46 protein-coding genes and 1 pseudogene are annotated in these 46,654 nt (G+C 71.5%); 17 read left to right on the plus strand and 30 right to left on the minus strand.

Annotated elements, in window-relative coordinates:
• Positions 1-96 precede the first annotated feature (96 nt).
• The 5 genes from ACZ6S4_RS24585 to ACZ6S4_RS24605 form a co-directional block, all read right to left on the minus strand.
• Positions 97-882 (minus strand): SMP-30/gluconolactonase/LRE family protein, encoded by a 786-nt coding sequence (locus tag ACZ6S4_RS24585; RefSeq protein WP_465477139.1) that lies wholly within the window; start codon positions 880-882, stop codon positions 97-99.
• Positions 883-946: 64 nt separating this feature from the next.
• On the minus strand, positions 947-2,071 hold the full coding sequence (locus tag ACZ6S4_RS24590) for an outer membrane protein assembly factor BamB family protein (protein WP_465477140.1): 1,125 nt from the start codon (positions 2,069-2,071) through the stop codon (positions 947-949).
• A 15-nt stretch (positions 2,072-2,086) separates the two neighbouring features.
• On the minus strand, positions 2,087-2,545 hold the full coding sequence (locus ACZ6S4_RS24595; RefSeq protein ID WP_360546019.1) for an SRPBCC family protein: 459 nt from the start codon (positions 2,543-2,545) through the stop codon (positions 2,087-2,089).
• A 38-nt stretch (positions 2,546-2,583) separates the two neighbouring features.
• Positions 2,584-3,708 carry a fumarylacetoacetase gene (gene fahA / locus ACZ6S4_RS24600; protein WP_465477141.1) on the minus strand — a complete coding sequence of 375 codons (1,125 nt, stop codon included), beginning with the start codon at positions 3,706-3,708 and terminating at the stop codon, positions 2,584-2,586.
• On the minus strand, positions 3,705-4,550 hold the full coding sequence (locus tag ACZ6S4_RS24605) for a hypothetical protein (RefSeq protein ID WP_360546023.1): 846 nt from the start codon (positions 4,548-4,550) through the stop codon (positions 3,705-3,707). Before ACZ6S4_RS24605 ends, fahA begins: the two co-directional genes overlap by 4 nt.
• 77 nt (positions 4,551-4,627) lie before the next feature.
• On the opposite strand from ACZ6S4_RS24605, the gene ACZ6S4_RS24610 reads away from it, so the two are divergent.
• A complete protein-coding gene (locus ACZ6S4_RS24610) occupies positions 4,628-5,782 on the plus strand; it encodes a homogentisate 1,2-dioxygenase (protein WP_465477142.1) in 1,155 nt (384 codons plus the stop codon).
• A gap of 55 nt (positions 5,783-5,837) precedes the next feature.
• Here the strand turns inward: ACZ6S4_RS24610 and ACZ6S4_RS24615 are convergent, their stop codons facing one another.
• Positions 5,838-7,082, minus strand: a complete 1,245-nt coding sequence (locus ACZ6S4_RS24615) for a chitosanase (protein ID WP_465477143.1) — start codon at positions 7,080-7,082, stop codon at positions 5,838-5,840.
• A gap of 285 nt (positions 7,083-7,367) precedes the next feature.
• Here ACZ6S4_RS24615 and ACZ6S4_RS24620 point away from each other — a divergent pair, with 285 nt between their 5' ends.
• From ACZ6S4_RS24620 to ACZ6S4_RS24645, 6 genes are read left to right on the plus strand one after another with little or no spacing between them, the layout of a single operon-like run.
• On the plus strand, positions 7,368-8,555 hold the full coding sequence (locus ACZ6S4_RS24620; protein ID WP_465477144.1) for an ROK family transcriptional regulator: 1,188 nt from the start codon (positions 7,368-7,370) through the stop codon (positions 8,553-8,555).
• 37 nt (positions 8,556-8,592) lie between these two features.
• On the plus strand, positions 8,593-9,918 hold the full coding sequence (locus ACZ6S4_RS24625) for an ABC transporter substrate-binding protein (protein ID WP_465477145.1): 1,326 nt from the start codon (positions 8,593-8,595) through the stop codon (positions 9,916-9,918).
• Positions 9,919-9,921: 3 nt separating this feature from the next.
• Positions 9,922-10,839 (plus strand): carbohydrate ABC transporter permease, encoded by a 918-nt coding sequence (locus ACZ6S4_RS24630; protein WP_465477146.1) that lies wholly within the window; start codon positions 9,922-9,924, stop codon positions 10,837-10,839.
• A complete protein-coding gene (locus ACZ6S4_RS24635; protein WP_360546035.1) occupies positions 10,836-11,717 on the plus strand; it encodes a carbohydrate ABC transporter permease in 882 nt (293 codons plus the stop codon). Before ACZ6S4_RS24630 ends, ACZ6S4_RS24635 begins: the two co-directional genes overlap by 4 nt.
• Positions 11,714-12,970, plus strand: a complete 1,257-nt coding sequence (locus ACZ6S4_RS24640) for a 6-phospho-beta-glucosidase (RefSeq protein WP_465477147.1) — start codon at positions 11,714-11,716, stop codon at positions 12,968-12,970. The genes ACZ6S4_RS24635 and ACZ6S4_RS24640 overlap by 4 nt, the downstream gene beginning before the upstream one ends.
• Positions 12,967-13,974: an N-acetylglucosamine kinase gene (locus ACZ6S4_RS24645; protein ID WP_465477148.1), complete on the plus strand. Its 1,008-nt coding sequence runs from the start codon at positions 12,967-12,969 to the stop codon at positions 13,972-13,974. Before ACZ6S4_RS24640 ends, ACZ6S4_RS24645 begins: the two co-directional genes overlap by 4 nt.
• A gap of 151 nt (positions 13,975-14,125) precedes the next feature.
• On the opposite strand, the gene ACZ6S4_RS24650 is transcribed toward ACZ6S4_RS24645, so the two are convergent.
• From ACZ6S4_RS24650 to ACZ6S4_RS24670, 5 genes and pseudogenes are all read right to left on the minus strand, one after another.
• Positions 14,126-15,217 carry a tetratricopeptide repeat protein gene (locus tag ACZ6S4_RS24650; protein ID WP_465477149.1) on the minus strand — a complete coding sequence of 364 codons (1,092 nt, stop codon included), beginning with the start codon at positions 15,215-15,217 and terminating at the stop codon, positions 14,126-14,128.
• 49 nt (positions 15,218-15,266) lie between these two features.
• Entirely contained in the window at positions 15,267-15,746 is a 480-nt protein-coding gene (gene ispF / locus ACZ6S4_RS24655; protein WP_465477150.1) for a 2-C-methyl-D-erythritol 2,4-cyclodiphosphate synthase, read from the minus strand.
• A 13-nt stretch (positions 15,747-15,759) separates the two neighbouring features.
• The gene (locus ACZ6S4_RS24660) at positions 15,760-16,596 is read right to left on the minus strand and encodes an IspD/TarI family cytidylyltransferase (protein ID WP_465477187.1); all 837 of its coding nucleotides are present in this window, start codon (positions 16,594-16,596) and stop codon (positions 15,760-15,762) included.
• Positions 16,570-17,016 (minus strand): annotated as a pseudogene (locus tag ACZ6S4_RS24665) (IspD/TarI family cytidylyltransferase); the annotation flags it as partial. The gene ACZ6S4_RS24660 and the pseudogene ACZ6S4_RS24665, both read right to left, overlap by 27 nt.
• Before the next feature lie 57 nt (positions 17,017-17,073).
• Positions 17,074-17,559, minus strand: coding sequence for a CarD family transcriptional regulator (locus ACZ6S4_RS24670; protein WP_026206027.1), 486 nt, complete (start codon positions 17,557-17,559; stop codon positions 17,074-17,076).
• 341 nt (positions 17,560-17,900) lie between these two features.
• Between ACZ6S4_RS24670 and ACZ6S4_RS24675 the strand changes: the two genes are divergently transcribed.
• On the plus strand, positions 17,901-18,665 hold the full coding sequence (locus ACZ6S4_RS24675; protein WP_465477151.1) for a hypothetical protein: 765 nt from the start codon (positions 17,901-17,903) through the stop codon (positions 18,663-18,665).
• A 360-nt stretch (positions 18,666-19,025) separates the two neighbouring features.
• On the opposite strand, the gene ACZ6S4_RS24680 is transcribed toward ACZ6S4_RS24675, so the two are convergent.
• From ACZ6S4_RS24680 to ACZ6S4_RS24695, 4 genes are all read right to left on the minus strand, one after another.
• A complete protein-coding gene (locus ACZ6S4_RS24680; protein ID WP_465477152.1) occupies positions 19,026-19,484 on the minus strand; it encodes a DUF6023 family protein in 459 nt (152 codons plus the stop codon).
• A gap of 9 nt (positions 19,485-19,493) precedes the next feature.
• Entirely contained in the window at positions 19,494-20,546 is a 1,053-nt protein-coding gene (locus tag ACZ6S4_RS24685; RefSeq protein ID WP_465477188.1) for a type III polyketide synthase, read from the minus strand.
• 63 nt (positions 20,547-20,609) lie between these two features.
• Positions 20,610-21,770 carry an acyl-CoA dehydrogenase family protein gene (locus ACZ6S4_RS24690; protein WP_465477153.1) on the minus strand — a complete coding sequence of 387 codons (1,161 nt, stop codon included), beginning with the start codon at positions 21,768-21,770 and terminating at the stop codon, positions 20,610-20,612.
• Positions 21,767-22,492, minus strand: a complete 726-nt coding sequence (locus ACZ6S4_RS24695; RefSeq protein WP_465477154.1) for a methyltransferase domain-containing protein — start codon at positions 22,490-22,492, stop codon at positions 21,767-21,769. The genes ACZ6S4_RS24690 and ACZ6S4_RS24695 overlap by 4 nt, the downstream gene beginning before the upstream one ends.
• Before the next feature lie 46 nt (positions 22,493-22,538).
• Here ACZ6S4_RS24695 and ACZ6S4_RS24700 point away from each other — a divergent pair, with 46 nt between their 5' ends.
• The 6 genes from ACZ6S4_RS24700 to ACZ6S4_RS24725 all read left to right on the plus strand — a co-directional run bounded on the left by ACZ6S4_RS24700 (position 22,539) and on the right by ACZ6S4_RS24725 (position 27,939).
• The gene (locus tag ACZ6S4_RS24700) at positions 22,539-23,375 is read left to right on the plus strand and encodes a UbiA family prenyltransferase (protein ID WP_465477155.1); all 837 of its coding nucleotides are present in this window, start codon (positions 22,539-22,541) and stop codon (positions 23,373-23,375) included.
• An 81-nt stretch (positions 23,376-23,456) separates the two neighbouring features.
• Positions 23,457-24,224 (plus strand): hypothetical protein, encoded by a 768-nt coding sequence (locus ACZ6S4_RS24705; RefSeq protein ID WP_465477156.1) that lies wholly within the window; start codon positions 23,457-23,459, stop codon positions 24,222-24,224.
• 39 nt (positions 24,225-24,263) lie between these two features.
• A complete protein-coding gene (gene radA, locus ACZ6S4_RS24710; RefSeq protein WP_451912149.1) occupies positions 24,264-25,685 on the plus strand; it encodes a DNA repair protein RadA in 1,422 nt (473 codons plus the stop codon).
• A gap of 100 nt (positions 25,686-25,785) precedes the next feature.
• A complete protein-coding gene (gene disA / locus ACZ6S4_RS24715) occupies positions 25,786-26,970 on the plus strand; it encodes a DNA integrity scanning diadenylate cyclase DisA (protein WP_433722811.1) in 1,185 nt (394 codons plus the stop codon).
• Positions 26,971-26,983: 13 nt separating this feature from the next.
• A complete protein-coding gene (locus ACZ6S4_RS24720) occupies positions 26,984-27,415 on the plus strand; it encodes a DUF6924 domain-containing protein (RefSeq protein WP_465477157.1) in 432 nt (143 codons plus the stop codon).
• Positions 27,412-27,939 carry a GNAT family N-acetyltransferase gene (locus ACZ6S4_RS24725; RefSeq protein ID WP_465477158.1) on the plus strand — a complete coding sequence of 176 codons (528 nt, stop codon included), beginning with the start codon at positions 27,412-27,414 and terminating at the stop codon, positions 27,937-27,939. Before ACZ6S4_RS24720 ends, ACZ6S4_RS24725 begins: the two co-directional genes overlap by 4 nt.
• Before the next feature lie 21 nt (positions 27,940-27,960).
• Here ACZ6S4_RS24725 and ACZ6S4_RS24730 read toward each other — a convergent pair whose 3' ends face one another.
• The 3 genes from ACZ6S4_RS24730 to ACZ6S4_RS24740 all read right to left on the minus strand — a co-directional run bounded on the left by ACZ6S4_RS24730 (position 27,961) and on the right by ACZ6S4_RS24740 (position 29,882).
• Positions 27,961-28,749: an adhesin gene (locus tag ACZ6S4_RS24730; RefSeq protein ID WP_465477159.1), complete on the minus strand. Its 789-nt coding sequence runs from the start codon at positions 28,747-28,749 to the stop codon at positions 27,961-27,963.
• Between the two features lie 81 nt (positions 28,750-28,830).
• Positions 28,831-29,382 (minus strand): peptide deformylase, encoded by a 552-nt coding sequence (locus ACZ6S4_RS24735; protein WP_465477160.1) that lies wholly within the window; start codon positions 29,380-29,382, stop codon positions 28,831-28,833.
• Positions 29,379-29,882 carry a glycine cleavage system transcriptional repressor gene (locus ACZ6S4_RS24740; protein ID WP_465477161.1) on the minus strand — a complete coding sequence of 168 codons (504 nt, stop codon included), beginning with the start codon at positions 29,880-29,882 and terminating at the stop codon, positions 29,379-29,381. Before ACZ6S4_RS24740 ends, ACZ6S4_RS24735 begins: the two co-directional genes overlap by 4 nt.
• Before the next feature lie 25 nt (positions 29,883-29,907).
• On the opposite strand from ACZ6S4_RS24740, the gene ACZ6S4_RS24745 reads away from it, so the two are divergent.
• On the plus strand, positions 29,908-30,810 hold the full coding sequence (locus tag ACZ6S4_RS24745; RefSeq protein WP_465477162.1) for an HhH-GPD family protein: 903 nt from the start codon (positions 29,908-29,910) through the stop codon (positions 30,808-30,810).
• A gap of 210 nt (positions 30,811-31,020) precedes the next feature.
• Here ACZ6S4_RS24745 and ACZ6S4_RS24750 read toward each other — a convergent pair whose 3' ends face one another.
• The 11 genes from ACZ6S4_RS24750 to ACZ6S4_RS24800 all read right to left on the minus strand — a co-directional run bounded on the left by ACZ6S4_RS24750 (position 31,021) and on the right by ACZ6S4_RS24800 (position 43,237).
• A complete protein-coding gene (locus ACZ6S4_RS24750) occupies positions 31,021-31,593 on the minus strand; it encodes a DUF4291 domain-containing protein (RefSeq protein ID WP_465477163.1) in 573 nt (190 codons plus the stop codon).
• Between the two features lie 97 nt (positions 31,594-31,690).
• Positions 31,691-34,213 (minus strand): ATP-dependent Clp protease ATP-binding subunit, encoded by a 2,523-nt coding sequence (locus ACZ6S4_RS24755; protein ID WP_465477164.1) that lies wholly within the window; start codon positions 34,211-34,213, stop codon positions 31,691-31,693.
• Between the two features lie 355 nt (positions 34,214-34,568).
• Positions 34,569-34,922, minus strand: coding sequence for a histone-like nucleoid-structuring protein Lsr2 (locus ACZ6S4_RS24760; protein ID WP_212987871.1), 354 nt, complete (start codon positions 34,920-34,922; stop codon positions 34,569-34,571).
• 133 nt (positions 34,923-35,055) lie between these two features.
• Positions 35,056-36,567 carry a lysine--tRNA ligase gene (lysS, locus tag ACZ6S4_RS24765; protein WP_465477165.1) on the minus strand — a complete coding sequence of 504 codons (1,512 nt, stop codon included), beginning with the start codon at positions 36,565-36,567 and terminating at the stop codon, positions 35,056-35,058.
• A 52-nt stretch (positions 36,568-36,619) separates the two neighbouring features.
• Positions 36,620-37,378 carry a type III pantothenate kinase gene (locus tag ACZ6S4_RS24770; RefSeq protein ID WP_465477166.1) on the minus strand — a complete coding sequence of 253 codons (759 nt, stop codon included), beginning with the start codon at positions 37,376-37,378 and terminating at the stop codon, positions 36,620-36,622.
• 117 nt (positions 37,379-37,495) lie between these two features.
• Entirely contained in the window at positions 37,496-38,359 is an 864-nt protein-coding gene (gene nadC, locus ACZ6S4_RS24775) for a carboxylating nicotinate-nucleotide diphosphorylase (protein WP_465477167.1), read from the minus strand.
• Entirely contained in the window at positions 38,356-40,002 is a 1,647-nt protein-coding gene (locus ACZ6S4_RS24780; protein ID WP_465477168.1) for an L-aspartate oxidase, read from the minus strand. The genes nadC and ACZ6S4_RS24780 overlap by 4 nt, the downstream gene beginning before the upstream one ends.
• 62 nt (positions 40,003-40,064) lie before the next feature.
• Entirely contained in the window at positions 40,065-41,000 is a 936-nt protein-coding gene (locus tag ACZ6S4_RS24785; RefSeq protein WP_465477169.1) for a septum formation family protein, read from the minus strand.
• Positions 41,001-41,091: 91 nt separating this feature from the next.
• Positions 41,092-41,520, minus strand: coding sequence for an aspartate 1-decarboxylase (panD, locus tag ACZ6S4_RS24790; protein ID WP_465477170.1), 429 nt, complete (start codon positions 41,518-41,520; stop codon positions 41,092-41,094).
• On the minus strand, positions 41,517-42,353 hold the full coding sequence (panC, locus tag ACZ6S4_RS24795; RefSeq protein WP_465477171.1) for a pantoate--beta-alanine ligase: 837 nt from the start codon (positions 42,351-42,353) through the stop codon (positions 41,517-41,519). The genes panD and panC overlap by 4 nt, the downstream gene beginning before the upstream one ends.
• Complete coding sequence (locus ACZ6S4_RS24800) at positions 42,350-43,237, minus strand: Rossmann-like and DUF2520 domain-containing protein (RefSeq protein WP_465477172.1); 888 nt, start codon at positions 43,235-43,237, stop codon at positions 42,350-42,352. Before ACZ6S4_RS24800 ends, panC begins: the two co-directional genes overlap by 4 nt.
• A gap of 147 nt (positions 43,238-43,384) precedes the next feature.
• On the opposite strand from ACZ6S4_RS24800, the gene ACZ6S4_RS24805 reads away from it, so the two are divergent.
• Positions 43,385-44,362, plus strand: a complete 978-nt coding sequence (locus tag ACZ6S4_RS24805) for an SAM-dependent methyltransferase (protein WP_465477189.1) — start codon at positions 43,385-43,387, stop codon at positions 44,360-44,362.
• Positions 44,359-45,501, plus strand: coding sequence for an NADH-quinone oxidoreductase subunit D (locus ACZ6S4_RS24810; protein WP_465477173.1), 1,143 nt, complete (start codon positions 44,359-44,361; stop codon positions 45,499-45,501). The genes ACZ6S4_RS24805 and ACZ6S4_RS24810 overlap by 4 nt, the downstream gene beginning before the upstream one ends.
• Positions 45,502-45,511: 10 nt before the next feature.
• Here the strand turns inward: ACZ6S4_RS24810 and ACZ6S4_RS24815 are convergent, their stop codons facing one another.
• Positions 45,512-46,531, minus strand: a complete 1,020-nt coding sequence (locus ACZ6S4_RS24815) for a collagen-like domain-containing protein (RefSeq protein ID WP_465477174.1) — start codon at positions 46,529-46,531, stop codon at positions 45,512-45,514.
• Positions 46,532-46,654: the final 123 nt, after the last annotated feature.

Genomic DNA, 46,654 nt, shown 5'->3' on the forward strand with positions numbered 1-46,654 from the left:
GACCGGCAAGGCCAGCAGACCGGCAAGGCCAGCAGACCGGCAAGGCCAGCAGACCGGCAAGGCCAGCAGACCGGCAAGGCCAGCAGACCGGCAAGGCTAGAGGGTCACGGCGACAAGCTGGCCGGCCGGTCCGCCCGGGCTGGGGTAAACCGCGGTGACCGCGTACAAGGTGCCGTCACCGACCGCGCACGCGAAGCCGCCGCGGTCCAGCTCGACGGTCTGCGAAATCTCGCCGCCCTCGCGCACCCGTACGCAGCACTTGTTCGGCACGTCGGCGTACCAGACGGCACCCTCCGCATCGATGCAGATGCCGTCCGGGACGCCTGTGCCGAGCGCAGCCCAGGTCCGCCGGTCGCCGAGGCTGCCGTCCGCCGCGATGGTGAAGGCGGTGAGCCGGCCGGCGTACGACTCGGCGACGATCAGGGTGCGGTCGTCGGCGGTCACCGCCATGCCGTTCGGGAACTGCACGCCGTCAGCCACCTGCCGGGCCGTGCCGTCCGGGTCGACCACGGCGATCAGGCCCGGGGCCGGCTCCCCGCCGGGGAAGTCGAAGCCGATGTTGTTCACGTAGGCGCGCCCGCGGGAGTCGACGGCGATGTCGTTCCACGGGTGCGTCCCGCCCAGCGCGGTCAGGTCCGCGTGGGTGATCAGGCTGCCGTCCGGCTCGCGGCGCAGCAGCAGCCCACGTCCGGTGATCACCAGCAGCCGCCCGTCGGGCAGCCAGTCGATGCAGAACGGGAAGTCGTCGATCCGGGCGACCACCTCGGGCTGGCCGGCGCTCAGCACGACGACCTCTCCAGCCCCCCAGTCGCAGAACCAGAGCCGCCCGTCGTGCCACCGGGCGGACTCACCCATGACCAGGCCGTCCAGCACCACTCGCATGCGATCCACCCTAGGGTCTGTCCGTACGGCATGACGTCCTGAGCCGGGCCCGGCCGGACAGACGCTAGAGCGCGGCGATGACCACCGGGTCCGTCGTGTAGAAGCTCGCATCCGGCAGCAGCCGCTGCACCGCCACATAGCCGTCCGTCAGCTGCCACCCGTCCGGCTTCCACGGCTCGACGCGCTCGTCGGGCACATAGAGCGGGAACGCCGCCCGCTGCGTACCCGTGGCCGCGTCCACCACGATCAGTCGCCGGTCCGGCGTGAGCAGCACAGCCCGCCCGGCCCGGACGCCGAGCACCTGCGCCGCGCCGGTCCACCGCCACACCTCGCTACCCGCGCGGGAGGCCACCACAGCGCCGCCGGACGCGCTCAGCACCAGGTCACCTCCGGCCGTGGCATCCGGGGCGTCCAGGGCGGGGGCCCGTTCCGGTCGCCGGCCGCCGGTCAGCCAGCCCTGGCCGGTCCCGTCGCGCAGGCCGGCGCAGTCCGAGCGGGCCACGTCGCACCCGATAGCGGTGAACGGCCCGGCCGGCCAGCCCCGGACCGGGTTGCCCGACAGCACGTCCCACGCGCCTGAGCTGCACACGTACCGGCCGCCCGCGGTCACGAAGCCGGCGCCGCAGCCCGGCGGCAGAGTCACCGCCCAGCGTTGCGTGCCGTCCGCGCCGGCGCGGGCGGTCAGCTGCCGGCCGTCGGTGATCAGCACGCTGGTCCCGGCCGTGTGCAGGCCCGCCGGGGCCCAGACCGCCGCGGAGCCGGTGCGTCCGGTGAAGGGTTCGGCGCCGGGCCCGGCGGCCCGCCAGACCGGCTTCCCGGTACGGCCGTCCAGCGCCACGAGCGCACCGTCCGACCACCGGGTGACCACCGTGGCCGCCACCGCGACGATCCCGGTGAGCTGCTCCGGCCAGCGCCGGAACGACCACCGCGGGGTGTACATGGTCTTCGCCTCGACCGGCCCGTCCGCCTTGACCAGCCGCTTGCCCGCGTAGACCCGGACGCTGCCGGCGACGATCAGCGGTGCCATCGTGGTCTTGCCGGTGACGCCGGGCGGCAGGGTGACGGCGACGGGCAGGGCACCGGTGGCCGGCTCGAGGACCTCGGCGGGGGCCAGCACGCGCCAGCCGATCAGGACCGCGGCCGCCAGCACGACGACGGCGGCCGGCGCGCGCAGCAGCTTCCCGGTCACCCCAGGGACGATAGGTCAGGCGGCCGCGGCCAGGTCCTCCAGGTCACGCCGGAGCGCGCCCTCGACCGTACGGGCGGCCAGCCCGCCGAAGACCAGCGCCAGGAACCGGCCCGCCGGCGCGGTCGGGGTGCCGTCCTGGACCACGGTGACCATCGTGCCGCCCCGGTGCCGGCCCTCGAGCACCGGCACGAACGTGTAGGTCATGCGGTATTCGGCGCCGATGCCCGGTGAGCTGACCACGAAGCGTTGCGGGCTCACGCACTCGTCGACGCGGAACTCCTCGGTGATCTCCGTGCCGTCGGCCATCGTGCGGGTCTCGCGCCATTCGGTGCCCGCGCCGAAGGGTCCCTGGGTGAGCAGCTCGACGGCGATGACCGTGGACAGCCGTTCGCAGCGGCTCGGCAGGTCGGTGAAGACACGCCACACGGCAGCCACCGGCGCCTCGACCAGCCGTGTCACCGCAACCGTGGACATCCCCGACCTCCCGCCTACAAGGTACGGCGAGTCGTCCCTCAGCGACAGACAGTTCCGGTTACGGACCCCAGCCCGATCGGCGCGCCGTCCACGCCGGGTGCGGTCGCGCTGATGGTGACCGTGTCGCCGTCGAGCAGGAAGCCCCTGGTGGAGCCGTCGTCGAGCTGCACCGGCTCGGTGCCGTTCCAGGTCAGCTCCAGGAACGAGCCGGCCTGGGCGCGTTCCGGACCGGAGACCGTACCGGAGGCGAAGAGGTCGCCGGTGCGGACGCTGGCGCCGTTGACGGTCAGGTGGGCGAGCTGCTGGGCGGGCGTCCAGTACATCTGGGCGAACGGCGGTGAGCTGACCGTGGTCCCGTTCCAGTCGACCGTCAGGCTCAGGTCCAGGCCGTCGCCCGGGGGCCGGAGGTATTCCGCCGGGACCGGGTCCTGCGCGACCGCCGGCACGAGCGCACCGGACAGCGCTTCGAGCGGCACGACCCACGGGGACACCGAGGTGGCGAAGGACTTGGCCAGGAACGGCCCGAGCGGCTGGTACTCGAAGGCCTGAATGTCGCGCGCCGACCAGTCGTTGACCAGGACCACGCCGAAGACGTGCTCGGCGAAGTCGGCCGTGCTGATCCGCCGGCCCGGTACGCCCACCACGAAGCCGACCTCGGCCTCGACGTCGAGCCGCCGGGAGGGCCCGAACTCGCCGGGACCGAGCTGACCGGCGGGCCGCTCGACCGGGGTGCCGGAGACCACGACCGTGCCCGCGCGCCCGTGGTAGCCGATCGGCAGGTGCTTCCAGTTCGGCTGGAGCCCGGGCCGTTCGGGCCGCAGGATCCGGCTGACCTGGGTGGCGTGGTGCTCGGAGGAGTAGAAGTCGGTGTAGTCGGCCACCTCGAACGGCAGGTGCAGCTCGACGTCGGCCAGCGGGATGGCCGGCAGCGTGGGGGCCAGCTGGACGACCCGGGCCCGGATGGCACTCCACAGCGGACGCCCCAGCGCCATCAGCACGTTGAGCGCCGGCTGCCGCAGCGCACCCCCGGCCAGGATCAGGTCCTGCTCCTCGGCCCGGGACAGGTCCAGCACCGCGTCGCCCAGCCGGACGCCGATCCGCCGCACCCCGTCGCCGGTGCTGAACACGCCGTACGGGAGGTTGCGCAGGTCGAAGGGGGTCACTCGTAGCCGCCGTTGATCAGGCCGAGACGGATGAGCTCCGTCAGCGGCTCCAGCACGTTGAAGGCCCCGAAGCCGACCCACAGCGGCCGCGGCTCGGTCCGGCGCGAGCGGGCCGGCTCGACCAGCGGCACCGGATGCGTCGCGGCCAGCGCCTCGGCGACCTCGGCCACCTCACCGCCGTCGCTGGCCGCCGCCGACGCGACCAGCACGTTCAGGAAGCCGTGGTGGGTGAATCCGGTCTCGGGGTCGGTGTGCCGCAGCGCGTGGCGCAGCCCGGCGGCGAGCTTGAACGGCAGGTTGCGGTCGCGGCAGGCGCAGATGACCGCGGCCAGCTCGACCGGGGTCGGAAACAGCTCCGAGGCCAGCCCGCCGACCCGGAACTTGGGGGCGATCCGCAGGCCGTCGGCGCGCTGGGCGGCCACCGTGTCGAGGCCCGCGAGCAGACCCCAGCTGAGCGGGATCTCCGCGTACACGTCCAGGTCGGGGGTCTCGACGGCGAGCGCGCCGAGCGCACTCAGGCCGGGCTGCGGGTCCTCGCCGCGGCGGGCGACGGCCGCCTCGACCCGGGCCACGTCGCTGCCGGCGGCCCGCAGCTTGGCCACCACCGCGGGCAGGGCGCCGATCGCGGCGTCGTTGACGACGCCGACGGCGAGGCCGCGGGGCGAGAGATCAAGATTGACGAGCGACGACGGTACGAGCAATGCCCCGATCAGTCCCGAATACCAGGAGTCACGGTGTTTGGTATGAGCGGCGAGCGCCTCCGGGGTCCCGATGATGCCCGGCGGCAGCAGGGACGCGTCATCGACGAGTCCTGCGAACAGCGGCGGCACCAGCGTTGACACGAAACTGAACCTAATGGACGCTTCGAGAGGCGGACAACACCGTCCGTAATGTCAGTTTTCTAGGGGTGGTGGCAACGATGCCGTACTACCGCAGCGTCGGGGAGATCCCCCGTAAGCGGCACACCCAGTTCCGCCGGCCGGACGGCGGACTCTACGCGGAGGAGTTGATGGGCCAGGAGGGCTTCTCCTCCGACTCGTCCCTGCTCTATCACCGGTATCCGCCGACCGCGATCAGCTCGGCGGAGGTGCACGAGCCACCGGCCACGAGCCAGTCGCCGAACCTGCCGCTCAAGCCGCGCCACCTGCGTACCCACAAGCTCGACGCCGGCCCGGGCGACGCGGTCCTGGGCCGCCGCCCGCTGCTGGCCAACGGCGACGTCCGGATCGGTTACGTGGTCGCCGACCGGCCGTCACCGCTCTACCGGGACGCCGTCGGCGACGAATGCCTGTACGTCGAGGAGGGCGCCGCCACGATCGAGACGACCTTCGGCGCGCTGCGGGCCGGGGCCGGCGACTACGTGATCATCCCGACCTCGGTGGTGCACCGGATCGTGCCGGACGGCCAGGTGCGGATGCTGACCATCGAGGCGACCGGGCACATCGGGCCGCCGAAGCGCTACCTGTCGGTGCGCGGGCAGTTCCTGGAGCACTCGCCGTACTGCGAGCGCGACGTCCGCGGCCCGGACGCGCCGCTGCAGGCCGAGGGCACCGACGTCGAGGTGTACGTCAAGCACCGCGCGGGCTGGACCCGGCACGTGTACGCCCACCACCCGTTCGACGTGGTCGGCTGGGACGGCTGCCTGTACCCGTGGGCGTTCTCGATCCACGACTTCGAGCCGATCACCGGGCGCGTGCACCAGCCACCGCCGGTGCACCAGACGTTCGAGGGGCCGAACTTCGTGGTGTGCTCGTTCGTGCCGCGCAAGGTCGACTACCACCCGCTGGCGATCCCGGTGCCGTACAACCACCACAACGTCGACTCGGACGAGATGATGTTCTACACCGGCGGCAACTACGAGGCCCGCCGCGGTTCGGGCATCGAGCAGGGCTCGATCTCGCTGCACCCGTCGGGCTTCACGCACGGCCCGCAGCCGGGCGCGGTCGAACGCGCGATCGGCGCCGACTACTTCGACGAGCTCGCCGTCATGGTCGACACTTTCCGTCCCCTGGACCTGTGCGACGCGGCACTGTCCGTAGAGGACACCGCCTACGCCTGGACCTGGAACAGATGAGAAAAGGCGGGGGAGCTTGTGGCTCCCCCGCCCCTCTTTCCCCGGAGTGGTTCGACTATCCGATGTGGAACTGGTCGCCGTAGACGGCGAAGTCGAGCGGGGTGTTCAGGTCGAAGTTGCCGTTGCGCAGGAAGACGCGCTGGGCGGTGTCGATGCGTGTGACGTCGTCGTGCGCGGCTTCCTTCTTCATCTCGATCACCCGCTCGTCGAGGAACGCGTTGAGCCAGGTGGTCTCGTTGCCGCCCTGCGCCGGCGGCTTGGCGCGCTGGAGTGCCCGGCTGCGGATGGACCGCATGCCCTCGTAGCCGTGCACCACTGAGGCGTCGTAGTAGGCGAACTGGCCCAGCGCCCGTACCCCGTCGGCCTTGCCGTCGCGCACGGACGGGTTGAAGTACACCCGGTCCCGCTCGGACTCCTGCGCGGCCTGGAACACCGGGTCTGCCGCGGCGGTCCGCCAGTCGCTGGTGAAGTTCGGGTCCAGGCCCGCGTGCGACGACGTGCCGTTGACGTTGCGCAGCGCCGGCAGGTACTTGGCCAGCACGTTGCCCGGCTTCGTGGCCGTGTACGCCTCGACGAGCTCCAGCATGTCGCCGGTGCCGGAGCAGAAGCCGATGATCCCGGCGGTGTAGCCCCGGCCGTCGTCGATGTCCTCGATGTAGGAGAACTGGGCGCGCCAGTTGAGCGAGGAGTTCTCGGCGGCCGAGACGATCTGCATCGCCACGTCCTTCTTCGCCGGGTTGTCCAGGCCGACGCCGCTGTTCGGCGGGGTCGTGGTGGGTGGCGTGGTCGGTGTGGTGGTGCCGCCGGGCAGCGTCCACTTCTGGTTGGCGCCGGTGCCACAGCTCCAGATCTGCAGTCGGCTGCCGTTCGCGGAGTTGTTGTCGGGCACGTCGAGACACTTGCCCGAGCCGGTGTTGATGAGCGTGCCGCCGGTGCCCGCGGTCCACTTCTGGGCGGCCGTACCGTTGCAGTCGTAGATCTGAATCTTGGTGCCGCTGGCCGTGCCGGCGGCGGTCACGTCGAGGCACTTGCCCAGCGCCCGGATCGAGTTGTCGGTGTTGCCGACGCTCCAGGTCTGAGCGCCGGTGCTGTTGCAGTCGTAGAGCTGCACGGCGGTTCCGTTCGCACTGTTGGCGGCGGCGACGTCGACACATTTGCCGCCGAGGCCCTTGATGGCTCCCGCGGTCGCCGCACTGGCCGGCATGAGGCTGTAGGCGATGCCGGCCGCGGGGATCAGCACACCGCCGAGGGCGTACGCGATCAGCTTCTTGCGGCGGTGCGGGCGTGAGGGGATGGTCATGGCGCTCCTCGTGGGGGTGGAGGCGGGTGGGCGCGCAGGGTTGAGCCATCGATGACGGGCGTTGGGGATGCCCGTCGCCGAGGCGATGACTGGTCACGCTAGGTCAGTTAAGTTGATTAATCAATCCCCGTCGATTAATCACTTTTGCCCGCTCCGGGGGTGATTCACCGGGCCGACTTGCCACGTGCGGGAAACGCAGCGCGACGAAGTATTGACAGCTCAACGGCGGCAGCCCTACGGTCCAGCTAATTGTTAGCTGGTTTGCCAATCAATCGAGGGGGCTCCGTGCCGCGACTGGCGGGATCGTCCAAGCTGCTGCGCGCCATGAACGAGAGCGCGGCGCTCGCCCACCTGCTCGAGCCGGGCATGCTCACCCGGGCCGATCTGCGCCGGCTGACCGCGCTCTCCACCCCGACCATCTCCGAGGTGCTGCGCCGGCTCACCGACGCCGGCCTGGTGACCGTCGTCGGCTACAACAGCGGCCGCCCGGGGCCGAACGCGGAGATCTATGCCGCCAATCCCGACGCAGCGTACGCCGCCGCCGTGTCGGTCCGCGACATCGGCGCCAGCGGGGCACCGTCGGTCGAGGCCGCGCTCTGCGATCTGACCGGCGCCGTCCGGGCCCGGATCGCAACCCCGGTCGACTTCCTGCAGACCGATCCTCGCACCGCGCTGGTGGACGTGGTCGCCGAACTGAGCAGTGCGGCCGGCGTCCCAGCCGACCGGGTCCACCACGTGCAGCTCGGCGTGCCCGGCTCGTACGACGTCGGTGCGGCGACGATCCGGCACGTGGACGTGCCGGGCCTCGGCCGGGCCGGCCTGGTCCCGGAGATCGCCGCGGCGCTGGGTACCCACGTCGGCGTCGACAACGACGTCAACCTGGCCGCGGTGGCCGAGCGTCGCCGGGGCGTGGCCCGCGAGGTCGACGGCTTCGCACTGCTCTGGCTCGGCCAGGAAGGCCTCGGTCTGGCCATCGACATCGCCGGCACACTGATCCGCGGTGCGCGCGGTGGTGCGGGCGAGATCGGCTACATGCCGCTCTACTCACCGGACTCCACCCACCGCAAGGTCGACCTTCAGGACCTGTTCGGCGGCGCGGCCATCCTCGCCCTCGGCCAGGACCACGGCGTCTCCGGCGGCACCCCGTACGAGATCGTCGCCGCCGCGGCCGCCGCCCCGGACGCCTCCGGCGAGTTCTTCACCCACCTGGCCGACCGGATCGCGGTCGGCCTGGCCGCCGTGATCGCCGTGCTGGACCCCTCGCTCGTCGTGCTGGCCGGCCCGGTCGCCCAGGCCGGCGGCCAGACGCTGCTCACCGCGGTCAAGGGCGCCCTGCGCCGGGCCGCACCGCTGGAGAGCACCATCGCCGTCACCACGATCGACGACGACGCGGTCCTGCTCGGCGCCCTCGACGCCGGGCTCACCGCCGTCCGCGAGGCGCTGATCGCCTCGATCCGCGACAACCAAGCCTGATTCCCCTGCTGCACCACCCCTGAGAGGACCCCTCGAAGTGAACAAGCGGATACCTCATGCCCAAAAATCGATCGTCGCCGCCGCTGCCGCCCTGCTGCTGACCGCCGCCTGCACCCCCGCTGCCAAGGAACAGAAGATCGCCGACCCGGGTACGGAGGTGTCCGGCACGGTCGAGTTGTGGCACTTCTTCACCGAGCGCGAGGCCGCCGCCATCGACACGGTGATCAAGGACTTCACCGCCGGCCACCCGAACATCAAGGTGACGGTGAAGCCGGGTCAGGACGACTCGAAGATGACCCAGGCCATCGGCGCCGGCAACGGGCCGGACATCGGGCTCTCGTACTCCACCGACATCGTGGGCAAGTTCTGCTCGTCCGGGGCCTGGGTGGACCTGGCGCCGTACATCAAGCGGGACAATGTGGACCTGAACCGGCTGAACGAGACCACGCGCTCGTACACCGAGTTCGACGGCAAGCGCTGCGCGATGCCGTTCCTGGCCGACGCGTACGGCATCTTCTACAACAAGGACATGTTCGCCAAGGCGGGCATCGCCGGGCCGCCCAAGACCCTCGACGAGCTCACCGAGGACGCCAAGAAGCTCACAGTCAAGAACAAGGACGGCTCGCTGAAGACGGTCGGCTTCCTGCCGCTCTTCGACTTCTACGAGAACGCCGCCGCGCACCTGGCCCCGGCCGTCGGCGCGAAGTGGCTCACCCCCGAGGGCAAGTCGGCAGTCGGCGCCGACCCGGCCTGGAAGACCCTGATGACCTGGCAGAAGAGCCTGGTCGACTGGTACGGCTACGAGAACCTGCAGAAGTTCCGGGCCGGCCTGGGTGACGAGTTCAGCGCGGACAACGCCTTCCAGAAGGGTCAGGTGGCGATCAACGTCGACGCCGAGTACCGGCTGGCGTTCCTCAAGGACCAGGCGCCGAACCTCAAGTACGGCGTCGCGCCGATCCCGGTCAGCGACCCGGCCCGGTACGGCGGCGGCTACGTCACCGGCAACATCATGGGCATCTCGAAGAACGCCAAGAACCCCGAGGCGGCCTGGGAGCTCATCAAGTACCTGACCACCAACGACAAGGCCATCGTCAAGCTGGCCAACTCGCTGAAGAACGTACCGACCACCACCGGCGCCATCAGCGACCCCGAGCTGCAGGTCGAGCCCGAGTTCAAGGCCTTCATGGACATCTTCGCCAACCCGAACTCGCTGACCTCGCCGCCGGCCGCGTCCGGGCCCGCGTACCAGGAGACCTTCGGCACCTTCGCCACGAACTGGCAGTCCGGCAAGGTCAAGGACCTGGACGCCGGGCTGGCCGACGCGGACAAGCAGATCAACAGCGTGATGACCCTGGGCGGCTGAGGAATGCGCCTGCGCCGCAACCTGACCGCGTGGTCGTTCCTCGCCCCCGCGCTGATCGGCATCGTGGTGTTCTTCATCTACCCGCTGCTCAGCGCCGTGTACTTCTCGTTCACCAAGTTCGACCTGCTCACCGTGCCCGAGTGGGTCGGGCTGGCGAACTACCGGCGGATGGGTGAGGACCCGTACCTGCTCCAGTCGATCCGCAACACGCTGTGGATGGTCGTAGTGTTCGTACCCGTCCGGATCATCAGCGCGATCGGGCTGTCCATGCTGCTGAGCCAGCTCAAGCGGGGCGCGGGCTTCTTCCGGACGATCTTCTACCTGCCGGCGCTGGCGCCGCCGGTGGCCGCCACCATCGCGTTCGTCTACCTGCTCAAGCCGGGCACGGGTCCGGTCAACAACTTCCTGGCCCGGATCGGCATCGAGGGACCGCTCTGGTTCAACTCACCCGAGTGGTCCAAGCCGTCGCTGGTGCTGCTCGGCCTCTGGGGCATCGGCGACATCATGATCATCTTCCTGGCGGCGGTGCTGGGCGTCCCGGCCAGCCTCTACGAGGCAGCCGCGCTCGACGGCGCGAACGCCTGGCACCGCTTCCGCTACGTCACCCTGCCGACCATCCAGCCGGTGATCCTGTTCGCCACGGTCACCGGCGTGATCTACACGCTGCAGTACTTCGACCAGGCCGCTGTGGCCGGGTCCATCGCCAGCGGGCAGGCCGTGACCGGCGGCGGCATCTCGTCGTCGTTCGGCTTCCCCGAGGGCTCCACCTTCACCTATCCGCTCTGGCTCTACACGGTCGGCTTCCGCTACAACGCGCTCGGCTACGCCAACGCGATGGCTGTCGCGCTCTTCGTGGTCGCCCTCGCCGTGACGGTCATCCTGCTGCGCCGCTCCAAGGCCTTCTCCGGGGAGGAACATTGACGGCTCTGCTCGAACGGCCGGCCGCGGCCGCGCCGCCCACCATCCGACAGGTACGGCGTCAGCACCGGCTGGCGTGGATAGCCCGGCACAGCATCGCGATCGTGCTGGCCATCATGTTCCTGACCCCGGTGGTCTACCTGTTCCTGATCTCGGTGATGACCAGCAACCAGGCGCTGACCAGCGACTACTGGCCCAACACGTGGCACTTCGAGAACTACGTACGGGTCTTCGAGATCACCCCGCTGCCGCGCTACCTGCTCAACACGGTCATCTACGCGGTGTCCGCCACGGTGCTGATGCTGCTGTCCAGCGTGCCGGCGGCGTACGCCCTGGCCAAGCTCAGGTTCCGCGGCCGCAACGCCATGTTCCTGACCGTGCTCTGCGTGATGATGCTGCCCCCGCAGGTCGTGACCGTTCCGCTCTACCTGATGTGGGCCCGGTACGGCCTGACCGGCTCGCTGGCGCCGCTGATCATCCCGATGTTGTTCGGAGACGCGTTCTGCATCTTCCTGCTGCGCCAGTTCCTGCTCACCATCCCGACCGACTACCTGGACGCGGCCCGGGTCGACGGCTGCGGCGAGTGGCGCACCCTGCTGCGGGTCGTGGTGCCGATGGCCCGGCCCGGGATCGCGGCGGCCGCGCTGTTCCAGTTCTTCTACGCCTGGAACGACTACTACGGCCCGCTGCTCTACACCAGCGAGAACGAGCACGCCTGGACGCTGTCGCTGGGCCTGGCCTCGTTCCACGGTGTCCATCACGTCGACTGGAACCTGGTCACCGCGGCCACGGTGCTGGCCATGGTCCCGATCGTCGTCGTGTTCTTCTTCGCCCAGAAGGCCTTCGTCCAGGGCGTCACACTCACGGGAGTCAAAGGGTGAAGATCGCTGTCGTCGGCGGCGGGTCGACGTACACGCCGGAACTGGTGGACGGGTTCGCCCGGCTCGGCACCATGGTGTCGGAGCTGGTACTGATCGACCCCGTGCGGGAACGGCTCGACATCGTCGGCGCGTTCTCGGCGCGGATCTTCCAGCACTACGGCCACCCGGGCAAGGTCACTTGGACCACCGATCTGGACGCCGGCGTCACCGATGCCGACGTCGCGGTCATCCAGTTGCGGGTCGGTGGTCAGGCGGCCCGGATCAGCGACGAGACGTTCCCGCTGGACTGCGGCTGCGTGGGCCAGGAGACCACCGGCGCGGGCGGGCTCGGCAAGGCGCTGCGTACGGTGCCGGTGGTGCTCGACGTGGCCGCGCGCATCCGGGCCCGGGCCAAGCCGGACGCGTGGATCGTCGACTTCACCAACCCGGTCGGCATCGTCACCCGGGCGCTGCTCGACGACGGCCACAGAGCGGTCGGCCTGTGCAACGTGGCGATCGGCTTCCAGCGCCGCTTCGCCCGGATGCTCGACGTGGAACCGGCCGCGGTCGTCCTGGACCACGTCGGCCTGAACCACCTGACCTGGGAACGCGCCGCGTACGTGGACGGCGTCGACCGGCTCCCGGAACTGCTGGCGGCCCACCTCGGCGAACTGGCCGACGAAGTGGACCTGCCGGCGGAGGTGCTGACCACGCTGGGCAACGTACCGAGTTACTACCTCAGCTATTTCTACGCGCACGACCGGCACGTCCGGCAGTCCCGCGGAGCCCAGACCCGCGGACAGCGCGTCGCGGAGATCGAGGCGACGCTGATGGAGATGTACCGCGACCCGGCCCTGGTCGAGAAGCCGGCTCTGCTCGGCGAACGCGGCGGCGCCTACTACTCGGAAGCCGCGGTCGGCCTGATCGCCGCCCTGCACGGCCACGACCCGGACGGCGTCCACTCGGTCAACATCCGCAACCACGGCACTCTGCCGTTCCTGCCGGACCAGGCGGTGATCGAGGTGTCGGCCCGGGTGGGCCGCACCGGCCCGGTGCCGCTCCCGGTCATCCCCCTGGCCCCGGACCTGGCCGGTCTGGTCGCGCACGTCTCCGGGTACGAGGAACTGGCGCTGGACGCAGCGGTACGCGGCGGCCGCAACCGGGTCTACCGCGCCCTGCTCGCCCACCCCCTGATCGGCCAGCACGAGGATGCGGAGGCGTTGACCGGCAAGCTGCTCGCCGCGGGTGCGCAGCACCTGGCCTGGGCTCGATGAAGCCGCTGTACCTGGCCGTGGACGGCGGCAACTCCAAGACGGACGTCGTCCTCGGCACGGCGGAGGGCGAGATCCTCGGCTTCGTCCGCGGACCGACCAGCTCCCCGCACATCCTCGGACTGACCGGCACGATCGAGGTGCTGCGGGACCTGATCGCCGCCGCCCGCACCGACGCCGGACTGGCCCCGGGAACACAGATCGACCTGGCCGCGGTCTACCTGGCCGGCGCCGACCTGCCGATCGAGGTCCAACGCCTGCACACGGCAATCGAAGCGCAGTCCTGGACCACCCGGACGATCGTGGACAACGACTGCTTCGCCCTCATGCGCGCGGGCACCTCGATGCCGGACGCGATCGCGGTCGTGTGCGGCGCGGGCACGAACTGCGTGGGCCGGGCAGCCGACGGACGCACGGCAAGATTCCTGGCCCTGGGCCCGATCTCCGGCGACTGGGGCGGCGGCCACGACCTGGCCGACCACACACTGCGCATGGCAGCCCGCGGCGAAGACGGCCGCGGCGACGAGACGGCGCTGTCGCAGGCGGTCGCGAACCACTTCGGCTACTCGACTGTGGAGGAAGTGAGCATCGCCCTGCACCTGGGCGAGCTGGACCCGACCCGGGTCCGCGAACTGACGCCGCTGCTGTTCAAGGTCGCCACGGAGGGGGATCGGGTGGCCGGGCAGCTGGTCGACCGCCAGGTGACGGAGATCCTGGCCCAGCACCGGGTGGCGGCGACCCGGCTCGGCCTGCTGGAGGAACCGCACGCGCTGGTGCTGGGCGGCGGGGTGCTCCGGGCGCAGCACCCGGTGCTGCATGACCAGGTGGTCCGGGGCGCGGTGGCGCAAGCTCCACACGTACGGGTCAGCGTCCTGGACACGCCACCGGCTGTGGGGGCGGCGCTGCTGGCCCTGGACGCCCTCGGCACCGCCGGCCGAGCCGAAAAAGCAGTACGCACAACTCTCGCCACCACCGAACCCGGCGGCGCGATGCCTGCCGCAGCCTGACGGCCGCCGTCACCGGCTTCAGGCCGCCCTCACCCGCGTCGGGCCATCCTCACCCGCATGGGGCTGCACTCACCCGCGTCGGGCCACCTTCACCCGCGTCAGGCCGCCTTTGCCGGCGGTTGGGCCGCCCTTACCGGTGGTTGGGCCGCCCTTACCGGCGTTGGGTCAGAACGGCGAGCTCGGCGACGGCAGCGAGAAGCATCGCGATGACCAACGGGACGACGCCGCCGAGCGCCGCGAAGGCCACCAGGCCCAGCGGTGCCAGCGCCGTCGCATAGACCGCAGCGACCAACCGGCGCGAGCCACGGATCTCGCCGAGTGCAACACCGATCGGAACCGGCAGCGCACGCGTGAGCCAGACCGCGACAGCCACCAGAACCACCACCCCGATGACCCCGCCCCACATCCGGGCCACGCCGGAGCTGGCGGTCGTCATCACCGCGGCGAGCACGGCGGCGACCAGCACCCCGTTGCTGCCGTACAGAACGGCCTGCCGGAACGTGTCCGCGACCAGCGCCGAGCGGTCCAGCACCGGCCCGGCCGGCCGGGTGACCGGAGGCGGCGGCGGGGCCGGCACCTCCTCGACGACCGGCTCCGGAACGGGCAGGGCGGCGTCGGCCAGGCTCTCGAGAGCCAGCGCCCACCGGCGGCGTTCCAGCCGTACCACGCCGACGTCCTGCTGCGCGTCGCCGATCGTGGCGTCGAGGTCGAGGGCTTCCCCGTACGCCCGCTGCGCCAGGTCGAACAACCGCAGCCGCGCCGCCACCACAGCCAGCACCAGATGCGCCTCGGCGTCGGTCGGGGTGAGCCGTACCCCGTTCCACGCGGCATTGAGCGCGTCCTGGCCGTTGCGCGCCTCACTCAGCAGGGCCGCCCCGGTGCGCTGCGCGTACGGGTCAGCCGGCCAGGCGGCCAGGATGGAAGCCGCCACCTCGGCGGCCTCGCCGAACCGCCGCTCGTCCGACAACGCCATCGCCCGCGCGACCAGCGGCCCCACCGTCCCGGGTGCGGCCGCGGCGGCCCGGTCCGCGGCAGCGAGCGCATCCACCGGCTGCGCCGCGGCCAGGTGCACCCGTGCCAACGTGGTCAGCAGCGCGGCGTCATCAGGCGCGGCGGCCAGACCACTGGCGATATCCCCGACCGCCTCGTCGTAGCGGCCGAGGTCAGCCATCAGGAGGGCCCGCTGCCGGTACTCCTCAGGGGTGGTTTCCGGCTCGGACTGGGACGTGGGCTCGCTCGACACCCATCGAGCGTAGGTCTTCCACCCCGAGATCACCCCGCCCGGGGCAGCCTCAAGCCGAATAGATCAGCGCGGTGGCGACAGCAGCAAGCCCTTCACCACGCCCGGTGAGCCCGAGCCCATCGGTGGTGGTGCCGGAGACAGTGACCGGGGCACCGACCGCCGCGGAAAGCACCTGCTGCGCCTCCTCGCGACGCTTGCCGATCTTCGGCCTGTTCCCGATGACCTGAATCGACACGTTGCCGACCGCGTAGCCATGCTCGGCAAGCCGCCGAACGGTCTCGGCCAGCAACGTCACCCCGGCGGCTCCGGCCCATTCAGGCTCGGCGGTGCCGAAGTTGCTACCGAGATCACCGAGCCCAGCCGCACTGAGCAGCGCATCGCAGGCAGCGTGGGCGGCAACATCGGCGTCGGAGTGCCCGGCCAGCCCGGACTCACCAGGCCACATGAGGCCGGCCACCCAGCAGACCCGCTGAGGATCGAAGGCGTGCACATCGGTGCCGATCCCGACACGCTGGCTGGGCGGGCTCACAGAAGTCACCGCGTCAGGCTACGTGCAGCAGCGCCTCGGCGATCACCAGGTCCAGCGGACGGGTGATCTTCATGGCGAGCTCAGACCCGGGAACGCAGGTGACCGCAACGCCCGCCTTCTCGACCATCCCGGCATCGTCGGTATGGGCGCCGAGCCCGGCAGCATGCGCAGCAGCAAGCACATCCCGCCGAAAACCCTGCGGCGTCTGCACACTCCGCAGAACAGACCGATCAACCGTCCCGAGCACAACCTCGACCGGCGTGTGGGTGGGGCTGAGGCCGACGGGGGCGGCTACGGCGCGGTCGGGCTCGGCAGACTCGGCAAGGACAGAGTCAGCGGGATCCGGAGGATCCGCCGGGTGCGCAGGGTCGGCGGAGTCCGCCGGGCCTTTGGGGTCCGCAGGCTCGGAAGTATCAGCCGGATCCACCGGGTCCGCAGGGTCGGCCGGGCCCGCCGGATCGGCCAGGCCCGCCGGATCGGCCAGGCCCGCCGGATCGGCCAGGCCCGCCGGATCGGCCAGGCCCGCCGGATCGGCCAGGCCCGCCGGATCGGCCAGGTCAGCCGGATCGGCCAGGTCAGCCGGATCGGCCAGGTCAGCCGGATCGGCAGGGTCCGCTAAGCACGCAAGATCCGCCGGATCAGCAGGATTGCCCGGGCTCAAGCCAGCAGGGCTGACGGACCCGACGTTGGCAAGACCGACAGAGCCAAGGCTGGCATACCTGGCGGAGCCGGAGCCGGTAGACCCACGGTCGGCATAGCCCAAGCCGACACGACCGGCCGACCCACCGTCGGCGCGGTCAGCAAGATCGACGGGGTCGACGAGGCCGACCTCTTTGATGGTGTCGACCACCGGCAGAACCGGAATCACCGCCGGCCGCCCGCTGCGAACGGCAGCCGCAACCGACTCGATCAGCTCCGGCGGCGTAAGTGCGCGCGCCGCGTCGTGCACCAGCACAATCCCGACATCCTCCGGTACGACCGCAAGCGCCGCCGCCACCGAATCCTGTCGCTCGGCCCCGCCCGCGACCACGGTCACCGCCGCTACCGGGGCGAGTAGCGCGCGCACCGCGTCAACCTCGGCGGCTGGAGCGGCCACGACGATCAGGCGCACCGACGGGGCTGCCGCGATGCGCCGGACCGTGTGCACGAGAAGGGGCTCCCCCGCGAGCAGGCGCAGGGCCTTCGGCCCGCCCGGGCCCAGGCGCAGACCTGCGCCGGCGGCCGGAACGAGGACCGCGACGTCACCGCGAGCGTTGAGCTGCGCGGTCACGTCGCGGTCCTGTTCGGCTGCTGTCACCGTGGGGGTGGTGCTGAGGTGGTGGGAACGTCAGGCCTCGGTGAGCACCTTGTCGAGGAGGACTTCTGCCTCGTCCTTGGTGCTCTTCTCGGCGAGGGCCACCTCACCGACGAGGATGTCGCGGGCCTTGGCGAGCATGCGCTTCTCCCCAGCCGAGAGACCACGCTCGCGCTCACGACGCCACAGGTCGCGGACGACCTCGGCGACCTTCAGCGGGTTACCGCTGGCGAGCTTCTCGAGATTGGCCTTGTAACGCCGCGACCAGTTGGTCGGCTCCTCGGTGTGCGGTGCGCGGAGGACGTCGAAGACCTTGCCCAGGCCCTCCTCGCCGACCACTTCACGCACGCCGACGATCTCGGCGTTCTCAGCGGGCACCCGGACAGTAAGGTCGCCCTGGGCGACTCGCAGAACGAGATATTGCTTCGGCTCGCCCTTGATGACCCTAGTCTCGATTGCCTCGATGAGTGCGGCCCCGTGGTGGGGGTAAACAACGGTCTCGCCGACACTGAAAACCATAGGTTCGAAACCCCTTTCGCTGTGTCTAGGGTAACACGCTCAGGCAGCGATGTCCCACCCTGGCCGTGACTGTTAGTGCAGCTCAGAGGCCCTGTGAGCCGTCTTTCTACCGCTTGACATGCGGGCGAAGAGCTGCCTCAGTAACGGAGGGTGACTACGTCGTGACCACTTGACTCAGCGAGTCGGATATTCCGGACCTGAAGCCTTTGCGAGGTCAAGCTTATCGCTAGCGACCGGAACCGCCCACCACTGGCGGTCGAGGGCGTGCTTGGGGGAGGCTGGACGCAGGTCCCCGGCCACGCGAGACTCGTCGGCAGGGGGGAGGGTGAATCGTGGGCAGTATGAGCGACAACGGCGGCAACTGGCCGCCCGATGGCGGCTCCCCTGACGGTCTGCCAGACCTCCCCGAGGAGTGGGGCGTCATCGTCATCCCGGACGACCTCTCCGAGCTGTCCGACGAGGTCAGCGCCCTCCAGGCCGAGCTGCACCGGTCGCAGGAGCGCACCCGCTGGCAGCAGTTCACCGACCGCCCCGGCATGCGCGCCCTCCGCCGAGTCGGGGCCGCCTGCCTGCGTGCCCCGGTCTTGATCATCTCGATGGCCGTTCTCGTCACCGTGGCCAGCCTGTTCGCCTCGGCCTGGCCTGGGCCGTCCCGGTCACCGGCCACCCAGCGCACCGCTACCACGACCGACGACCGCGGTGACACCCTGCCCGCCCTGGAGCTGATGGGCGGCGACGGCAAGACCGTCCCGCTACGGGCCCAGCTGCCGGCGGTCGTGCTGCTCACCGACGGTTGCGACTGCGCCAGCCTGGTGGCCGACACCACGGCCGCCGCGCCGCCCGGGATCGCCGTGGTGACGGTCGTCGCCGGTGCCGCCGCCGGGCAGACGGGTGGCGCCCCGCCCACGAACGCCGCGCCACAAACCCAGGCCAAGACAGTGCGCGCGCTGCGTGACCCCACCGGCGAGCTCCGCGCCGGGCTTCACCTCGGCACGCCCGACGGCACCGCGGCGGTCCTGCTGGTCAACCGCGGGGGTGAAATCGTCCGCAAGATCGCCCGAACCTTCTCGGTCGAGGACTTCCGCCCCGACCTCGCCCGACTCTGACGCTGCGTGACAGCGCCCGACCGGCAAGATCCGGTCGGCGGCGGAATGCGGCCGGCAAGATCCGACCGGTAAGTGAAGCTTGTCATGAGGCGCAGCAAATGCGAGACGGCCAGCACAGGAGTCGGCCCAGCCCGCACGGAACGAGCCAGGCCACACGAGACGGGCCAGGCCGCACGAGACGGGCCAGGCTGCACGATATGGAACAAGCCGCACGAGACGGGCCAGGCCGCCCGATACGGAACAAGCCGCACGAGACGGGCCAGGCCGCACGAGACGGAACAAGCCGCGAAACGGGCCAGCCGCGAGATCGACCAGCACGCGAACGGGCCGGCCGACGGGCGGACCAGCCCGCGAGGCGGATCAGTAGGAGCGGGTCCGGATGACGCGCCAGCGGAAGACCGCCGCGCCCCGCGTCTCCGCCGACACCGACATGAAGAGGTCGTCCGCCAGACCGACCATCAGCTCCACCGGCTCCGGATCCTCCGCAGAACACGGCACCGCCCGCCCCGAATCCTCACCCGTCGAGCTCAGCCGTACCCGGACCTGGCCGTCCCCCACGCACAGCATCGCCAGCGCGTACGCGCCCCCGACCACCGACGTGTTGCGTTCCTTGCGCCCGCCCGCGGCCAGCACCATCGTCTCCGCCCCCGCCTGCCGGGGCAGGTCGGGCAGCAGCCGTTCGACCGTGGCCCGGCCGGCCACCACCGCAGGGTCCTCCCCCGCCTCCGGCGCCGCGCGGACGAACCACACGCCCCCGGCCAGCAGCAGGACCAGGGCGAACGCGTAGAGCGTCGCGCCCGCGGCCCGGTCCTCTCGCACGCGACAACCCTAGGGTGTGTCGAGCAGGACGCCATAGAGCGTGAGGCCCGGCCCGAAAGCCAGCATCACCAGCCGGCGCGGCGGCTGCGGCCTGCGCCGCAGGGCGTCCAGGACCAGCAATACCGTCGGGGACGAGCAATTCCCGTACGTGGCCAGCACCTCCCGGGACGCCGTCATCGCCTCGGTTGTCAGCCCGAGCTGCTCCTGGACCACGTCGAGGATTTTCGGGCCGCCGGGGTGGACCGCCCAGCCGTCCACGTCCGCGATCGTCAGGTTGTTGCGGGTCAGCAGGTCGTCGACCATGGTGCGGACGTGCAGCGCCAGCACGTCGGGGACCTGTGGCGACAGCCCCATCCGGAAGCCGAGGTCGGTGACGTCCCAGGTCATGTGGTCGGCTGTGGTGGTGTCCGTGAGCGCGGCGACGTCGCTGACGACGTACCCTCCGGGTCTGCTATCCGGGGTGAGCACGACGGCGGCCGCGGCGTCCGAGAAGAGCGCGTGCGAGACGATCTGCTGAATGTCCGCCCGCGAATCCGCGGGCTGGATGTGCAGGCTGGTCAGCTCGGCGCAGAGCAGCAGCGCCGGGCGGCCGCGGGCCGCGACGTAGTCGGCTGCCGTGCCGAGGCCCGGCAGCGCGGCGTAGCAGCCCATGTGCCCGACGAAGAGCCGCTGCAGCGACGGCGCCATGCCCATGTCCCGGGCCAGCAGGATGTCCAGGCCGGGCGTCGCGTAGCCGGTGCAGGAGCAGACCGCGAGCAGGCCCAGCTCGTCGGCGGCGACGCCGGCCTCGGTGAGTGCGCGGCCGACCGCCTCCTTGGCCAGTGGCATGGCCTCGACCTGGTAGCGACGCATCCGGCGCTCGGTGGACCAGCCGGAGACGTCCTCCAGCAGCGGGCTGACCGCCGCCTGCCGGGTGCGTACCCCCGAGTTGGCGAAGATCCGCTTCGCCAGTCCGCGGCGGCCGCCCGTGTAGTGCTGCGAGAAGAAGCCCTCCCACAGGTCGTCCTGTGACGCTGCCGGTGGCAATGCCGTACCCAGGCCGGCGATCACTGCCTGACCGATTCTTTTCACTTGTGCCTCCCCAGGCCGAACCCCGCCGACTGGTGCCTTACCCGCGAAAAGCGTTCACCACCGCGGGGCGGAGCCTTGCGAGTCCGGATCACCGCCGAGCGCCTCGACGCCGAGCCAGTCCGCGCACACGTCGGAGGTCGCGGGCTGTAGTGATCCGGCCCGGGCGTCGCGGTAGAGACGTTCGAGCGGGTGCCCGCGCCGCATCGCCGAGGTGCCCGCCGCCTCCAGCATCGAGGCGGCCACCTCCGCCGCCGTCGTGCCGGCCAGCAGCTTGGCCCGCCAGACCCAGCGGTTGGTCTCCGCCCCGCCCGGCTCCTCGTCGACCCGGCGGGCGGCCTCCATGACGGCCAGGTGCGCGGCCGCGACAGCCGCGTCCGCGCGCCCGATCCGCGCCCGTACGGCCGGCAGGTGCCCCAATCCCCGGGCGGTGACGTGCTCGATCGCCGCGTCCACCGCCGCCCGGGCCACGCCCACGTAGACCGCCGCGTAGCTGGCCACCATCCAGTGCGGGGCGAGCTGGGCGACCACCAGCGCCAGCCCCTCCACCCCGCCGAGCAGGGCCGTGGTGGGGACGGTGACGTCGATGTGCACGTCGTTGGAGCCGGTCGCGCGCATGCCCAGCGCGTCCCAGGTCCGCTCCACGATCAGGCCCTCACCCGGCGGGACCAGGAACTGCGAGACCTTGTCCGGGTCGGCCGAGCTGCGGGCCGCCACCAGGTACGCGTCCGCGTGCCCCGCCCCCGAGCAGAACGTCTTGGCGCCCTTGATGCGGAAACCCTCGTCGGTCTCCTCGTAACTGGTGGTCATCTGCGACAGCCGGGAGCCGGCGCCGCGCTCGCTCATCGCCACCGCGTACCAGCTGCCCTCGGCGGCCGCGCGCAGGTAGCGGTCGCGGGCCTCCAGTGCCTCGGGTGGCAGGCCCAGCGCCTCGGCCAGTTCGTTGGTGACGCCGCCGAGCGCGCCGGTGACCGAGGCGTGCATGTTGAAGATCAGCGCCGTGGCGCCGTTGCCCCGGGCCAGTTCGTAGGCGACCGCCGCGTAGTCGGCGAAGCCCGCTCCGGCGCCGCCCAGCCGCTCGGGCACCATCAGCCCGAACATGCCGGAGCGGCGCAGGTCGGCGAAGTCGGCCGCCGGGAACACACCCTCGCGGTCGTGCTCCGCGGCCCGGGCCGCGAACCGCGGCGCCAGCCGGCGCGCCTCCTCGGCAGTCGTCATGCCATCTCCCCCTGTTTGCGGCCCATGCCCTGGTAGACCACCGCGGTGGAACGGGTCGGGATCATCCGGCCCAGCGGACCCGCCCCGGGACCGGTGGGCAGGAACAGCCAGCGGATCAGCCCGACCACGCTCGGGCGCAGGCCGCGGACCAGCAGCCGGACGCCGTGCTTGGCGCATTCCATGGTCAGCTCGCCGGGATCGACGAACAGGTCCGGATCGTGCAGGCCGACCGGCGCCACGCCGAAGCGCTCGCCGAGCGTGACCGTCAGGAACCGGCCGGTCCAGGTGCCGTTGACCGTGTCCAGCACCAGCAGCCCGCCCGGCCGCAGCACCCGGCACAGCTCGGCCACCGCGGCCTGCAGGTCGGTGACGTGCTCGAGGATCTCGCCGGCGACCACCACGTCCGCCGAGCCGTCGGCCAGCGGCAGCGCGGTGATGTCACCGGTCACCGGGATCACTCCCCGGGCCGCGGACTGCTCCAGCCCGGCGCGGCGCAGATCGACGCCGACGTGCCGGTAGCCGAGCCGCTCGACGTGCGGAGCCAGCAGGCCGCCGCCGCATCCTGCGTCGACCAGGACCGCCCCCGGGCGCTGCGCGGGCGGCACCAGCGCGCCGCGGGCCCGCGCCAGCCAGTGCAGGATCTCGAAGCCACCGCCGGGCCGCCACCACTCGCCGGCCAGGTCGTCGTACTGACGAGGATCGTTGCGGGTCAGCGGGGGCATGTGATCGAGCGTGGCACGAGTGGGTCACAACCACCACACTGCTTTCATGTTCCGACCCGTCGCTCTGCTCAAGGCCTCCCACCCCGAACCGGGCGGAGCCGTCACGCTGGCCATGACCCTGCTCGCCGTCGGGGTGGGGCATCGGGGCTGGAGCGTGCTCGGCGTCGCCGCCGCCATCGGGGCCACCCAGCTCTCGGTGGGCTGGGTGAACGACTGGCTGGACGCCGATCGGGACCGGGTGGCCGGGCGGACCGACAAACCTGTGGCCTCGGGGGTGGTCTCCCGCCGTACCGTGGGGATTGCGGGCCTGGTCGCCTCGCTGGCGATCCCCCTGCTCGGGCTGCCCTTCGGGGCAGCCGCGGCGATCTGCGTCACCCTGGTCGGGATCTTCGCGCTGCTCTACGACTGGCCGCTCAAGTCCACGCCGCTGTCGGTCCTGCCCTATCTGGTGGCTTTCGGGCTGATGCCCGCCTTCGTGGTGCTCGCCCTGCCCGGGCACCCCTGGCCGCCGGCCTGGCTGGTCGCCGCCGGCGCGCTGCTCGGCGGCGGCGCGCACTTCGCCAACGTGCTGCCCGACCTGGCCGACGACGCCGCGACCGGCGTCGTCGGGCTGCCGCACCGCCTCGGCGCGACCGGTTCCCAGATCGCGGCGGCGGGTCTGCTGCTGGCCGCGACCCTCACCCTGGTCTTCGGACCGGACGGGCCGCCGTCGTGGCCGGGCATCGCGGTCGCCGCGGCCGCCGTCGTGGTCCTGCCGCTGGGCTGGTACGCGGGTCAGCGCGCACTCCGCCGCGGCACCCGGCAGGTCGCGATGTTTCGATCGGTCATCGTGGTGGCACTCCTGGACGTCGTGCTGCTCGTGTTCAGCGGCCGGGTGGTGTGAATGGACGGGTCGCCGTACGCGCCGGATCTACGCCCTCTAGGCTGATCCGCGGAGCATTCTCGAGTTTCTTGGAGGACTGTGATGCGCTCGCCCGGAACCCGCCGCGCCGCCGTGGCCACGGGTGTCGCCACGCTGGCCGCGATCGCGCTCGCCGGCTGCAGCGCCGGTCAGGTCGCCGAGACGGCCCTCAAGAACCCGTCGGTCTACGGCGTGAACGCGCAGAACTCCGACGCCTCGATCTACGTCCGCAACCTCGCGGTCGCCTACGACGGAACCGCCGGTTACCCGGCCGGTAGCTCCGCGCCGCTGCAGCTGGGTCTCTACAACCAGACCAGGCAGGCCATCACCGTCCTGGTCAGCAGCCAGCCGGCCACCGAGACCACGGAGAAGGACGCCGTGGTCTCCGCGCGGTCGGTCGGCCTGGTCGGTGGCGCCTCGACGACGCCCTCCGCGCCCTCGACGGCCATCCCGGAGCCCTCCGGCAGCCGGCCCTCGGACACCGAGGACGACCAGAACAGCAACCAGATCCCCAGCGCGGACCCGAGCACCAACCCGAGCCCGGGCGAGGCGCCGTCGACCGCGCCCACCCCGGCGGGCGCCACGGCCCGGCCGGCCCGGATCGAGATCGGACCGCTCGGCGCGGCCACCTTCCTGGCCGAGGACGCCGAGAAGCTGCAGGCCATCGGCCTGAGCGGCAAGCTCGTCCCGGGTCAGTCGATCAACCTGGTGTTCGAGTTCAGCAACGGCGCGCAGCCGCTGGTCCTGCAGGCCCCGATGGCCATCCCGCTGAGCCCGGCTTCGCGGGCGCCCGGCATCGATCCCGAGGAGAATCTCGGCGAAGGGGAGTAAGTCCCCGCTTTGTCATACCGGCGGGCTAGCGTGACTGGTGTGACGACTTCCCGCACTCCGTCCCGCGCCCGCTCCGAGCCGCGGCCTGCCTATCAGTGCGACGCGTGCGGGCACCAGCCGCCCAAGTGGCTGGGCCGCTGCCCCGAGTGCAACGAGTGGGGCTCGATCATCGAGTCCACCTTGACCGGTCCGGTGGTGTCCGGCCGGGTGGTCAGCTCGCGGATGCCGTCCGAGCCGGCCCGGCCCATCAAGACCATCAGTGCCGCCCCGGCCAAGGCCGTGCCCAGCGGCGTCTCCGAGCTCGACCGGGTGCTCGGCGGTGGCCTGGTGCCGGGCGCGGTGGTGCTGCTGGCCGGTGAGCCCGGCGTCGGCAAGTCGACGCTGCTGCTCGACGTCGCTCAGCAGTGGGCCGCCGGCACCAACACCCCGTCGCTGGTGGTCAGCGGCGAGGAGTCGGTCAGCCAGGTGCGGCTGCGCGCCGAGCGGCTCGGCGCCCTGCACGACAATCTCTATCTCGCCTCCGAGAGCGACCTCGGCGCGGTTCTCGGTCACCTCGACGCGGTCAAGCCCGGCCTGCTCATCATCGACTCGGTGCAGACCATCTCCGCCCCGGGCACCGAGGGCGTGCCCGGCGGTGTCACCCAGGTCCGCGCCGTCACCGCGGCCCTGGTGAGCATCGCCAAGGAGCGCGGGGTGGCCACCGTGCTGGTCGGGCACGTCACCAAGGACGGCTCGGTCGCCGGTCCGCGGGTGCTCGAGCACCTGGTCGACGTGGTGCTGCACTTCGAGGGCGACAAGCACTCGTCGCTGCGCCTGGTCCGCGGCGTGAAGAACCGCTACGGCCCGGCCGACGAGGTGGGCTGCTTCGAGATGCACGAGACCGGCATCGTCAGCCTCGCCGACCCGTCCGGGCTGTTCCTCACCCGCTACAACGAGCCGGTTCCGGGCACCTGCGTCACCGTGGCGATGGAGGGCCGCCGGGCGATGGTCACCGAGGTGCAAGCCCTGATCGGCGCCCAGGTGCAGGGCTCGCCCCGGCGCACGGTCTCCGGGCTCGACAGCGCCCGGCTGGCCATGGTGCTGGCGGTGCTTCAGCGCCGGATGGAAAAGATCAAGCTGCACGACCGGGAGGTCTTCGCGGCCACCGTCGGCGGCATCCGGGTCACCGAGCCGTCGGCCGACCTGGCGATGGCCCTGGCGGTGGCCTCCGGCGCGCTCAATCTGGCGATGGCCCCGCACCTGGTGGCGATCGGCGAGGTGGGGCTGACCGGCGAGGTGCGCCGGGTCGGCGCGATCGGGCGGCGGCTGGCCGAGGCGGCCCGGCTGGGCTTCCGCTTCGCCCTGGTCCCACCCGGGTACGGCACCGGCGAGGGCGACAGCCCGCCCAAGGGCATGCGCGTCGTCGAGGTGGGCGACCTGCAGACCGCGGTGCAGTGGGCAGCCCGGGCGTCAGCCGAATGAGCCGCGCCGCACGCTCACCCGCAGTGACCGTCGATCACGCTCTGGAGCCCCGGCGGAACCGCGGCTCGTTGACCTGGATACGAGTCCGTAGAATGTACAGGTGCCGCTCGACCGCGATGCCTCATCAAACCGCCATGCCAATGGCGCTGCTGCCGGCGTCAACGGTTCGGCAGCCCGTCCGATGACCCCGACGACGCCCGGCCTGACCGGCGGTGGAGTCAGCGGTGACCCGCTGCGCGCCAACCTCGCCCTGATGGCTCCGGGCACCGCCCTGCGCGACGGCCTCGAGCGCATCCTGCGCGGCCGCACCGGCGCGCTGATCGTGCTCGGCTACGACGCGGTGGTCGAGCAGATCTGCACCGGCGGTTTCCCGCTCGACGTGGAGTTCTCCGCGACCCGCCTGCGCGAGCTGTGCAAGATGGACGGCGCGGTGGTGCTCTCCAGCGACGGCACCCGCATCGTCCGGGCCGCCGTGCACCTGATGCCCGACCCCGGCATCCACTCCGAGGAGTCCGGCACCCGGCACCGCACCGCCGAGCGGGTCGCCAAGCAGTCCGGCTTCCCGGTGATCTCGGTCAGCCAGTCCATGCACATCATCGGGCTCTATGTGAACGGCCAGCGGCACGTCCTGGACGACTCGGCGGCCATCCTGTCGCGCGCCAACCAGGCCCTCGCCACCCTCGAGCGCTACAAGCTGCGCCTCGACGAGGTCTCCGGCACGCTCTCCGCGCTGGAGATCGAAGACCTGGTCACCGTCCGCGACGCGGTGGCGGTCGTGCAGCGCCTCGAGATGGTCCGCCGCATCGCCGACGAGATCTCCGGCTACGTGGTCGAGCTGGGCACCGACGGCCGCCTGCTGGCGCTGCAGCTCGACGAGCTGATGGCCGGCGTCGACTCCGACCGCACGCTGGTCATCCGCGACTACCTGCCGACCGGGCGCAAGGCCCGCACGCTGGACGAGGCCCTGGTCGAGCTCGACCTGCTGACCGCCACCGAGATGATCGACCTGGTCGCGGTGGCCAAGGCGATCGGCTACGCGGGCGCCTCCGACGCGCTGGACGCGGCGGTGAGCCCGCGCGGCTTCCGGCTGCTGGCCAAGGTGCCCCGCCTGCCGGCCCAGATCGTCGAACGCCTCGTCGACCACTTCGGCAGCCTGCAACGCCTGCTCGGCGCCACGGTCGAGGACCTCCAGGCGGTGGAAGGGGTGGGCGACGCCCGCGCCCGCGGCGTCCGCGAGGGCCTGTCCCGCCTGGCCGAAGCCTCGATCCTCGAGCGCTACGTCTAGGCTTCGCCTCACCATGACTGCTATCCCCACACCCCTGCCTGCGCCCAACGATCTGACCTCCCTGGTCCTGCGCGCGGACTTCAGCGACGATGCGGCCTGGGACGAGCTGCGGGCAGTGATGCGCAGCGAAGGAGCCCACCGCAGCGCCACCTACGTCAGCGACCCGGCGTACGCGGGGGTGACGATCCAGACCCTGGTGGAGGCGGACGCCGCCGCGAGCGAGGACGACAAGCTGGCGTACCTTTTCCTGGCCGACCAGGTCGCCCTCACCGACGACGAGCACCCGCTGCTCGCGATCGACCTCGCCGAGGAGCCGGGCCGGACCTTCCGGGTACGCCCGGCGTCGTTCACCGACGTCTCGGCGAACTTGGCCGTCGGCAACATGGACTTCGCCGACTTCGCGGACGCCACCGACGACACCGGCACGTACCACGGCTCCGAATGACCGCCGACCAGCCGGCGGTGCGCTTCGTACGCCTGCCACCCCCGGTCCTCGAAGCACTGCTGGCCGGCGATCTGGCGGCTGCCCGCACGGCGACCGGCATTCCGCTGTCGAAGTGGTTCCTCAGCGATGAGGTGACCTGGCTCTGGCGGATGCGCCTCGACCAGATCGCGGGGGATCCGGCGTCCGCCGACTGGATCGTCCGCGCGGCCGTCTCGGTGCCTGACGGTGTGGTGGTGGGGGCTGGCGGCTTCCACGGGCCGCCGGACAGCGCGGGCATGGTGGAGATGGGCTACAGCACGGACCCGGCTTACCGCAGGCGTGGGTACGCGAAGGCCATGGTGACTGAGCTGCTGCGGTGGGCGGCTGGTGAGGAGTCCGTGGTGACGGTGCGGGCGAGCATCAGTCCGCAGAACGTTGCCTCGCTGGCGACCATCGCGGGGTTCGGGTTCGAGCACGTCGGCGAGCAGTGGGACGAAGAGGACGGCACGGAGTTCCTCTACGAGCGCCCGGCCCGGCCGGCGTAGACCAATTCGCTGCTCGGCGGCTCAGGCGGTGATGGTGATGGTGACCGGGGCGCTGACCTTGGCGCCCAGCCGGAAATGCATCTCGTAGGCGCCCGCGGCCGGCGCCGTGCCTGTGGCCAGCCCGCCCGCGCACTTGTTGGCTTGCTTGCCGTTCCAGGTCACGTTGTATTCGCGTTCCCCGTTCGGCGGGAACGTGCGGACCTCGGAGCCCTTGACCGTGCTGCACGTGTCCGAGGACCAGACCCGGCCGGCGCCCTGGCCGAGGTAGAGCTCCTGGAGGTCCGGGCCCACGTCGCGGGTGCACGTACGGGTCGAGATGTTCTTGATTTTGAGGCGCACCGCCAGCGGGGCACCACGGCGGATCGTCGTAGCGGCCGGCATCGGCGTCAGGGACATCTCCGCGTCGGTGCACACGCCACCGGCTGCCGCCACGTTCGTGTCGGTCGTGCCGCCCTGCGTACCGTCCTGAGTGCCGCCGCCCTGGGTGCCGTCGCCCGGGTTTCCACCGGCGCCGGCCGACGGGTTGGCGCCCGCGCCGCTGGCGGTCAGCTCGCCCGGGTCCGGCAGCGACGGGTTGCCCGCGCCCGGTCCGGGGTCGGTGAAGGAGGGCTCTTCCTCGGGGGTGTTCGACGCCGAGGAAGGCGTGAGCGGCGCCTGCGAGGAAGCGCCCTTGCCGCGATTGCTGTCCTTGTCGTCCCCGCCGGAGCAGGACACGAACAGCACGATGACGCCGAGCAGCAGTGCTCCGAGCACCACAGCGCGACGCCGCCAGTACACGGCGGCAGGAAGGGGACCGACCGTCGAACGCATGATGGGTGCACGGTATCCCCGCGAAGAGGGCATGACCGCCGCGACGCGCCGATAATGCGACACCGTCTCGCGCGCTGATCGTTAGAGATAGACCTTGCGCTGGTAGACGGCGTGCGCACCGGCGACCCGGTCGAGGAATAGTTTTCCGGCACAGTGGTCGATCTCGTGTTGCAGCGCCCGCGCCTCGAACGCGTCCGTGGTCAGTCGCACCGGTTCACCCGTACCCGGGAGGACGGCCTCGACCACCACCCGGCCGGCGCGTTTCACGTCGCCGGTCAGGTCCGGCACGGACATGCAGCCCTCCCGGCCGGGCCGCCACCGGCTCGCCTCGACGACCCGGGCGTTGCACAGCACGAACGTGCCGTGCGCGGTCACCGTCTTCGGATGCTCGGTCACGTCCACGACGAACACCTGCGCACCCACCCCGACCTGCGGCGCGGCCAGGCCGACGCAGCCGGGCGAGACCCGCATGGTGGCGACCAGGTCCGCGGCGAGCTGCACGATCACCGGGTCGGCCGGGTCGACCTCGGCGCCGGCGCTGCTGAGCACGCCGGCCGGGGCGGCGAGCACGGGCAGCACCTTGCCCTCGACGCCGAGCACGTCGGGCTTCCAGTCGGCCAGGGCGTCGCTCACAGGACGTCCGACTCGGCGCGGCGCAGGGTCACCTCGACGCCCAGCTCCTGCGCGGCCACGGCGAGGCGGGCGGCCAGGTCGTCGGCCGCGCCGGTCGGCACGTCGACCTCGGCGATCAGGACGTAGAGCGGGCCGGTCAGGCGGGTGGTGAGGTCGGTGATGTTGCCGCCGGCGGCGGCGACCACCCGGGTGACAGCCGCGACGATCCCGAGCCGGTCGGCGCCGTGCACGCTGACCAGGTACGGCTCCCCCGCCGCATCCGTGTCCGCCTCAGGGGCCACCGCCCGGACGGTCGCCAGCAGCCCGCTCAGTGGGGCCAGCGCCTTCTCCACGTCGTCGGCCGCGGCGCCGGTGCAGATCAGGGTCATCGCGAAGTGCCCGCGCAACCGGGTCATGGTGGAGTCGGACAGGTTGGCCCCGACCCCGGCGAGCGCCTCGGAGACGTCGGCGACGATGCCGGTCCGGTCGGGACCGATGACGGTGATGGCAAGCTCGTTCACTCCGGCATCCTAAGCTGGTGCCGTTATGACGCTCGCCGACTCGGTCATCAAGTGGTACGACGAAAACGCCCGCGACCTGCCCTGGCGGGTCCCCGGCACCAGCGCCTGGGCGGTGCTGGTCAGCGAGGTGATGCTGCAACAGACACCGGTGGTCCGGGTGACACCGGCCTGGCAGGCGTGGATGACACGCTGGCCGGAGCCGGCCGCGCTGGCCGAGGATCCCCCGTCCGAGGCCATCCGGATGTGGGGCCGGCTGGGCTATCCGCGCCGGGCGATGCGGCTGCACGCGTGCGCGGTGGCCATCGTGGAACGCCACGGCGGGCAGGTGCCCGACGACCTGGAACAGCTGCTGGCGCTACCGGGCGTGGGGATGTACACGGCCAGAGCGGTGGCGACCTTCGCGTACGGGCAGCGTCACCCGGTCGTGGACACCAACGTCCGCCGGGTCGTGTCCCGGGCGGTCGCCGGTGATCCGGACGCGGGGCCGACCACGACGACGGCTGACCTGGCCGCGATGGCGGAGCTGCTGCCGATCGAGCCGGCCCGGGCGGCCCGGGCCAGCATCGCGTTCATGGAGCTGGGGGCGCTGATCTGCACGGCCCGCTCACCGCGCTGCCCGGACTGCCCGTTCGAGGCGGTGTGCGCGTGGCGGCAGAGCGGTGCGCCGGCGCCGGCGGGTCCGACGCGGCGACCGCAGAAGTACGCGGGCACCGACCGGCAGGTTCGGGGACTGTTGCTGGAGGTGCTGCGGCACTCGACCGGGCCGGTGCCCCGGCAGCGGCTCGACGCGGTCTGGGCGGACGAGGTGCAGCGGGCGCGGGCACTGTCCGGGCTGGTCACGGACGGGCTGGTCGAGCCGCTGGACTCCGACGCGGACCGCTTCGTGCTGGCCGGCGACCACCCACCCCGCTTCCCACCATTGACCTAGCCGCCCCGCGGCCGGGCCGTCAGCAGCCGGGCCGTCAGCAGCCGGGCCGTCAGCAGCCGGGCCGTCCACGGCCGGGGCCGGCAAGAGCGGCCGGGGCCGGCAAGAGCAGCCAGGGCCGGCAAGAGCAGCCAGGGCCGGCAAGAGCAGCCAGGGCCGGCAAGAGCAGCCAGGGCCGGCAAGAGCAGCCAGGGCCGGCAAGGGCCGGCCTGGTCACGCCGCGATGGCCGTCGCCAGGTCGGCGGGGAGCGGGTAGGGCCGTTCCGGCGGCAGCAAGGCCGGGTCGCGGGTTGACTGCACGCGGCGAGCCAGGTCGGTCACGTCCCGGATCGAGACCGTCCACTCGTCCACGTACCGGGGGACGGCCTCGCCGCCCAGGCCGAGCTGCAGCGAGCGGTACGGCAGCGCACCGAGCTGCATCGTCCGCTCCGGGTCCCACTGCACCCGTACGGGACTGCGCCGCACCCGCCGCGACCATTCGGCGCGCGTTTCCCCGCTGCCGATCTCGTAGTGGCTGATGCACGCGTGCGCCAGCGCCCACTCGAACCCGGCCCGGGTGATCTCCACGGCGAGAACGCGCTCCTGACCCGGCTTCTCGCCCCAGCCGCAGCGGTACATCATCCACAGGAACGACGGCTTGATCCACGTCATCCGGTCCCGCTTGAACGGGGCCACGAAGCGGCCGGCGCGTACGGCCGGGTCGGCGATCGCCGCGGAGTACGCCTGGTAGACGGTGATCGTGTCGGCCGTGTGGACCGCGCGGATCTGCCGTTGAGGTACTTGCATGCGGTTGATGATCGGCCGGGGCGGCGTACCGCGGCCAGCGAATAAACGCGGAACGGCCCGGCGCCGAAGCGCCGGGCCGTTCCAGAAATCGTGCTGCCTACTCCTCGGTCGCGGCCGCGCCGAGGTCGGCGGGCACCGCGTCGGGGACCGTGGCACCGCGGTCGGCGCCGGTGAAGGTCAGCTTCGACTTCTCGATGTTCTCCGGGTCGCCCTCGCAGTCCACCACCACGATCTGGCCGGGGCGCAGCTCGTTGAAGAGAATCTGCTCGGACAGGGTGTCCTCCAGCTCGCGCTGGATCGTCCGGCGCAGCGGCCGGGCGCCCAGGACCGGGTCGAAGCCCTTCTTCGCCAGGAACTTCTTCGCGTTGTCGGTCAGCTCGAGGCCCATGTCCTTGTTCTTGAGCTGGGTCTCGATCCGCGCGGTGAAGATGTCCACGATGTGCAGGATCTCGTCCTGGCGCAGCTGGTGGAAGACGATCGTGTCGTCGATGCGGTTGAGGAACTCCGGGCGGAAGTGCTGCTTCAGCTCGTCGTTGACCTTGACCTTCATCCGGTCGTAGTTGCTCTCCACGTCCTCGGACGCCTGGAAGCCCAGCGACACCGCCTTGGCCACGTCGCGCGTGCCCAGGTTGGTGGTCAGGATGATCACCGTGTTCTTGAAGTCCACGATGCGGCCCTGACCGTCGGTGAGGCGGCCGTCCTCCAGGATCTGCAGGAGCGTGTTGAACACGTCCGGGTGGGCCTTCTCGATCTCGTCGAAGAGGACCACGGAGAACGGCTTGCGGCGGACCTTCTCGGTCAGCTGGCCGCCCTCGTCGTAGCCCACGTAGCCGGGAGGGGCACCGACGAGTCGGGACACCGTGTACCGGTCGTGGAACTCGGACATGTCGAGCTGGATCAGCGCGTCCTCGGAGCCGAAGAGGAATTCGGCCAGCGCCTTGGAGAGCTCGGTCTTACCGACACCCGAGGGGCCGGCGAAGATGAACGAGCCCGAGGGGCGCTTCGGGTCCTTCAGGCCGGCGCGGGTACGCCGGATCGCCTTCGAGACCGCCTTGACCGCGTCCTCCTGGCCGATGACCCGCTTGTGGAGCTCGTCCTCCATGCGGAGCAGCCGGGAGGTCTCCTCCTCGGTCAGCTTGTAGACCGGGATGCCGGTCCAGTTGCCGAGGACCTCGGCGATCTGCTCGTCGTCGACCTCGGAGACGACGTCGAGGTCGCCCGCCTTCCACTCCTTCTCCCGCTGCGCCTTCTGGCCCAGCAGCTGCTTCTCCTTGTCGCGCAGCTGCGCGGCCCGCTCGAAGTCCTGCGCGTCGATCGCGCTCTCCTTGTCGCGGCGGACCTGGGCGATGCGCTCGTCGAAGTCGCGGAGGTCCGGCGGTGCGGTCATCCGGCGGATGCGCATCCGGGCGCCGGCCTCGTCGATCAGGTCGATCGCCTTGTCCGGCAGGAAGCGGTCCGAGATGTACCGGTCGGCCAGCGTCGCCGCGGCCACCAGGGCGGCGTCGGTGATGCTGATCCGGTGGTGGGCCTCGTAGCGGTCCCGCAGGCCCTTGAGGATCTCGATGGTGTGGGCCAGCGACGGCTCACCCACCTGGATCGGCTGGAAGCGGCGCTCGAGCGCGGCGTCCTTCTCGAGGTGCTTGCGGTACTCGTCCAGCGTGGTCGCACCGATGGTCTGCAGTTCACCACGCGCGAGCATGGGCTTCAGGATCGAGGCGGCGTCGATGGCGCCCTCGGCGGCACCCGCACCCACCAGGGTGTGGATCTCGTCGATGAACAGGATGATGTCGCCGCGGGTGCGGATCTCCTTGAGCACCTTCTTGAGGCGCTCCTCGAAGTCACCGCGGTAGCGGGAACCGGCGACCAGCGCACCGAGGTCGAGCGTGTAGAGCTGCTTGTCCTTCAGCGTCTCGGGCACCTCGCCCTTGATGATGGACTGCGCCAGCCCCTCGACGACGGCGGTCTTGCCGACGCCGGGCTCGCCGATCAGCACCGGGTTGTTCTTGGTGCGGCGGGAAAGCACCTGCATGACCCGCTCGATTTCCTTCTCCCGGCCGATGACCGGGTCGAGCTTGCCCTCGCGGGCGGCCTGGGTCAGGTTGCGTCCGAACTGGTCGAGCACCAGGGACGTCGACGGGGCGGCCTCGCCCGCGGCGGCTCCGGCGGCGGCCGGCTCCTTGCCCTGGTAGCCGGAGAGCAGCTGGATGACCTGCTGACGGACCCGGTTGAGGTCGGCGCCGAGCTTGACCAGCACCTGGGCGGCGACGCCCTCGCCCTCACGGATCAGCCCGAGCAGGATGTGCTCCGTGCCGATGTAGTTGTGGCCGAGCTGCAGGGCCTCGCGCAGCGAGAGCTCCAGCACCTTCTTGGCCCGCGGCGTGAACGGGATGTGCCCGCTCGGCGCCTGCTGGCCCTGACCGATGATCTCCTCGACCTGCTGCCGGACACCCTCGAGGGAGATGCCGAGGCTCTCCAGAGCCTTCGCGGCAACGCCTTCGCCCTCGTGGATGAGACCGAGCAGGATGTGCTCTGTCCCGATGTAGTTGTGGTTGAGCATCCGGGCCTCTTCTTGGGCCAGGACGACAACCCGTCGCGCTCGGTCGGTGAACCGCTCGAACATGCCCTCGTGCTCCTCACGTGCCGTGCGCCAATGAACTGGCGGGGCCAGCGCACGGGTATCGGTGATACCTGTGCTCTCTCACTCTATCGCCGCCGGGAGACTCTGCTGGGCCCTCGAGCCCTCTGGGAACGTCCTGCGCCGATGTTCTCCCCAACTTCGCACGCTCAACGGCTGTTCCCCACCCTTGCGGAGTACGCGCACAGCGAAATCCCGCGCGCCCGAAGCGCCGTCCACAGCCTGTGGACAACGCCCGTCACCCCTGTGGATAACTTACGCAAGGTCGGCGAAGAGCGCGCGAAAAGCCGAAGGGTCCGTGACGCTTGCGCGCCCCGGACCCCTCGTCAGGCCGATCGGCTCAGCGGCCGGGCCCCTTGGCGTGGAACTCGTCCACGATCTCCTGCGGGATCCGGCCCCGGTCGGAGATGTCCTTGCCGGCCTTCTTGGCCCACTCCCGGATGGCCTTGTTCTGCTCGCGGTCGGCGGTCGCACCGCCACGGCCGCGGGCGGCCCGGCCGCCGACGACGACCCCACCGCGCGCGACCTTGGACCCCGCGCCCACGTACGGCGCGAAGATGTCGCGCAATTTCGCCGCGTTCGACTCGGACAGGTCGATCTCGTACTGAATGCCGTCGAGGGCGAACTTGACGGTCTCCTCGGCGTCACCGCCGTCGAGGTCATCGACCAGCTTGTGAATGATCTGCTTGGCCACGCGCCGTTATCCTTCCGAACACAGGTTCTCTGTTCACCCAATCCCCGTGAACAATAACGCCCGGGCCGCGTGATCCGTCAATGGCGGGCAGCCGATTGCCGCGGTACCGATGTAAATCGTGTCCCGGTACGCCCTACTCCGGGCGTACCAAGGGGAACAGGATCGTTTCCCGAATGCCCAGCCCGGTGAGCGCCATCAGAAGCCGGTCGATTCCCATTCCCATGCCACCGGCGGGCGGCATTCCGTACTCCATCGAGCGCAGGAAATCCTCGTCGAGCTGCATCGCCTCGGCGTCGCCGCCGGCGGCCAGCAACGACTGCGCGACCAGGCGCTCACGCTGCACCACCGGGTCGACCAGCTCCGAGTACGCGGTGGCCAGCTCGAATCCCAGGACGTAGAGGTCCCACTTCTCCGTCAGGCCGGGCTCGGAGCGGTGCGCCCGGGTCAGCGGGGTGGTCTCCTCGGGATAGTCACGCACGAAGGTCGGCTGCTGCAGGGTGTGCTGCACGAGATGCTCGAAGAGTTCCTCGGCGAGCTTGCCCGGACCCCACTTCGGGTCGACGGAAAGGTCATGCTTTTCGGCATACCGCTGCAGGCTCGCCAGATCGGTGCGGACGGTCACTTCTTCACCGAGGGCCTCGGACAGAGAACCGAAGAGCGTCACCGAACGCCACTCGCCGCCGAGGTCCAACTCGGTGCCGTCGAAGTGCGTCACGATGTGTGAGCCGGCGGTTGCGTTCGCGGCCTCCTGAATCCACTCGCGCACCTGCTGCTGCATGACGTTGTAGTCGGCATACGCCTGGTACGCCTCGAGCATCGCGAACTCCGGCGAGTGCGTGGAATCCATGCCCTCATTGCGGAAGTTGCGGTTGATCTCGAAGACCCGTTCGATGCCGCCGACGACGGCCCGCTTCAAAAAGAGTTCCGGGGCGATACGCAGATAGAGATCTATGTCGAGTGCGTTGCTGTGCGTCACAAACGGGCGCGCGGTGGCCCCGCCGTGCAGCAACTGCAACATCGGCGTCTCCACTTCGACATAATTGCGCGCGAACAGCGACTCGCGAAGGCTGCGTACCGCGGTCGCCCGGGTCCGGACCATCTCCCGGGCCTGCGGGCGCACGATCAGGTCGACGTAGCGCTGCCGGACCCGGGTCTCCTCGCTCAGCGGGCGGTGCGCGACCGGCAGCGGGCGCAGGGCCTTGGCGGTCATGGTCCAGGACGAGGCGAGCACGGAGAGCTCACCCCGGCGGCTGGTGATCACCTCGCCGGTGATGCCGACCAGGTCACCCAGGTCGACCAGGCGCTTCCACTGCTCGAGGGCCTCGGCACCGACCTTGTCGAGCGACAGCATGGCCTGCAGCTCGGTGCCGTCACCGTCGCGCAGCGTGGCGAAGCAGAGCTTGCCGCCGTTGCGGACGAAGATCACCCGGCCGGTGATGCCGACCGTGTCGCCGGAGGCCGTGTCGGTGGCCAGCTCGGCGTACTTCTTGCGGATCTCGGCGAGCGTCGCGGTGCGGTCGAAACCGACCGGGTACGGCTCGACGCCCTCGGCCAGCAGCCGGTCCCGCTTCGACCGGCGGACCCGCATCTGCTCGGGTAGGTCCTCGGCGGTGTCAACGGCTGGGGCGTCGTTCTGCTCGGTCACGGCACGACTCTCTGTAGGGGTTCGGGTTGCGGACGAGCCTACTAAGGCCGGTTCAGACGTTCCGCTCATATACCATCCGCAGCCCGATCAGCGTGATCATCGGCTCGTGCGCGGTGATCGTCCGGCAGGCGTCCTTGACCAGCCAGGCCAGGCCGCCGGTGGCGATGACCGAGCGTACCGGCCCGATCTCGGCGGTCATCAGCTCGACGATCCGGTCCACCTGGCCGGCCACGCCGTAGTAGAGGCCGGACTGCAGGCACTCCACCGTGTTCTTGCCGATCACCGAGCGTGGCTTGGCCGGCTCGACCTTGCGCAGCTGGGCCGCCCGGGCGGCCAGCGCGTCGAAGGAGATCTCGATGCCCGGCGCGAACGCCCCGCCCAGGAACTCGCCGCGCGCGCTGATCACGTCGAAGTTGGTGGTGGTGCCGAAATCGACCACGATCGAGGGACCACCGTAGAGGGCGTGCGCGGCGAGCGTGTTGACCACCCGGTCCGCGCCGACCTCCTTGGGGTTGTCGATGGCCAGCTGCACCCCGGTCTTCACGCCCGGCTCGACGATCACGTTGGGCAGGTCGCCGTAGTAGCGCCCGAGCATCGTCCGCAGTGATCGCAGCGCCGCCGGCACGGTCGAGCAGGCAGCGACCCCGGTGATCTCCACCGCGTCCCCGGCCAGCAGCCCGCGGAACATCAGTCCGAGCTCGTCGGCGGTGGACCGGGCATCGGTCTTGATCCGCCAGTTGTGGACGAGCTTGTCCCCGTCGAAGGTGGCCAGGACGGTGTTGGTGTTTCCGATGTCAATGCAGAGAAGCATCAAAATCCCGATCGATCGAAGGTACGGGCGTCGGGCTCCACAACCGCAGCACCGGCGACTACACCACACCAGTCTTGGTCACGCCGGGCGGGCCGCCCCGCCGGGCGGCCCAAGCTCTCAGCGGGGGCGGAGGTCCAGGGCGATGTCCAGGATCGGGGACGAGTGGGTCAGCGCGCCCACCGAGAGATAGTCCACGCCCGTGCCGCCGTAGGCCCCGACCGTCTCCAGGGTCAGATTGCCGGTCGCCTCCAGCTCGGCCCGGTCGCCGACCGCGGCCACCACCTCGCGCAGCAGCGCCGGCGTCATGTTGTCGCAGAGCAGGAAGTCCGCGCCCGCCTCGACCGCCTCCCGGGCCTCGGCGAGCGTGGTCACCTCGACCTGCACCGGCACGTCCGGGAAGGTGGAACGGACCAGGCGGTAGGCCGCCGTGATGCTGCCGGCCGCGAGCTTGTGGTTGTCCTTGATCATGGCCACGTCGTAGAGGCCCATGCGCTTGTTGGTGCCGCCGCCGACGCGGACCGCGTACTTCTCCAGCGCGCGCAGGCCCGGGGTGGTCTTGCGGGTGTCCAGCACCGTCGCCTTGGTGTCCGCCAGCTCGTCGGCCCACTTGCGGGTGTGGGTGGCCACACCGGACATGCGGCAGAGCAGGTTGAGGGCGGTGCGTTCCGCGGTCAGCAGCGAACGGGTCGGACCGGTCACCACGGCGAGCACGTCGCCGCGGACGACCCGGGTGCCCTCCTCGATCCGCTGGTCGAAGGTGGCCGTACCGCCGGAGGTGGCCGCGAAGACCTGGGCCGCGACCGGCAGGCCGGCCACCACGCCGGGCGCGCGGGCCACCAGCTCGGCCGTGTCGACCTGGTCGCCCGGGATGGTCGCCTCGCTGGTCACGTCGCGCGGCGGGTCACCGAGATCCTCGGCCAGCGCCGTGTAGACGACCCGCTCCACCTCGGCCAGGTCCAAGCCCTCGATCCGGTCCGTCATGCCATCTCCTCGAAGGTCTGGGTGACCGCACCCTTGGCGTCGATCGCGTCCAGCAGGTGCCCGCGCCATTCGTCCAGGGCGTTCGGGTAGTCCTCGCGCCAGTGGCAGCCGCGCGTCTCCCGGCGTTCGGCCGCCGAGGCCACCAGGGTGGCCGCGACGGTCAGCAGGTTGGTGGCCTCCCAGGCCGCGTTGTGCGGGGTGCCGCGCTGCTCGCCGAGGCGGGCCAGCTCCTTCGCGGTGGCGGCGAGCGAGTCGGCCGAGCGCAGCACGCCGGCCCCGCGGGTCATCGCCCGCTGCAGGTCGCCGCGGATCGCCGGGGCGGCGACCCAGCCGGGCTCGCCGGCCGGGGCCACCGGATCGGCCTGCGGGGGCAGCTCGGCCACGATGTCGTCGGCGATGCGCCGGGAGAAGACCAGGCCCTCCAGCAGCGAGTTGCTGGCCAGCCGGTTCGCGCCGTGCACACCCGTGCAGGCCACCTCGCCGCAGGCGTACAGGCCCGGGATGGAGGTGCGGCCACGCAGGTCGGTGCGGACGCCGCCGGAGGCGTAGTGGGCCGCCGGGGCGACCGGGATGAGCTCCGTCGCCGGGTCGATGCCGGCCGCCCGGGTGGACGCCACGATCGTCGGGAACCGCTGCTCCAGGAACTCCTTGCCCAGGTGCCGCGCGTCCAGGAAGACATGGTCGGCCCCGGTGGCCCGCAGCACCCGGTGGATGCCCTTGGCCACCACGTCGCGCGGGGCCAGCTCGGCCAGCTCGTGCTGGCCGACCATGAACCGCTTGCCGGCCTCGTCGACCAGGTGGGCACCCTCGCCGCGCAGCGCCTCGGAGATCAGCGGCCGCTGCACCGAGCTCAGGCCGGCCGTCATGAACGACGTCGGGTGGAACTGGACGAACTCCACGTCGGTGACCCGGGCCCCGGCGCGCAGGGCCAGCGCCACGCCGTCGCCGGTGGAGACCGCCGGGTTGGTGGTCGAGGCGAAGATCTGGCCCATGCCGCCGGTGGCCAGCACGACCGCGCGCGCCAGGATCGCACCGACGCCGTCCTCGGTGCCCTCGCCCAGCACGTGCAGGGTGATGCCGCAGGCGCGGCCGTCGGCGGCCCGCAGCAGATCCAGCACCAGGGCGTGCTCGACCAGGCGGATCCACGGGTCGCGGTGCACCGCCTCGTGCAGGGCCCGCTGCACCTCGGCGCCGGTGGCGTCGCCGCCCGCGTGCACGATCCGGTCGGCGCGGTGCCCGCCCTCGCGGGTCAGCATCAGCGAACCGTCGGCGTTGCGGTCGAACTCGGCGCCCATCCGCATCAGCTCGCGGATCCGGGCGGGGCCCTCCTCGACCAGGACGCGTACCGCCGCGGGGTCGCACAGGCCGACCCCGGCGATCTCGGTGTCGAACGCGTGCGCCTCGGGGGTGTCCAGCGGGTCGAGCACGGCCGCGATGCCGCCCTGGGCCCAGCGCGTCGAACCGTCGTCGATGTTGACCTTGGTGACGACGGTGACGTGCAGGCCCGCCTCGCGCAGGTGCAGGGCGGCGGTCAGGCCCGCGACGCCGGAGCCGACCACCAGCACGTCGGTGGTCTCGGTCCAGCCGGGCTCGGCGGCGGCCAGACGGCGGGGTAGCGCCGGAAGGTCGGCAAGATGCGACATGCGCTCAGTCAACATCGCGCGGGCGCGGAAATCACGGGCGGGGCGGCAAGAAGTGCCGGGCGTTACTGGTACTGCACCGGCATGGCCTTGCCGCCCTTGCCCTTCAGCGAGGACGTGAGGGTCGCCGCGTCCAGCCACAGGTAGCAGCGCACGCCGCGGTCGCCCAGTTCCCAGACGTCGTTCCCGCCCGGCAGGGAGATCACGCCGGCGCGGAACTGCAGGTCATCGTCGTCCGGCACGCCGACGTACGAGGCGATCCGGCTGCGGCAGCCGTCATGGAATCGGTCCCACTGCTCGGTGGTCCGGGGGTAGCCGACGTTACCGGCGTCCCAGATCCCCACGAACTCCGCGTTGTGCTTGGCCGAGCACTCCCGGGCCGGCATCGTGCTGATCTTGCCGTCCTTGTCGAGCAGCACGTTGTAGCAGGTCAGCAGCAGCGGCGAAGCGGGCTCGTCGAGCGCCCCGCGGAGAGTCCCGACCCGCTGCACCAGGCCGCCGTCGTCCTCGACCGAGCTGCTCACCAGCACCTCACAGCGGTACCACCGGGCGCCCCCGGTCCAGGCGGCCCGGGTCGGCTGGGTCACCCCGATCCAGAGCCGGGCGGTACGCCACGGCCCGCCCACGTACGCCGTGGTCTTGGCATCGCAGTTCTTGTACGCCGCCCGCGCCCCCGCCGAGTCCTGCGCCGGCGGGTCGGACGCCTCGGCGGCGGGACTGGGGTACGTGCCGACGTACACGGTCTCGGTGCGGTGCTTGAGCTTGCAGTCGACCTCCTCGTACGTCGACCGGGGCCCGAACGTGGTGAAGTTGGCCAGGTGGCACGTCTCCGCGGCCGGGGTGAAGCCGGTCGGTACGCCGATCGCCGCCCAGCCGTCGGTGAGGTCCCCGTCGACGCCGGCCGGATTGCCGCACCCGGCGGCAAGGGCCAGCGTGAGCAGGCTCAGCGCCGCCGCGACCGGCCACCGCCGCGCACGGCGCAGCCGGGGCAGGTGTCGCATGAACCGAGCCTCCCGAGAGCCGGCCGATGTCCGATTTGTCGATCATAGGGCAATCGACCCGACCGGTACGGCGGCTTGGCGGAGAACCCGGTCAGCCGGCCAGCAGGGCGCCCTCCGCGCGTACCGGATCACCGGCCATGCCGTCCGCGACCGCGGCCGGATCCGTGCCCAGCTCGATGATCTTGTTGTCCGCGTCCACGTGCACGACCCGCGGCTGGTACGACCGGGCCTCGGCGTCGGTCAGCTGCCCGTACGAGATCAGGATGACCAGGTCACCGGGGTGCACCAGGTGCGCGGCCGCGCCGTTGATGCCGATGACGCCGGTGCCGCGCTCGCCCGGGATGACGTACGTCTCCAGCCGCGCTCCGTTGGTGACGTCGACGATCGCGACCTGCTCGCCGGCCAGCAGGTCGGCCGCCTCCATCAGGTCGAGGTCCACGGTCACCGAGCCCACGTAGTGCAGGTCGGCCTGGGTGACCGTGGCCCGGTGGATCTTCGACTTGAGCATGGTGCGGATCATCGGGCGGCCTTCCCCAGCAGGACCGGAACGTTGTCGATCAGCCGGGTGCTGCCCACCTTGGCTGCGACGAGCAGCCGCGCGGGCCCGTCGGTGGGCGCCGGGCCCAGCAGCGGGTCGGTGAGCGCGAGGTAGTCGACCTGCACGCCGGGCTCATCGGCGAGGATCTTGCCGGCCGCCTCCAGCACGCTCTGCGCGTCCGTCTGCGCGGCGCCCTCCCGAAGCGCGTGCGACAACGCCAGAGCCGCCAGCCGCTGGTCGGCCGACAGGTAGCGGTTGCGGCTGGACAGCGCCAGGCCGTCGGCCTCCCGGACCGTGGGCACGCCGACGATCTCGACGCCGATCTCCAGGTCCTTGACCATCCGGGTGATCAGGGCCAGCTGCTGGAAGTCCTTCTCGCCGAAGAACGCCAGGTCGGCCCGGGTCAGCAGGAGCAGCTTGGCGACCACGGTGAGCATCCCGGAGAAGTGCCCCGGGCGGCTGGCGCCCTCGAGGATCTCGCCCATCGCGCCGGCGTTGAGCGTCACCTGCGGCGTGCCGCCCGGATACATCTCGTCGCGATCCGGGGCGAACACCACGTCGACCTGCTCGGCCCGGCACGCCTCGACGTCGGCGGCCAGGGTGCGCGGGTACTTGTCGAAGTCCTCGTTCGGCCCGAACTGCAACGGGTTCACGAACACCGTGACGATGACGAAGTCGCCCCGCTCCCGGGCGACGCGCATCAGCTGCCGGTGCCCCTCGTGCAGGGCACCCATGGTCATCACGACGGCCACCCGGCCGGGCGCGGCGGCGCGGACGGCGGCCAGCTCGGCCCGGGTGTGGATGAGCGCGGTCATGAGGGACTCCCTACGGTCGCCTGGGCGAGAACATCCATCAACAGCGTCGCGTCCTGCGGCCGCAGCCGCCCGGCGGCGATGGCCCGGTCGGCGGTGCGCCGGGCGAGTGCGAGATACGCCGGTACGGACTCCGGCGCGATCCGGCTCAGGTGCTTGGCCACGGTGCCCGCGTCACCCCGCGACACCGGGCCGGTCAGCGCGGCATCGCCGAGGCTCAGCGCGTTGTCCAGCGCCGCGTGCAGCAGTGGCGACAGCACGGCCCCAGGGTGCTCGACACCGGCCGTACGCAGCAGGTCGGCGGCCTCGTTGACCAGCGTGACCAGGTGGTTCGCGCCGTGCGCGAGGGCCGCGTGGTAGAGCGGGCGGGCATCCTCGGCGATCCACTCCGGCACCCCGCCCAGGTCGGTGACCAGCCGCGCGGCGAAAGCACGGTCGTGGGCGGTGACGCCCCAGGCGATGCCGGGCAGCCGGTCGAGGTCGCTGTCGGCGCCGGTGAAAGTCATCGCCGGGTGCAGCGCCAGGCCGTCGCGATCACCGAGGACTGCGAGCCCGTGCGCGCCCGAGGTGTGCGCCACGACCGTGCCGGAGCCCAGCGAGCCGGTCGCGACCAGGCCGGAAACGACGGCGGCGAGGTGATCGTCCGGAACGGCGAGCAGCAGCAGATCGGTGGCAGCCCGGGCGACCTCGTCGGCGGGCAGGATCGCGGCCTGCGGCAGGAGGCGCTGGGCGCGCTCCCGCGAGGCGGCGGAGACGGCGGCCGCGGCGACGATCCGGTGCCCGGCGTCCGCCAGGGCGGCACCGAGCACGGCACCCACCCGGCCGGCTCCGACAACACCCACGACCAGGGGGCGAGCGCGCTTTCCGGCGCGCGGCACAGCGCTCATAGAAAGATCCAGTCCTCGTGAAAGGGGTACCGGTCGATCGCAAGTATGCGCCGATGTAACACGCTCGTGACAAGGGCGTGTGAACAACTGCACCGGGCGTTTACGCCTAGATTGGCAAGCGTGACGAGCCTGGGTTGGCGAGCGGCGATGACCACCGCCCTGTACGGACCGGACGGCTTCTTCACCCGGGCCACCGAGGGCCCCGCGGACCACTTCCGGACCAGCGTGCACGCCTCCCCGCTGTTCGCCCGGGCGCTGCTGCGGCTGATCGGCGAGGTCGACGCCGCGCTGGGCCGCCCGGCCACCCTCGACGTCGTCGACGTGGGCGCCGGTCGCGGCGAACTGCTCGCCGCCCTGCACGCCCTGATCGACACCGATCCGGCACACGGCCTGGCCCACCGGGTGCGCTTCGCCGGGGTCGAGCTCGCCGCCCGGCCGGCGGGTCTGCCGGCCGACATCTCCTGGCAGCGGTACGTGCCCGAGCACGTCACCGGGATGCTGCTGGCCACCGAATGGCTGGACAACGTGCCGCTGGACGTGGCCGAGGTCGACACCGAGGGCCGGGCCCGGCGGGTGCTCGTCGATCCCGCCACCGGTGCGGAGCTGCTCGGCCCCGACGTGGACGCGGCCGACCGGTTCTGGTTGAGCCGCTGGTGGCCGGCAGCCCGGCCCGGCGACCGGATCGAGCTGGGCTGGCCCCGGGACGTGGCCTGGGCCGACGCGGTCGCAGCGGTCCGGCGGGGCTGCGCACTCGCGATCGACTACGGGCACGTGCGCGCGGCGCGGCCACCGCTCGGCACTCTGACCGGGTACCGGGACGGACGGCAGGTGCCACCCCGGCCGGACGGCAGCACCGATGTGACCGCCCACGTGGCTGTCGACTCGGCCGCGGCGGCTGCCGGGACGGCGTACCGGATCATCAGTCAGCGGGCCGCCCTGCGCGGCCTCGGGATCGGCGGCGGCCGGCCACCGCTGGACCTGGCCCGCAGCGACCCGGCGGCCTACCTGCGGGCGCTGAGCTCGGCCGGCGCCGCCGGCGAACTGATCGACCCGGCCGGACTGGGCGGGCACTGGTGGCTGCTGCACGAGGTCGGCATCAAGCTCCGTGGGACGATGCAGGCATGAGCGACCTGCGGGAGATGACGGTCGGCACCGGGTCCGGGTTGGACACGGCCGACATGGTGCTCAACATCGGCCCCCAGCACCCGTCCACGCACGGCGTGCTGCGGCTCAAGCTCACCCTCGACGGCGAACGCGTGACGTCCTGCGAGCCGATCGTCGGCTACATGCACCGCGGCGCCGAGAAACTCTTCGAGGTACGCGACTACCGCCAGATCATCGTCCTGGCCAACCGGCACGACTGGCTCTCGGCGTTCTCCAACGAGCTGGGCGTCGCCCTGGCCGTGGAACGCCTCATGGGCATCGAGGTGCCCGAACGCGCGACCTGGCTGCGGATGGCGCTGGCCGAGCTGAACCGGGTGCTGAACCACCTGATGTTCCTCGGCTCGTACCCGCTGGAGATCGGCGCGATCACCCCGATGTTCTACGCGTTCCGCGAGCGGGAGACGCTGCAGGCCGTGATGGAGGAGGTCTCCGGCGGCCGGATCCACTACATGTTCAACCGCGTCGGCGGCCTCAAGGAGGAGGTCCCGGCGGGCTGGACGTCCCGGGCCCGTACGGCGATCGACGAGGTGCGCCGCCGGATGCCGGACATCGACCGGCTGATCCGGCGCAACGACATCTTCCTGGCCCGCACGGTCGGCGTGGGCGTACTGACCGCGGAGCAGGCCGCGGCGTACGGCGCCTCCGGCCCGGTGGCCCGGGCCAGCGGCCTCGACCTGGACCTGCGGCGCGACGAGCCGTACCTGGCGTACGACCAGCTGGACGTGCCCGTGGTGACCCGGGAGGCCGGCGACTGCCACGCCCGCTTCGAGGTGCTGCTGGACCAGGTGTACGTGTCCCTGGACCTGGCCCAGGCCTGCCTGGACCGGGTGGACCAGCTCAGCGGCCCGGTCAACGTGCGCCTGCCGAAGGTGGTCAAGGCGCCGGAGGGCCACACGTACGCGTGGACGGAGAACCCGCTCGGCATCAACGGCTACTACCTGGTGTCCCGAGGCGAAAAAACCCCGTGGCGCCTCAAGCTGCGCACGGCGTCGTACGCCAACGTCCAGGCGCTGGCGACGCTGATCCCCGGTTGCCTGGTGCCGGACCTGATCGCGATCCTGGGGTCGATGTTCTTCGTGGTCGGGGACATCGACAAGTAGCGCCCCGCGCCTACCAGCCGCCCCGCGGCTTCTGGCTGCGCGGCTCGTGATTGCGCGGCGCCCGGCCGGGCTGGGCGGCCATGGGGTCGGGGCCGTACTGATCGGCGGGCCGGCCGTAGGTGTTCCGGGCGGTGCCTTCGGGCTCGTCGGGCCGCGGGTATTCGTTGTCGAGCACAAAGCCGCCGGACGAGTCCTGGGCGAAGAAGGGCGAGTCCGCGCGGCCGAAGCCGCTGCCTCTCGGGCTGTCGTCCGCTGTGGGGTCGGGATAGGGGTAGCCGCCGGTTTCGGGCTGGTCCTGGGCCGCGGGATCGGCGTAGCCGTAGTCGGCGGGGGTTGAGGTCCAGGCCGCCGCCCCGGTCTTGTCGAAGCCGTGGCTCGGGTTGTCGTAGCCGCTCTGGCCGCCGACGAAGCCGGACCGGCCGTCGAAGCCGGTTTGGGCATCAAAGCCGGACCCGGCGTCAAACCCGGACTCGGGATCGAACCCGGACTGGGCGTTGAACCCGGACTCGGCGTCGAACCCGGACTGGGCGTTGAACCCGGACTCGGCGTCGAACCCGGACTGGGCGTTGAAGCCGGTCCCGGCGTCGAAGCCGGCTGGGCCGATATGGCCGGAGTCGGCGTCGAAGCCGGCTGGGCCGATATGGCCGGAGTGGGCGTCGAAGCCGGCTGGGCCGATATGGCCGGAGTGGGGGTCGAAGCCGGCTGGGGCGTTGTGGCCGCCCGGGACGGCGTAGTTGCCGGGGACGTCGTAACCGGCGCCGTAGGACGCGGCGCCATAGCTCTGCGCTTGCGGCGTCGGCAGGGCGCTCAGGCCGTAGCGGGCGATGTCCGTGCCTGTGTCCGGGGCCGCATGCCGTCGGGACGGCCGCTGCGCCGGTGGGGTTTCCGTCGCGTAGCCGGCGTCGGCCGTGGCGTCGTATTCGGCGGCCGCGCTGCGCTCGGCCCAGGCCGATCCGGACAGTCCGGGGCCGTAGGGTCCGCTGTGCCCGGCCGAGTCGGCGTGGCCATCGGGGTTCGTCGGTGGCACCACCGCGGGGGCGGGGTGGGGGGGGGGCGGAGGACCGGGGGGAAAAAAGGGCACCGCTCCCAGGGCCGAAAAAAAAACGGAACCGGAGGCCCCGGGTTCCGACAGGGGCGGTCCCGGAGAGGGTTA

This window comes from Actinoplanes sp. NPDC051405 (genome assembly GCF_055586185.1).

What these genes read in the sequence shown, in the direction of transcription:
- ACZ6S4_RS24585 (WP_465477139.1), bottom strand. Translation starts at nt 882, where the DNA reads ATGCGAGTGGTGCTGGACGGCCTGGTCATGGGTGAGTCCGCCCGGTGG.
- ACZ6S4_RS24595 (WP_360546019.1), bottom strand. Translation starts at nt 2,545, where the DNA reads ATGTCCACGGTTGCGGTGACACGGCTGGTCGAGGCGCCGGTGGCTGCC.
- ACZ6S4_RS24610 (WP_465477142.1), top strand. Translation starts at nt 4,628, where the DNA reads ATGCCGTACTACCGCAGCGTCGGGGAGATCCCCCGTAAGCGGCACACC.
- ACZ6S4_RS24615 (WP_465477143.1), bottom strand. Translation starts at nt 7,082, where the DNA reads ATGACCATCCCCTCACGCCCGCACCGCCGCAAGAAGCTGATCGCGTAC.
- ACZ6S4_RS24630 (WP_465477146.1), top strand. Translation starts at nt 9,922, where the DNA reads ATGCGCCTGCGCCGCAACCTGACCGCGTGGTCGTTCCTCGCCCCCGCG.
- ACZ6S4_RS24645 (WP_465477148.1), top strand. Translation starts at nt 12,967, where the DNA reads ATGAAGCCGCTGTACCTGGCCGTGGACGGCGGCAACTCCAAGACGGAC.
- ACZ6S4_RS24670 (WP_026206027.1), bottom strand. Translation starts at nt 17,559, where the DNA reads ATGGTTTTCAGTGTCGGCGAGACCGTTGTTTACCCCCACCACGGGGCC.
- ACZ6S4_RS24675 (WP_465477151.1), top strand. Translation starts at nt 17,901, where the DNA reads ATGAGCGACAACGGCGGCAACTGGCCGCCCGATGGCGGCTCCCCTGAC.
- ACZ6S4_RS24690 (WP_465477153.1), bottom strand. Translation starts at nt 21,770, where the DNA reads ATGACGACTGCCGAGGAGGCGCGCCGGCTGGCGCCGCGGTTCGCGGCC.
- ACZ6S4_RS24695 (WP_465477154.1), bottom strand. Translation starts at nt 22,492, where the DNA reads ATGCCCCCGCTGACCCGCAACGATCCTCGTCAGTACGACGACCTGGCC.
- ACZ6S4_RS24700 (WP_465477155.1), top strand. Translation starts at nt 22,539, where the DNA reads ATGTTCCGACCCGTCGCTCTGCTCAAGGCCTCCCACCCCGAACCGGGC.
- ACZ6S4_RS24705 (WP_465477156.1), top strand. Translation starts at nt 23,457, where the DNA reads ATGCGCTCGCCCGGAACCCGCCGCGCCGCCGTGGCCACGGGTGTCGCC.
- ACZ6S4_RS24720 (WP_465477157.1), top strand. Translation starts at nt 26,984, where the DNA reads ATGACTGCTATCCCCACACCCCTGCCTGCGCCCAACGATCTGACCTCC.
- ACZ6S4_RS24725 (WP_465477158.1), top strand. Translation starts at nt 27,412, where the DNA reads ATGACCGCCGACCAGCCGGCGGTGCGCTTCGTACGCCTGCCACCCCCG.
- ACZ6S4_RS24730 (WP_465477159.1), bottom strand. Translation starts at nt 28,749, where the DNA reads ATGCGTTCGACGGTCGGTCCCCTTCCTGCCGCCGTGTACTGGCGGCGT.
- ACZ6S4_RS24745 (WP_465477162.1), top strand. Translation starts at nt 29,908, where the DNA reads ATGACGCTCGCCGACTCGGTCATCAAGTGGTACGACGAAAACGCCCGC.
- ACZ6S4_RS24750 (WP_465477163.1), bottom strand. Translation starts at nt 31,593, where the DNA reads ATGCAAGTACCTCAACGGCAGATCCGCGCGGTCCACACGGCCGACACG.
- ACZ6S4_RS24755 (WP_465477164.1), bottom strand. Translation starts at nt 34,213, where the DNA reads ATGTTCGAGCGGTTCACCGACCGAGCGCGACGGGTTGTCGTCCTGGCC.
- ACZ6S4_RS24770 (WP_465477166.1), bottom strand. Translation starts at nt 37,378, where the DNA reads ATGCTTCTCTGCATTGACATCGGAAACACCAACACCGTCCTGGCCACC.
- nadC (WP_465477167.1), bottom strand. Translation starts at nt 38,359, where the DNA reads ATGACGGACCGGATCGAGGGCTTGGACCTGGCCGAGGTGGAGCGGGTC.
- ACZ6S4_RS24780 (WP_465477168.1), bottom strand. Translation starts at nt 40,002, where the DNA reads ATGTCGCATCTTGCCGACCTTCCGGCGCTACCCCGCCGTCTGGCCGCC.
- ACZ6S4_RS24785 (WP_465477169.1), bottom strand. Translation starts at nt 41,000, where the DNA reads ATGCGACACCTGCCCCGGCTGCGCCGTGCGCGGCGGTGGCCGGTCGCG.
- panD (WP_465477170.1), bottom strand. Translation starts at nt 41,520, where the DNA reads ATGATCCGCACCATGCTCAAGTCGAAGATCCACCGGGCCACGGTCACC.
- panC (WP_465477171.1), bottom strand. Translation starts at nt 42,353, where the DNA reads ATGACCGCGCTCATCCACACCCGGGCCGAGCTGGCCGCCGTCCGCGCC.
- ACZ6S4_RS24800 (WP_465477172.1), bottom strand. Translation starts at nt 43,237, where the DNA reads ATGAGCGCTGTGCCGCGCGCCGGAAAGCGCGCTCGCCCCCTGGTCGTG.
- ACZ6S4_RS24805 (WP_465477189.1), top strand. Translation starts at nt 43,385, where the DNA reads ATGACCACCGCCCTGTACGGACCGGACGGCTTCTTCACCCGGGCCACC.
- ACZ6S4_RS24810 (WP_465477173.1), top strand. Translation starts at nt 44,359, where the DNA reads ATGAGCGACCTGCGGGAGATGACGGTCGGCACCGGGTCCGGGTTGGAC.